The organism is Spiractinospora alimapuensis, from assembly GCF_018437505.1.
Lineage (GTDB): Bacteria > Actinomycetota > Actinomycetes > Streptosporangiales > Streptosporangiaceae > Spiractinospora > Spiractinospora alimapuensis.
On the sequence record NZ_CP072467.1, the window covers coordinates 3592580 to 3648423 of the forward strand.

At 69.7% G+C, this 55844-nt stretch carries 53 protein-coding genes, 3 tRNA genes, 1 other RNA gene and 2 pseudogenes (1 of these 59 cut by a window edge); 29 read left to right on the forward strand and 30 right to left on the reverse strand.

The features are described from left to right. A protein-coding gene (gene dnaB / locus J4H86_RS16655) for a replicative DNA helicase (RefSeq protein ID WP_449451338.1) crosses the window boundary here: on the forward strand, window positions 1–700 show its 3' portion. 647 nt of this gene lie to the left of the window's left edge; 700 of the gene's 1347 nt are visible here — the last part of the coding sequence; its start codon lies off the left edge, out of view; it ends in the stop codon at window positions 698–700. 111 nt (window positions 701–811) lie between these two features. On the opposite strand, the gene J4H86_RS16660 is transcribed toward dnaB, so the two are convergent. From J4H86_RS16660 to ffs, 5 genes are all read right to left on the reverse strand, one after another. Continuing rightward, entirely contained in the window at window positions 812–1333 is a 522-nt protein-coding gene (locus tag J4H86_RS16660; protein ID WP_236538675.1) for a PH domain-containing protein, read from the reverse strand. A gap of 46 nt (window positions 1334–1379) precedes the next feature. Further along, the gene (locus J4H86_RS16665; RefSeq protein ID WP_236538677.1) at window positions 1380–1544 is read right to left on the reverse strand and encodes a hypothetical protein; all 165 of its coding nucleotides are present in this window, start codon (window positions 1542–1544) and stop codon (window positions 1380–1382) included. 188 nt (window positions 1545–1732) lie between these two features. After that, entirely contained in the window at window positions 1733–1957 is a 225-nt protein-coding gene (locus J4H86_RS16670) for a hypothetical protein (protein ID WP_236538678.1), read from the reverse strand. 385 nt (window positions 1958–2342) lie between these two features. Next, the gene (locus tag J4H86_RS16675; RefSeq protein ID WP_236538679.1) at window positions 2343–4577 is read right to left on the reverse strand and encodes a DNA polymerase III subunit gamma and tau; all 2235 of its coding nucleotides are present in this window, start codon (window positions 4575–4577) and stop codon (window positions 2343–2345) included. A gap of 18 nt (window positions 4578–4595) precedes the next feature. After that, window positions 4596–4691, reverse strand: an RNA gene (gene ffs, locus J4H86_RS16680) — signal recognition particle sRNA small type. Window positions 4692–4768: 77 nt separating this feature from the next. Between ffs and J4H86_RS16685 the strand changes: the two genes are divergently transcribed. The 3 genes from J4H86_RS16685 (at window position 4769) to J4H86_RS16695 (ending at window position 7714) form a co-directional block, all read left to right on the forward strand. Further along, window positions 4769–4853, forward strand: a tRNA-Ser gene (locus tag J4H86_RS16685). Window positions 4854–5023: 170 nt separating this feature from the next. Next, window positions 5024–5812, forward strand: a complete 789-nt coding sequence (locus tag J4H86_RS16690; RefSeq protein WP_236538680.1) for a hypothetical protein — start codon at window positions 5024–5026, stop codon at window positions 5810–5812. Window positions 5813–6163: 351 nt separating this feature from the next. After that, on the forward strand, window positions 6164–7714 hold the full coding sequence (locus J4H86_RS16695) for an OmpA family protein (RefSeq protein WP_236538681.1): 1551 nt from the start codon (window positions 6164–6166) through the stop codon (window positions 7712–7714). A gap of 108 nt (window positions 7715–7822) precedes the next feature. Here the strand turns inward: J4H86_RS16695 and J4H86_RS16700 are convergent, their stop codons facing one another. The 4 genes from J4H86_RS16700 to J4H86_RS16715 all read right to left on the reverse strand — a co-directional run bounded on the left by J4H86_RS16700 (window position 7823) and on the right by J4H86_RS16715 (window position 10083). Then, entirely contained in the window at window positions 7823–8824 is a 1002-nt protein-coding gene (locus J4H86_RS16700; protein ID WP_236538682.1) for a hypothetical protein, read from the reverse strand. A gap of 163 nt (window positions 8825–8987) precedes the next feature. Next, a tRNA-Ser gene (locus J4H86_RS16705) sits at window positions 8988–9072 on the reverse strand. A 10-nt stretch (window positions 9073–9082) separates the two neighbouring features. Further along, window positions 9083–9535 carry a tRNA adenosine(34) deaminase TadA gene (gene tadA / locus J4H86_RS16710; RefSeq protein WP_236544067.1) on the reverse strand — a complete coding sequence of 151 codons (453 nt, stop codon included), beginning with the start codon at window positions 9533–9535 and terminating at the stop codon, window positions 9083–9085. 44 nt (window positions 9536–9579) lie between these two features. Beyond that, on the reverse strand, window positions 9580–10083 hold the full coding sequence (locus tag J4H86_RS16715; protein WP_236544068.1) for a tRNA adenosine deaminase-associated protein: 504 nt from the start codon (window positions 10081–10083) through the stop codon (window positions 9580–9582). A gap of 321 nt (window positions 10084–10404) precedes the next feature. On the opposite strand from J4H86_RS16715, the gene upp reads away from it, so the two are divergent. The 5 genes from upp to J4H86_RS16740 all read left to right on the forward strand — a co-directional run bounded on the left by upp (window position 10405) and on the right by J4H86_RS16740 (window position 14586). After that, complete coding sequence (gene upp, locus J4H86_RS16720; protein ID WP_236538683.1) at window positions 10405–11049, forward strand: uracil phosphoribosyltransferase; 645 nt, start codon at window positions 10405–10407, stop codon at window positions 11047–11049. A 138-nt stretch (window positions 11050–11187) separates the two neighbouring features. After that, window positions 11188–11535 carry a YbaB/EbfC family nucleoid-associated protein gene (locus tag J4H86_RS16725; protein ID WP_236544069.1) on the forward strand — a complete coding sequence of 116 codons (348 nt, stop codon included), beginning with the start codon at window positions 11188–11190 and terminating at the stop codon, window positions 11533–11535. A 15-nt stretch (window positions 11536–11550) separates the two neighbouring features. Next, on the forward strand, window positions 11551–12144 hold the full coding sequence (gene recR / locus J4H86_RS16730) for a recombination mediator RecR (RefSeq protein WP_236538684.1): 594 nt from the start codon (window positions 11551–11553) through the stop codon (window positions 12142–12144). Window positions 12145–12259: 115 nt separating this feature from the next. Next, window positions 12260–13531 (forward strand): aspartate kinase, encoded by a 1272-nt coding sequence (locus tag J4H86_RS16735; RefSeq protein WP_236538685.1) that lies wholly within the window; start codon window positions 12260–12262, stop codon window positions 13529–13531. Then, complete coding sequence (locus J4H86_RS16740; RefSeq protein WP_236538686.1) at window positions 13528–14586, forward strand: aspartate-semialdehyde dehydrogenase; 1059 nt, start codon at window positions 13528–13530, stop codon at window positions 14584–14586. Before J4H86_RS16735 ends, J4H86_RS16740 begins: the two co-directional genes overlap by 4 nt. Here the strand turns inward: J4H86_RS16740 and J4H86_RS16745 are convergent. Next, window positions 14576–15316 (reverse strand): GntR family transcriptional regulator, encoded by a 741-nt coding sequence (locus tag J4H86_RS16745; protein ID WP_236538687.1) that lies wholly within the window; start codon window positions 15314–15316, stop codon window positions 14576–14578. The genes J4H86_RS16740 and J4H86_RS16745 overlap by 11 nt on opposite strands. A 322-nt stretch (window positions 15317–15638) precedes the next feature. Between J4H86_RS16745 and J4H86_RS16750 the strand changes: the two genes are divergently transcribed. Further along, entirely contained in the window at window positions 15639–15986 is a 348-nt protein-coding gene (locus J4H86_RS16750; protein ID WP_236538689.1) for a PLD nuclease N-terminal domain-containing protein, read from the forward strand. Between the two features lie 111 nt (window positions 15987–16097). On the opposite strand, the pseudogene J4H86_RS16755 reads toward J4H86_RS16750, so the two are convergent. From J4H86_RS16755 to J4H86_RS16770, 4 genes and pseudogenes are all read right to left on the reverse strand, one after another. Beyond that, window positions 16098–17404 (reverse strand): annotated as a pseudogene (locus tag J4H86_RS16755) (dihydrolipoamide acetyltransferase family protein). A gap of 10 nt (window positions 17405–17414) precedes the next feature. Beyond that, window positions 17415–18413, reverse strand: a complete 999-nt coding sequence (locus J4H86_RS16760) for an alpha-ketoacid dehydrogenase subunit beta (RefSeq protein WP_236538691.1) — start codon at window positions 18411–18413, stop codon at window positions 17415–17417. A gap of 14 nt (window positions 18414–18427) precedes the next feature. Continuing rightward, window positions 18428–19546, reverse strand: coding sequence for a pyruvate dehydrogenase (acetyl-transferring) E1 component subunit alpha (gene pdhA / locus J4H86_RS16765; RefSeq protein ID WP_236538692.1), 1119 nt, complete (start codon window positions 19544–19546; stop codon window positions 18428–18430). 200 nt (window positions 19547–19746) lie between these two features. Continuing rightward, window positions 19747–20415, reverse strand: a complete 669-nt coding sequence (locus tag J4H86_RS16770; protein ID WP_236538693.1) for a GntR family transcriptional regulator — start codon at window positions 20413–20415, stop codon at window positions 19747–19749. Between the two features lie 476 nt (window positions 20416–20891). Between J4H86_RS16770 and J4H86_RS16775 the strand changes: the two genes are divergently transcribed. The 6 genes and pseudogenes from J4H86_RS16775 to J4H86_RS16800 all read left to right on the forward strand — a co-directional run bounded on the left by J4H86_RS16775 (window position 20892) and on the right by J4H86_RS16800 (window position 26530). Next, a complete protein-coding gene (locus J4H86_RS16775) occupies window positions 20892–21761 on the forward strand; it encodes a phosphatase PAP2 family protein (RefSeq protein WP_236538694.1) in 870 nt (289 codons plus the stop codon). 99 nt (window positions 21762–21860) lie between these two features. Continuing rightward, window positions 21861–22085, forward strand: a pseudogene (locus J4H86_RS27275) (oxygenase MpaB family protein); the annotation flags it as partial. A gap of 11 nt (window positions 22086–22096) precedes the next feature. Next, window positions 22097–23020 carry an oxygenase MpaB family protein gene (locus tag J4H86_RS16785; protein ID WP_236538695.1) on the forward strand — a complete coding sequence of 308 codons (924 nt, stop codon included), beginning with the start codon at window positions 22097–22099 and terminating at the stop codon, window positions 23018–23020. Between the two features lie 76 nt (window positions 23021–23096). After that, complete coding sequence (gene cobG, locus J4H86_RS16790; RefSeq protein WP_236538696.1) at window positions 23097–24359, forward strand: precorrin-3B synthase; 1263 nt, start codon at window positions 23097–23099, stop codon at window positions 24357–24359. Then, window positions 24356–24982: a precorrin-8X methylmutase gene (locus J4H86_RS16795; protein WP_236538697.1), complete on the forward strand. Its 627-nt coding sequence runs from the start codon at window positions 24356–24358 to the stop codon at window positions 24980–24982. The genes cobG and J4H86_RS16795 overlap by 4 nt, the downstream gene beginning before the upstream one ends. Before the next feature lie 6 nt (window positions 24983–24988). Beyond that, window positions 24989–26530, forward strand: a complete 1542-nt coding sequence (locus tag J4H86_RS16800) for a precorrin-2 C(20)-methyltransferase (RefSeq protein ID WP_236538698.1) — start codon at window positions 24989–24991, stop codon at window positions 26528–26530. Here the strand turns inward: J4H86_RS16800 and J4H86_RS16805 are convergent. Beyond that, window positions 26518–27264, reverse strand: coding sequence for a cobalt-precorrin-6A reductase (locus tag J4H86_RS16805; RefSeq protein WP_236538701.1), 747 nt, complete (start codon window positions 27262–27264; stop codon window positions 26518–26520). The genes J4H86_RS16800 and J4H86_RS16805 overlap by 13 nt on opposite strands. 14 nt (window positions 27265–27278) lie before the next feature. Here J4H86_RS16805 and J4H86_RS16810 point away from each other — a divergent pair, with 14 nt between their 5' ends. After that, complete coding sequence (locus tag J4H86_RS16810; protein ID WP_236538702.1) at window positions 27279–28355, forward strand: cobalt-precorrin-5B (C(1))-methyltransferase; 1077 nt, start codon at window positions 27279–27281, stop codon at window positions 28353–28355. A gap of 321 nt (window positions 28356–28676) precedes the next feature. Here the strand turns inward: J4H86_RS16810 and cobM are convergent, their stop codons facing one another. From cobM to J4H86_RS16825, 3 genes are all read right to left on the reverse strand, one after another. Further along, window positions 28677–29444: a precorrin-4 C(11)-methyltransferase gene (gene cobM / locus J4H86_RS16815; RefSeq protein ID WP_236538703.1), complete on the reverse strand. Its 768-nt coding sequence runs from the start codon at window positions 29442–29444 to the stop codon at window positions 28677–28679. Further along, complete coding sequence (gene cbiE / locus J4H86_RS16820) at window positions 29441–30682, reverse strand: precorrin-6y C5,15-methyltransferase (decarboxylating) subunit CbiE (protein WP_236538704.1); 1242 nt, start codon at window positions 30680–30682, stop codon at window positions 29441–29443. Before cbiE ends, cobM begins: the two co-directional genes overlap by 4 nt. A gap of 187 nt (window positions 30683–30869) precedes the next feature. Further along, entirely contained in the window at window positions 30870–31718 is an 849-nt protein-coding gene (locus tag J4H86_RS16825; protein ID WP_236538705.1) for a phosphoribosylaminoimidazolesuccinocarboxamide synthase, read from the reverse strand. A gap of 135 nt (window positions 31719–31853) precedes the next feature. On the opposite strand from J4H86_RS16825, the gene J4H86_RS16830 reads away from it, so the two are divergent. Together J4H86_RS16830 and J4H86_RS16835 are read left to right on the forward strand one after the other, a co-directional pair. Then, window positions 31854–32249 carry a VOC family protein gene (locus J4H86_RS16830; protein ID WP_236538706.1) on the forward strand — a complete coding sequence of 132 codons (396 nt, stop codon included), beginning with the start codon at window positions 31854–31856 and terminating at the stop codon, window positions 32247–32249. A 322-nt stretch (window positions 32250–32571) separates the two neighbouring features. Then, window positions 32572–33540 (forward strand): AraC family transcriptional regulator, encoded by a 969-nt coding sequence (locus tag J4H86_RS16835; RefSeq protein ID WP_236538707.1) that lies wholly within the window; start codon window positions 32572–32574, stop codon window positions 33538–33540. Between the two features lie 236 nt (window positions 33541–33776). On the opposite strand, the gene J4H86_RS16840 is transcribed toward J4H86_RS16835, so the two are convergent. The 3 genes from J4H86_RS16840 to J4H86_RS16850 form a co-directional block, all read right to left on the reverse strand. Then, window positions 33777–34349, reverse strand: coding sequence for a dihydrofolate reductase family protein (locus J4H86_RS16840; protein WP_236538708.1), 573 nt, complete (start codon window positions 34347–34349; stop codon window positions 33777–33779). Window positions 34350–34618: 269 nt separating this feature from the next. Next, a tRNA-Ser gene (locus tag J4H86_RS16845) sits at window positions 34619–34707 on the reverse strand. A gap of 47 nt (window positions 34708–34754) precedes the next feature. After that, window positions 34755–35327 carry a SigE family RNA polymerase sigma factor gene (locus tag J4H86_RS16850; RefSeq protein ID WP_236538709.1) on the reverse strand — a complete coding sequence of 191 codons (573 nt, stop codon included), beginning with the start codon at window positions 35325–35327 and terminating at the stop codon, window positions 34755–34757. A gap of 398 nt (window positions 35328–35725) precedes the next feature. Here J4H86_RS16850 and J4H86_RS16855 point away from each other — a divergent pair, with 398 nt between their 5' ends. Together J4H86_RS16855 and J4H86_RS16860 are read left to right on the forward strand one after the other, a co-directional pair. Then, complete coding sequence (locus J4H86_RS16855) at window positions 35726–36721, forward strand: hypothetical protein (protein WP_236538710.1); 996 nt, start codon at window positions 35726–35728, stop codon at window positions 36719–36721. Then, entirely contained in the window at window positions 36715–37680 is a 966-nt protein-coding gene (locus J4H86_RS16860; protein ID WP_236538712.1) for a MauE/DoxX family redox-associated membrane protein, read from the forward strand. The genes J4H86_RS16855 and J4H86_RS16860 overlap by 7 nt, the downstream gene beginning before the upstream one ends. On the opposite strand, the gene J4H86_RS16865 is transcribed toward J4H86_RS16860, so the two are convergent. Next, window positions 37666–38289, reverse strand: a complete 624-nt coding sequence (locus J4H86_RS16865) for a hypothetical protein (RefSeq protein ID WP_236538714.1) — start codon at window positions 38287–38289, stop codon at window positions 37666–37668. The two genes, J4H86_RS16860 and J4H86_RS16865, sit on opposite strands and share 15 nt — an antisense overlap. A gap of 161 nt (window positions 38290–38450) precedes the next feature. On the opposite strand from J4H86_RS16865, the gene hisC reads away from it, so the two are divergent. Both hisC and J4H86_RS16875 read left to right on the forward strand, forming a co-directional pair. Beyond that, the gene (gene hisC, locus J4H86_RS16870) at window positions 38451–39530 is read left to right on the forward strand and encodes a histidinol-phosphate transaminase (protein WP_236538716.1); all 1080 of its coding nucleotides are present in this window, start codon (window positions 38451–38453) and stop codon (window positions 39528–39530) included. Between the two features lie 251 nt (window positions 39531–39781). Next, window positions 39782–41383 carry an OmpA family protein gene (locus J4H86_RS16875; RefSeq protein ID WP_236538717.1) on the forward strand — a complete coding sequence of 534 codons (1602 nt, stop codon included), beginning with the start codon at window positions 39782–39784 and terminating at the stop codon, window positions 41381–41383. Window positions 41384–41826: 443 nt separating this feature from the next. Here J4H86_RS16875 and J4H86_RS16880 read toward each other — a convergent pair whose 3' ends face one another. From J4H86_RS16880 to J4H86_RS16890, 3 genes are all read right to left on the reverse strand, one after another. Beyond that, window positions 41827–42171, reverse strand: coding sequence for a hypothetical protein (locus tag J4H86_RS16880; protein WP_236538719.1), 345 nt, complete (start codon window positions 42169–42171; stop codon window positions 41827–41829). Between the two features lie 178 nt (window positions 42172–42349). After that, window positions 42350–42562 carry a DUF6458 family protein gene (locus J4H86_RS16885; RefSeq protein ID WP_236538720.1) on the reverse strand — a complete coding sequence of 71 codons (213 nt, stop codon included), beginning with the start codon at window positions 42560–42562 and terminating at the stop codon, window positions 42350–42352. Window positions 42563–42737: 175 nt separating this feature from the next. Next, window positions 42738–43568 (reverse strand): alpha/beta fold hydrolase, encoded by an 831-nt coding sequence (locus tag J4H86_RS16890; RefSeq protein WP_236538721.1) that lies wholly within the window; start codon window positions 43566–43568, stop codon window positions 42738–42740. Window positions 43569–43726: 158 nt separating this feature from the next. On the opposite strand from J4H86_RS16890, the gene J4H86_RS16895 reads away from it, so the two are divergent. Continuing rightward, window positions 43727–45556 (forward strand): acyl-CoA dehydrogenase, encoded by a 1830-nt coding sequence (locus J4H86_RS16895; protein WP_236538722.1) that lies wholly within the window; start codon window positions 43727–43729, stop codon window positions 45554–45556. Between the two features lie 54 nt (window positions 45557–45610). Here J4H86_RS16895 and J4H86_RS16900 read toward each other — a convergent pair whose 3' ends face one another. Then, window positions 45611–46261: a hypothetical protein gene (locus tag J4H86_RS16900; RefSeq protein WP_236538723.1), complete on the reverse strand. Its 651-nt coding sequence runs from the start codon at window positions 46259–46261 to the stop codon at window positions 45611–45613. A 232-nt stretch (window positions 46262–46493) separates the two neighbouring features. On the opposite strand from J4H86_RS16900, the gene J4H86_RS16905 reads away from it, so the two are divergent. The 4 genes from J4H86_RS16905 (at window position 46494) to J4H86_RS16920 (ending at window position 51904) form a co-directional block, all read left to right on the forward strand. Beyond that, entirely contained in the window at window positions 46494–47030 is a 537-nt protein-coding gene (locus tag J4H86_RS16905) for a 2,4'-dihydroxyacetophenone dioxygenase family protein (protein ID WP_236538724.1), read from the forward strand. 170 nt (window positions 47031–47200) lie between these two features. Continuing rightward, complete coding sequence (locus J4H86_RS16910) at window positions 47201–48151, forward strand: helix-turn-helix domain-containing protein (RefSeq protein WP_236538725.1); 951 nt, start codon at window positions 47201–47203, stop codon at window positions 48149–48151. 100 nt (window positions 48152–48251) lie between these two features. Further along, complete coding sequence (locus J4H86_RS16915; protein ID WP_236538726.1) at window positions 48252–50408, forward strand: glycosyltransferase family 4 protein; 2157 nt, start codon at window positions 48252–48254, stop codon at window positions 50406–50408. 101 nt (window positions 50409–50509) lie between these two features. After that, entirely contained in the window at window positions 50510–51904 is a 1395-nt protein-coding gene (locus J4H86_RS16920) for a tetratricopeptide repeat protein (RefSeq protein WP_236538727.1), read from the forward strand. A gap of 11 nt (window positions 51905–51915) precedes the next feature. Here the strand turns inward: J4H86_RS16920 and pyrE are convergent, their stop codons facing one another. Beyond that, the gene (gene pyrE / locus J4H86_RS16925) at window positions 51916–52449 is read right to left on the reverse strand and encodes an orotate phosphoribosyltransferase (protein WP_236538728.1); all 534 of its coding nucleotides are present in this window, start codon (window positions 52447–52449) and stop codon (window positions 51916–51918) included. A gap of 48 nt (window positions 52450–52497) precedes the next feature. Here pyrE and cutA point away from each other — a divergent pair, with 48 nt between their 5' ends. After that, window positions 52498–52827: a divalent-cation tolerance protein CutA gene (gene cutA, locus J4H86_RS16930; protein WP_236538730.1), complete on the forward strand. Its 330-nt coding sequence runs from the start codon at window positions 52498–52500 to the stop codon at window positions 52825–52827. Window positions 52828–53433: 606 nt separating this feature from the next. Here cutA and J4H86_RS16935 read toward each other — a convergent pair. The 3 genes from J4H86_RS16935 to J4H86_RS16945 all read right to left on the reverse strand — a co-directional run bounded on the left by J4H86_RS16935 (window position 53434) and on the right by J4H86_RS16945 (window position 55650). Further along, on the reverse strand, window positions 53434–54006 hold the full coding sequence (locus tag J4H86_RS16935; protein ID WP_236538732.1) for a hypothetical protein: 573 nt from the start codon (window positions 54004–54006) through the stop codon (window positions 53434–53436). Window positions 54007–54020: 14 nt separating this feature from the next. Further along, complete coding sequence (locus J4H86_RS16940; protein ID WP_236538733.1) at window positions 54021–54239, reverse strand: hypothetical protein; 219 nt, start codon at window positions 54237–54239, stop codon at window positions 54021–54023. A gap of 169 nt (window positions 54240–54408) precedes the next feature. After that, window positions 54409–55650: an NYN domain-containing protein gene (locus J4H86_RS16945; protein WP_236538734.1), complete on the reverse strand. Its 1242-nt coding sequence runs from the start codon at window positions 55648–55650 to the stop codon at window positions 54409–54411. Window positions 55651–55844: the final 194 nt, after the last annotated feature.

Sequence of the window (55844 nt, forward strand, 5' to 3'; positions counted from 1 at the left end):
CCCGGCGGTCGGCAAGTCGACATTGGCGCTCGACTTCGGGCGGGCCGCGAGTATCCACAACAACCTCACCTCGGTGATCTTCAGCCTGGAGATGGGCCGCAACGAGATCGTCATGCGGTTGCTCTCCGCCGAGGCACGGGTCCCGCTGCACACCATGCGGTCGGGCATGATGACCGACGACGACTGGGCGCGGCTCGCCCGCCGGATGGGAGAGGTCGCCGGGGCCCCGCTCTTCATCGACGACTCACCCAACCTGTCCATGATGGAGATCCGCGCCAAGTGCCGGCGGCTGAAACAGCAGCACGACCTGAAGCTCATCATCCTCGACTACCTACAGCTCATGAACTCCGGCGGTCGGGTGGAGAGCCGGCAGCAGGAGGTGTCGGAGATGTCGCGGTCACTGAAGCTGCTGGCGAAGGAACTCGGGGTGCCCGTCATCGCCCTCTCCCAGCTAAACCGCGGGCCGGAGCAGCGTACGGACAAGAAGCCCCAGCTCAGTGACCTCCGGGAGTCGGGAGCGATCGAGCAGGACGCCGACATGGTCGTCCTCCTGCACCGCGAGGACGCCTACGAGAAGGAGTCCCCACGGGCGGGCGAGGCCGACCTGATCGTGGCGAAGCACCGTAACGGTCCGACGGCGACGGTCACGGTGGCCTTCCAGGGACACTACAGCCGGTTTGTCGACATGGCGCCTGGGTGACACGGCGACCAAGAGACATCCAGGCTGACACGAAAGGACCGGCGGGACTCGGTCCGAGTCCCGCCGGTCCTTTCGTACGTCCTACCGAATCGGGGTGGCCGCGTGGAGCGGTCAGTCTCCACCGTCCTTGCTGGGGAAGATCAGTCCGACGACCTCGAGGTAGAGCTGTTCCGGATACGGCACGAAGGTGATCTTGCTCAGGGCCTGGTCCTGACCGGCCGACTCCATGATGAACTCGCCGTAGCCGATGAGGCGGCCCAGCAGGGACCGTTCGAACCGCATGTCGGTGACCTTGCCCAGCGGCATCATGTTCACCTGACGGGTGATCAGGCCCGTGGTGAACAGGAGACGGGCCGAGGTGATCACGAAGTACTCGACCGACCACTCCGCGATGCGCCACACGAACCACACGAGGACCAGGAGCCAGAGCCACCAGACCGCGGCGAGCGCGGCGGAGGTGCTGGCCAGGGTGTTGCTGAGGATCCCGGCGAGGATCAGCGTGCCCAACACCAGCGCCACCGGGCCCATGAGGACCGCGGGGTGACGGCGGATCGTGATGACCTGGTGTTCGTGGGGGAGTAGGTAGCGATTGACAGAGGCAGGAGCGGCATCGCCGGGTGTTACGAGCTTCATGGTGCCCTAACCAACCTTGTATCCGGTTGTGGGGAACAGTCCGGGCCTAGACGGCCAACGCGTTCACGAATCGAGAGAGGGAGTCGGCAGCGGACATGAGTCCGCCAATGCCGGTCTGGATGACCCCCGCCGCGGATTCAGGCTGCGTGAGGAGGTAGAAGGCGACAAACGCGATGGCGGCAAAGCCCAGCCACTTCTTCAACTTCGCCACAGCAGACTCCCGAAACGAGCAATCGACCCACTAACCCATGCTGATTCTTACACCAGGGGCGATGGCAGTAAAGCACAACACGCCGAAACAGCATGACAGTGGAGGTCACCCGCTCTGTGGTTCCCGTCACGCCCCCGATGTTCACTCATTCTAGGGATGTACCCCGATGCGTCGGGGGCCAGTCGGGATTACTGGCTCTGACTGTGGGCCAGGTCGAGAACACGCAGGTGTTGTCGGGCGATTCGCTCGACGAGATCGGGGGCCTCGCCGCCTGTGACCTGCTTGGCTCCCTGTCGAGCGGCATCGACGCACCGAGTGACGATTGACTCCGGGTGGGAATCCGCGAACTCGCCACGCAGTCGTTCCACGATGGCGGCGTAGGCGTCCGCGTCAGACTCGTTCGCGTCGGGCATGGCACTCCTCAGGGGACTGAGACATTCCGGTTGGGCAAAATTCGATCACCAAGACCGTGGTCAACCCATGACCCCGGACGTCCGACCGGGGTGCCCGGGTGGGTACGTATGGATGAGCGTTCTGACGAATTCGCGGGGAGTCGCGGCAATCCTTCCTGGTTGGGCTACCGGAAATCGTGGGTTGGTCGGGTCGTCGCACGCGAGAAGTGGAGTATTCGCGAGAAGGCGGCGACGTGACATGCCAAGCCTATTCGCTGGTCCCGGAATATTCGAACACCGCACAGCCCAGAGTGTCGTCGACCTGGGAGGACGCGACGGTAAAGGCTGGGCATTCGTCCGGTTTGTCGAAAACTAATCGACGGTTAATCGCCCTTTATGGGCGAGTTCAGGACGAGGACTCCTGTCGATGATCGATTTCTTCGACCAGTCGCCCGCCCAACTCGTTCTGAATGAGGGAGACGGGCTCCGTCGTCGCGGAAGCGGTGTCGGCCGCCGACGGCCGCTGGGGCGCACGGGCGGCGCCGGAGGGTGGCCCACCGTTGCCGGATCGCCCCCCGCCGTTGCCGGAGGTGGTCACGGGGCGGCCGGTAAAGGAGCTGGCCGCATTCCCACCGCTTGGGGGGCCGGCCGACGGTTCGTCGCCTCCGTCGTCTCCCGACGGCATTGGTTCGCTCGGCGGAGGCGGCTGGTCGTCGTCCACTGGGGGTGGCGGGGTCGGCGCTGGGCCGTTCGTTCGTGCGGCGGGCGGGTGACCGGGATCGGTCACGGGCGTGCTCGGCGCGTTGTCCGCGCCCATCGGCGAGGCGGCCGGGGGCGGCCCAGCGTCCTGCTGGCCCGTCGGCGCGGGACTCGCCTCACCCTCCACGGCGACGACGTGCAGCTCGACGCCCAGCACGTCGTTCAAGGCGGCCTGGAGGATCTGGTCGCTGCCCGAGCGGCTGAAACCCTTGGCGTCGTTGGCGCGAGGGAAGCCGATACGCAGGGTCTTGCCGTCCACCGCGACGACGCCGACCCCCTCGCCGGCGAGAATCATCCAGGTGAAGCGCCGACGCGTCTTGACCGCCTCCATGACACGGGGCCACGCGTTCAGGACCGACTGGGTGGTCGGATCGCCCGAGGCAGAGCTCCCACCAGGGCCGCCAGGACTGGGAGCGGCGGGCGCGCTCGGCGAAGCCGCCGACACGGCGGGGCTCGCCGTCTCAGGACGTTCCGGGGGCGCGTCTGACCCTGCCGCGGCCGTGCCGACGTCGTCCGGAGGTGTGGAGGCGGGACCCGGGTTCGGTGCGTTCCCCTGCGGTTCCGGTGCCTGCTGAGGCGGATCCTGCTGGGTCTCGGGCGGTCGCGCCTGGGCCGGTCGTGCGGGTGGTGGCTGGGCCGTCGACCGCTGGGGTTGCGGCTGCTGGGTCGGCGCGGGTCGCGGCGTGGCCTGCGGTGGCTGGGCGGCCGTTGGCGCCTGGGTCGTCGACGGCCCAGACGCGGCGACGGGGGGCGCCGCCGTCGCGGGCTGTGCCACCCCGACGGTCGCCGGATAGAGGATCCGGGCGCAGATGAGTTCGAGCTGGAGGCGCGGTGCCGTGGCCCCGCGCATCTGGGTCAGTCCCTCGCTGAGGGTGCTCGCCGCGTGGGTGAGCGCCGAGTGGCCGATGCTCCGGGCCTGCCGCTCCATCTGCTCGGTGGCGTCGGGCGAGACGTTGATGAGCCCCTTGTCCAGGGCGTCGGGAACGGCGGTGAGGACGAGCAGGTCCCTGATCCGTTCCAGCAGGTCGGCGGCGAAGCGACGTGGGTCGTTGCCCGCCTCGACGATCCTGTCGATGAGTTCGAACACCGCCGCGCCGTCCTGCGCCCCGAGTGCCTGCACCATCTCCGCCAGCAGGGTCGAGTCGGTGTAGCCGAGCAGACCGACCGCCCCGTCCCGGGTGATCCCCCGCTCGTCGGACCCGGCCAGCAGTTGGTCGAGGACGGACAGTGAGTCACGCGCGGATCCGGCCCCCGCGCGTACGACGAGGGGAAGCGCCGCGGCGTCGTAGGCGATGCCCTCCGACGCCAGGATCTCCTCCATCAACTGGCGCAGCGTGCTGGGCGCGATGAGGCGGAAGGGGTAGTGGTGGGTCCGCGAGCGGATGGTGCTGATCACCTTGTCCGGCTCGGTCGTGGCGAAGATGAACTTGAGGTGCGGCGGCGGTTCCTCGACGAGTTTGAGGAGGGCGTTGAAACCCTCCCGTGTCACCATGTGCGCCTCGTCGACGATGTACACCTTGTACCGCGAGCTCACCGGCGCGAAGAAGGCGCGCTCCCGCAGCTCTCGGGCGTCGTCCACGCCGCCGTGGGAGGCGGCGTCGATCTCGATGACGTCCACGCTGCCCGCCCCGTCGGGGGCGAGGGCGACGCAGGAGTCGCAGGTGCCACACGGATCGGGGGTCGGTCCCTCGGCACAGTTCAACGAGCGGGCGAGGATGCGCGCGCTCGTGGTCTTGCCGCAGCCGCGGGGACCACTGAACAGGTAGGCATGGTTGATGCGACCGGTTCGCAGGGCCTGGCGCAGGGGCTCGGTCACATGCTCCTGCCCGCGCACCTCACCGAAGCTGCCAGGCCGGTACTTGCGGTAAAGAGCGACGCTCACGGATGGCTCCCTCGGAGACAAAGGGACCCCTCGCGCACCCGCCAGAGCTTACTTATCCTTGCTGCCTTCCGGCCCTGGGGAGGTTCATAAGGTGACGCCGCACGAGGGGTCTGCCCCTGAGTCTAGCCTCTGTGGGGGAGTGGATGGAATCAGGTACGGAGCACCGGCCATTCCCATGTAGGCTGTCTCGCGGAGGATTCGCCTAGTGGCCTAGGGCGCACGCTTGGAAAGCGTGTTGGGGGCAACCCCTCAAGGGTTCGAATCCCTTATCCTCCGCACCCGCCCAGCAGGGCACACGAGAGGCCCGACCGGACACCGGTCGGGCCTCTCGTCGTTGGTGGGGCGGGAGCCTGGCCGCCCGAGGGCGCCCCGTTCGGCCTGTGTCCACGGTGACCGTTCGTGGTCGATGCCTTTGCCGATGCCGCTTCCCACGGCACGATCGGCCCATGCCCCCATTTCGAACCCTTGGTAGCGCTGTGCTCGTGCCCGTGTTGGTGTCGCTGGGCGCCTGCGGACTGTCGGACCCGGAGATTCGCCCCAGCAGTGAGCTGCGCGCGCTTCTGCTCACCGAGAATGACTATCCGTCCGGGTACGAGCTGGAACCGATCGATCACGACGAGCTGAATGATTCGTGGTCCTCGTTCATGCCCGGCGACGAGTTCGACGACGTCAGCCCGAGTGAGTGCGCGGATCTCCTGGGAACTCCGGTGGAGATGGCCGACTCCTACAACGTGGAGGGGCACGCCGCCGTCAATACCGGCTCTCCGTATGACAGCTCGATCTTCTCCCAGGTCCTGATGAGCGGAGGCGACGTGGGGGAGGCTTCGTTGCGGGGCGACGGGTTCGACGAGCTCGAAGCAGCGTGCTCCGACGCCCGCATCACCGTCGAGGGTGAGGAGGGTGACATGCGGATCGCGCCCTTCGAGCTCGAGGGAATGCCGGACGACTTCTTGGGGATCAACGTCACCATCTCCGTCGAGCAGGTCGACGTGCACGTCCGAATGGCGATGACCCTCGTAGACGACGTGATGATCGCCATCCACGAGGTGGACATCGGAGGGGGCCCCTCGTTCCCGCTGCCCGACGTGTCCAGTTCGGGAGAGGACACGCTCCCCGGCTCGTTCCAGGACTATCAGGAGGAACGAGAGGCAGCGGAGGCCACCCTCGACGAGGAGGACCTGGCCGAGATCCAGGACCTCATGAGCCGTTCGGTCGAGAAGGTCCGGGAGCGCTGAAGCTCCGTACCCGACGCGCGTCGGGGAGGACGGGGCGGGCGGACTCCGCTCTCGCGGTGGTCACCGCCCCCATCTCCCGTCCACGAGGAAGCCACTGGCCTTCCACCGGGGTCACCGCCCCCGGCCGCGCCCGTTGTGGGCCCCTCGCCGTCCCGCGGAATCACGCCGAGAAGCCCGGGAGTCCGCGGTGGACCCAGGGGGTCGTGACCCGGACGTCACGGTGGTTCCCCTGGTCATACGTAGTGGAGAGGGAAGGAGGAGAGGCCCCATACCAGTCTCCGGTACGGTGTCGGTGCTAGGTACTCGACAGGTCGGTGGGTACCTCCCCCTCAAGGATCGGAGTAGTCCGGCATGGTGCGGCCAAAGTCCTCCCTTGCGCTGTTGGCGTCCGGCAGCCTCCTTCTCGCCGGCTGTAGTGTCGGCGGCGACGACGAGCCTCCCCCGGTCGAGGAGGACTACCCCTACGTCCGTGAGGGGCGGATCTTCCAGGACACGGGCAACGACGACGAGATGCGGTTCGCGATCACCGGAATGGAGCGGACCGCGGACTACACCGTCATGTACTACGAGGTGAACTACCCGGACGGTTTCGAGGGGGCCAACCGGAACCTCAGCATGCCGCACACCCTGGTCGACCCGCTCAGCGGACGGGTGTGGCGTGAGTACACCGACGCCCAGGCCCTGAAGTACGGGTCGGTGAGCCCCAACGAGGACGGCCTCTACCCGGTGCACGACGGGGTCACGAACGAGTACCGACGCTACTTCCCCCCGATCCCCGAGGACGTCGAACAGGTCACGATGATCGGCAGCGGACTCGGCGCGATGACCGGGATCCCGATCCAGGACGTCGACGAGGAACAACCGGACCCGGAGAATCCCAACGGGCCCCAGCACCTCTCCCTGGACGACCCACCGGACGAGGACTCCCTCACCTTCGAGAACCGTCCCCCCGACGACGGTGCCGAGGCGGACGTGGGATGGGTCGAGAGCTACGTCGACTCCGAGGTCGCGTCGGTCACGCGCGAGGGTGACGTGGAGACCATCGCCCTCCACTCCGACGTCACCTTCGAGTTCGACGAGTCCGACCTCACCGACGACGCGGAGGACGTCGTCCGTGACGTTGCCCAGACGCTGCGCAACAGTGTCGACCCCGTCGAGCCGGTGATCACCGTCATCGGTCACACCGACGGCATTGGCTCGGACTCCTACAACCAGACCCTCTCCGAGGAACGGGCGAGCACTGTGCGCGGCGTTCTCGAGGACGAGCTGGAGGACGAGTTCGAGTACGAGGTCGAAGGCCGGGGCAGCACCGAGCCGATCGCCGTCGAGGGTGGCCCCGACGACGAGGAGGCCCGCGCTCGTAACCGCCGCGTCGAGTTCTCCTACAAGGTGTCCACCGAGACCCCCGCCGAGGAGGAGGAGTCGGACGACGGTCTCGGCGTCGCCGAGCGGACCGTGCACTGGCCCGCGCCCTACACCGACGACCCCGGCGACGTGGTGGCGACCGCCGAGGACGACGGCGTGCGACTGGACGTCTACCCCCTCCGCCGGGACGGTGCCTACGTCATCGGCACGGTGACCCTCACCAACACCACCGACACCCCGGTCATCCCCGACCTCGGGGGCGACGCGGCCCGCTCCGGTGGGCCCACGCAGTTCAGCTCCGGTTCGCTCGGTGGGTTCCAGCTCCTGGACCCCGAGACCGAGCTCGTGCGCTATGTCTCCCAACTCACGCTCGAGAACGGTCGTTCCACGCCGTTCGCCGAGGACGTGCACCAACTGCAGCCAGACAACACCTACGAGGTGGTCGCCGTGTTCCCGGGGCCGCCGATGGACGTCGAGGAGCTCACCATGCGCGCCGGGGTGTTCGGCGAGCTGGAGGAGATCCCGATCGAGAACTGATCCCAGGGCCGCCGCCCGCACGTCGACGGCGGCCGTCGGGAACCGAGAAGAGTCGAGGGGCGCGGAGAACACTCCGCGCCCCTCGGTGTCTCTGGAGGTGGTTGGTCGCTACAGGCGTTCCGCCGCGTCGTACACCACGCGCTCCAGGTCCGGCTGCTCCACGTCCTGGTTGACCGAGACCCCGGCCACCCAGAAGTTGTCCGGCAGGGACAGGTGCATGATCTGGGTGTTGCCGTCGACGGTGGAGGAGTAGTCGAGGTCCCCGCCGAGCTCGTCCGCCTCGGTGCTGCGGTAGTTCTCGACGTCCATGTCGACGTCCACCTCCCAGTTCATCTCCTGCTCGCCGCTCTCGCCGGCCAGGTTGACCAGCCCGGAGGGGTCGGCGTTCTCCGTGTAGATCAGGGTGAAGGACTCCTCCTGGCCGTCCCAGGAGCAGATGAGGTACCGGGCGTCGGCGTACGCCTCGAACTCGCCGGAGTCCTCCTGGACCTGGGCCCCGAAGGGAAGCAGGTCTCCCGCGGCCTCGGCGGCGCCGGCCTCCGCGCAGGACTCGGGGAAGCCGTAGGAGGCGGCCTCCTCCTCTCCCTCCTCGTCCTCGTCGTCCTCAGCGTCCGCGTCCTCGTCGTCGTCGCCGGAGAACCAGCCGACGATCGTGTCCCACCAACTGTCGTCGGATTCCGCGTCCTCCTCCGGGGACTCCTCCTCGGTCGGCTCGTCCTCCGCGTCAGGGTCCTCGGTCTCCTCCGGGGACTCCTCCTCGCTGGGTTCGTCGGACGACTCGTCCTCGGTGGGCTCGTCGGAGGCGTCGTCATCGTCGCCGGAGAACCAGCCGACGACCGTGTCCCACCAACTGTCGTCGGAGTCCCCGTCGGACTCCGAGTCGGCGGTCTCGGTGGACTCGTCGGTGGAGTCCGCCTCGTCGCCGGTGTCCGACGTCGCGTCGTCGGCTGCTTCCTGTGCGCCGTCAACAGCCTCGTCAACGGTCTCCTGTGCTCCGTCGACGTCAAGGGAGCCGTCGTCGGAACAGCCGGCGAGCAACGCACCGGCTGCGACCACCGCACCGGCACGCAACGCGTAGCGGTGCAGCGAAGGGGAGGGGGTGACACGCATGGGGACGACCTCTCGGGGACAGTTCGAGCGTGCAGGGTCGCGGCCAGCCGCGACTGACACAGGCACGGTAGCAAGCCAGGCTACCCGTCGCAGCAGACCCATCCCCGGGCCCACCTCCAGGCACAGAAAAAGGGACGTTCACCTGGGCGAACGTCCCTGACGGCGGTGGAGGTGGGATTTGAACCCACGGAAGGTTGCCCTTCACTCGCTTTCGAGGCGAGCGCCCTCGGCCACTAGGCGACTCCACCGCAGACCACTCTACCTGAGCCGTCGGGCGGAGAAGAACGAGAAAAGGAGTCGGGAACAACGTTCCGCGGTGTCGGGGGAGATGAGGTCGGGGGGGATGACTTCGAGCTGGTGGTTGAGGCGGGGATCACGGACGATGTCCCACAGGGAGCCCGCCGCGCCGGCCTTGGGATCGCGGGCGCCGTAGACGAGGGTCTCGATCCGGGCGAGGACGAGGGCACCGGCGCACATGGCGCAGGGTTCCAGGGTGACGGCGAGGGTGCAGCCGGTCAGGCGCCAGTCGTCCCGGGCACGGGCCGCGGCGCGGAGGGCGACCACCTCGGCGTGGCCGGTTGGGTCGTGGGTGTCCTCTCGGTCGTTGCGGCCCACCCCGATCACGGTGCCGTCTGGGTCGAGAACCACCGCGCCGACCGGGACCTCGCCCTGGTCGGCGGCGGTCTCGGCCTCGGTCAGGGCGCGCGTCATCGCGGCGTCGAACCGGGCCCGGCGGACCCCGGGGCCGGTTTCGGTCACCCCAGGGAGTCCAGCGCGCGTTGGAAGGCCTGGGGGAAGCCCAGTCGTTCGGAGATGCTGGCGAGGACCTCGTCGGGGTAGAGGTCGAGGTCGCCGGCGAGGGCACCGAGTTCCATCTCGTCCACACCGAGGTCGGCGAGGATGGAGAGGTCCCCGGCGGGAAGGACCTGGTCCAGTTCCTCGTCGTCGGGGAGGTCGATGTCGAGGTGGTCCAGTACGTCGCGGGCCATTTGCCAGTCGAGCGACGCGGTCACGTCGGACAGGAACAGCGCGACGCTGTCGTGGCCGTAGGAACGGATCAGCACGAAGAAGTCGTCGCCGATCGCGACCATTCCGATCGCGCCACTGATACTTGGTTGTTGCCGCAGAGCGTGGAGGAGTCCCCGAAGGTCGTGGGTAAGAGCCACGGGGAGGAGATCGACGTCCCATTGGTTCTCTTCGCGGTAGGCGACCGCCGCGAAGTCCGTGGGGACGTCCTCACTCATGTCGGGTTCCGTCATCGCTATCCCGCCTGGCTGGTTGTCGAGAGGCCAGGATTGCAGATCCTCGGGGAGGGCGTCACGGTACCCGCTGGAGAACTCGTCGCCGGTGGCGTCGTCACGAAAGCCGTCTGAGTCAAAGGTGTCGGGGCGCACGTGCCTATTACAGCCGACTTTGTGGCGCGGCGGGAAGTCGTGGCGAAACAGGGCACCGCGACCTGCGTCGGAGCCATGGATCGGTGCCCCACTCCGCGGTGGTCACGAAGGAGGGCTTGGGTAGGCTGCTGCGGACGCTCATCACCGATGTGATCCCTGACCGCATCCCCGACCGAACGGCCTGCCATGGAAGCACTCACTGTTGACCATCCGCTCGTCGCGCACAAACTCGCCGTGCTGCGTGACGTCAACACCGACTCCCCGACGTTCCGCCGGCTCACCGACGAACTCGTCACACTGCTGGCCTACGAGGCCACGCGCGACGTCTGGGTCTCGGATGTCACGGTGGAGACGCCACTCGGTCCGGCCCCGGGGGTGCAGCTCAGCCGTCCCGCGCCGCTCGTGATCCCCATCCTGCGTGCCGGGCTGGGAATGCTGGACGGGATGACGCGTCTGCTGCCCACGGCCGAGGTCGGGTTCCTGGGGATGGCCCGGGACGAGACCACGCTGCGGCCCGCGACCTACGCGGACCGACTGCCGAAGAGCCTCACCGGCCGGCAGTGCTACGTCCTGGACCCGATGCTCGCCACCGGCGGCACGCTCGCCGCGTCCCTGCGGCTCCTGCTCGACCGCGGCGCGGACAAGGTCACGGCGATCTGTCTGCTGGCGGCCCCCGAGGGGATCCGTGCGCTGGAGGAGGAACTGAGCAACGTCGACCGCGAGGTGGACGTCCGCGTGGTCACCGCGGCGGTGGACGAGCGCCTCAACGACCAGGGCTTCATCGTGCCCGGCCTCGGCGACGCCGGCGACCGTCTCTACGGCTGCGCCTAGGGGGTTGAGGCCCGCGGCGTTGACGTCGCGGGTTCGCCAGTTCCCGCATGTGAGCGGATACGCTCACAGTGAGGGCTATGTAGACCGGGCCGGCCCCGAAATCGTGCGGAGGAGACAACGGTGAATCCTGGCGGCGACATGAACATGCAGGCGCTGCTGCAGCAGGCGCAGCAGATGCAGCAGCAGCTGATGGACGCCCAGCAACAGCTCTCCGAGGCCAAGGTCGAGGGATCCGCGGGCGGCGGGCTGGTGAAGGTGACGGTGAACGGGCAGCGCGAGGTGCTGGACGTCACGATCTCCCCGGAGGCCGTCGACGCCGATGACGCCGAGGACACGGCGCAGACCATCGCTGACCTCGTGCTCGCCGCGATCCGGGACGCGGAGCGCGCGGCCGAGGAACTGCAGCAGGAGAAGATGGGTCCGTTGGCCGAGGGCCTCGGCGGCGGGGGCATGCCCGGCGGTATGCCCGGCCTCCCCGGCTTCTGACGAGGGACGCCGAGCATGTACGAAGGTGCGGTCCAGAACCTGGTGGACGAGCTCGGGCGGCTGCCGGGCGTGGGCCCCAAGAGCGCGCAGCGCATCGCGTTCCACCTGCTGGCCGCGGACGAGTCGGACGTGCGTCAACTCGTGGACGCGCTCGTGCAGGTCAAGGAGCGTGTCCGGTTCTGCACGGTGTGCGGCAACGTCTCCGAGGAGGAGCAGTGCCGTATCTGCCGTGACCCCCGGCGCGACCCGGCGGTGATCTGCGTCGTGGAGGAGTCCAAGGACGTCGTCGCCATCGAGCGCACGCGCGAGTTCCGGGGGCGCTACCACGTCCTCGGCGGCGCGATCAGCCCGATCGACGGGGTGGGGCCGGACGATCTACGGATCACGGAACTGATGGCGCGGCTCCCCGGAGTGACGGAACTCATCATCGCCACCGACCCCAACCTCGAGGGTGAGGCGACCGCGACCTACCTCGCTCGGCTGGTCCAACCGATGGACCTCAAGGTGACCCGTCTCGCCAGCGGATTGCCGGTGGGCGGGGACCTCGAGTACGCCGACGAGGTCACGCTCGGGCGGGCGTTCGAGGGGCGTAGGACGGTGGGCCAGTAGCTCCCGCCCTGGTCACAGGGTGGGACGTCGTCGACGCCGGTTCACGCCTCGATTGGGTCCCCTGACTACACTTGACGGTTGGCTGTCTGTATCCAACCTCCAGGAGCGTCGAGCTGTGGCTCTGATTGTGCAAAAGTACGGTGGTTCCTCCGTCGCGGACGCGGCGGCCATCAAACGAGTGGCACAGCGGATCGTCGCGCAGAAAAAGGCGGGATACGACGTCGTCGTCGCTGTCTCGGCGATGGGCGACTCGACCGATGAGCTACTCGACCTGGCCGAGCAGGTCGCTCCGCTGCCCCCTGGGCGCGAGCTCGACATGTTGCTGACCTCGGGCGAACGCATCTCCATGGCCCTGGTCGCGATGGCGATCGGCAACCTCGGTTACGAGGCGCGGTCCTTCACCGGATCGCAGGCAGGGGTCATCACCACCTCGCTGCACGGCAACGCCAAGATCATCGATGTCACGCCAGGACGGATCCGGGAGGCGCTGGACGACGGAGCGATCGCGATCGTCGCCGGCTTCCAGGGTGTGTCCCAGGACAGCAAGGACATCACGACACTCGGTCGTGGGGGCACTGACACCACGGCCGTGGCTCTCGCCGCGGCGCTCGACGCCGACGCCTGCGAGATCTACACCGACGTCGACGGCGTGTTCACCGCGGACCCGCGCATCGTCCCGACTGCACGTCGGATCCCGGAGATCTCCAACGAGGAGATGCTGGAGATGGCTGCCTGCGGCGCCAAGATCCTGCACCTACGGTGCGTGGAGTACGCGCGGCGGTACAACATCCCGATCCATGTGCGGTCGTCGTTCAGTCAGAAGCCGGGCACCTGGGTGCTCCCGCACGTCGAGGAAAGCGAAGGCATGGAACAACCGATCATCTCCGGAGTCGCACACGACCGGAGCGAAGCCAAGATCACCGTCGTGGGCGTCCCCGACCAGGTCGGTGAGGCCGCCGCGATCTTCCGCACGCTCGCCGAGGCGGAGATCAACATCGACATGATCGTGCAGAACGTGTCCGCCGCGGGTACCGCGCGGACCGACATCTCCTTCACACTGCCCACCTCCCACGGTCAGATCGCGCTCGCCGCCCTGAAGAAGATCCAGGAGCAGGTCGGGTTCACCTCGCTGCTCTACAACGACCGGATCGGCAAGGTCTCGCTGGTCGGCGCGGGGATGCGTTCCTACCCGGGGGTCACCGCCCGGTTCTTCGACTCCATCGCCGGCGCTGGCGTGAACATCGAAATGATCTCGACCTCGGAGATCCGGATCTCCGTCGTCGTGGCGGAGGAGGAGGTGGACGCCGCCGTGGGCGCGGCGCACACCGAGTTCCAGCTCGACGCTGACCAGGTCGAGGCGGTTGTGTACGGAGGGACCGGACGATGAGCGAGAAGCTTCCCACCCTGGCCGTCGTCGGTGCCACCGGCGCCGTCGGCAGCGTCATGCTGGGCATCCTGTCCAGCCGCGAGAACGTGTGGGGGGAGATCCGTCTGGTCGCCTCCGCTCGGTCCGCGGGCAAGCGCCTCACCGTCCGTGGTGAGGAGGTCGAGGTCCAGGCGCTCACGCCTGAGGTGTTCGACGGCGTGGACGTCGCCATGTTCGACGTTCCCGACGAGGTGTCGGAGCAGTGGGCGCCGGTCGCGGTGTCGCGGGGTGCGGTCGCCGTGGACAACTCCGGGGCCTTCCGCATGGACCCCGAGGTTCCGCTGGTCGTCCCCGAGGTCAACGCCGAGGCGACCCGGAACCGGCCGCGCGGGATCATCAGCAATCCCAATTGCACCACGCTCTCCATGATCGTGGCTCTGGGCGCGCTGCACCGCAACTACGGTCTCAAGGAACTCGTCGTCGCCTCCTACCAGGCGGCGTCGGGCGCCGGCCAGGAAGGCATTGACGTCCTGCGGGACCAGTACGCGACGGTCGCGGCCGACCGCACACTCGGTGACGAGCCCGGCGACGTGCGGGAGGCGGTCGGAGAGCTGGGTCCGTTCCCGGCTCCGCTCGCGATGAACGTCGTGCCGTCGGCGGGGTCGCTCAAGGAGGACGGCTGGTTCTCCGAGGAACTGAAGGTCCGCAACGAGACCCGTAAGATCCTCGACCTGCCGGACGTCCGCGTCTCGGCGACCTGCGTCCGGGTGCCCGTGATCACGACGCACTCCCTCGCGGTGCACGCGGTCTTCGAGCAGGAGCTGACGGCCGACGCCGCCCGCGGCGTCCTGGAGGCGGCGCCCGGTGTCAGCGTCCTGGACAACCCGGAGAAGAACGAGTTCCCCACGCCCGCCGACGTCGTGGGCACCGACCCCACCTGGGTGGGGCGCATTCGGCGTTCCCTGGACGACCCGCGGGCGCTGGACCTCTTCCTGTGCGGGGACAACCTGCGTAAGGGCGCCGCGCTGAACACCGCGCAGATCGCCGAGGTCGTGGCCAAGGAGTTCACGGGCTAGGACGTGGTGAGGGCATTCGGGGGCTGAGACTCAGTCGGTAGACGAGTTCACATCCCTCGGGTGCCGCCACCAGGTGTGACGTCTCCACGGGCCGCTGGCCGCTGAAGTGGGTACGTTCGATCACCAGCGCGGCCTGCCCCGGCTCCGTGCCGAGCAGCTCCGCCTCCGGCTCGCGTGCGGGCCGTACCGTGACACACTCCAAGACCCGGTCGACCACCGTGCCCGCTCGGGCCAGCCGGTCGACCGGGTTCTCGTCTGTCGAGGCGTGTAACGGCGAGTGGTTGGTCCCCCGAGTGAGCGCGGTCGGCTCCCACGAGGTGTGGATCATGACCGGGATCTCCTCGGAGCGTGCGAGATGACGGGTCCGGTAGAGCGACTCGCCCACCCGGACGTTCAGCCGCGCCGCCTCGGCCGGGGCCGCCGCGATCGTCGTCGCTCCCAGGTGTTCGCCGAGGAACGTCCCCATGGGCCCGGTGTCACTGCCGGTGCGGGGCAGACGGTGGGCCATCGGTCGGCGCCGCACGTAGTACCCCGAGCCGGGACGGCTCTCCACGAGCCCCTCGGTCATGAGGAGCCGTAGCGCGTGCCGGGAGACCTGTTCGCTGACGCGGTGGCGTACCGCCAACTGGGCGCGAGAGGGGAGCCGGGTTCCCGGGGGGAGCCGGCCCTCGAGGATCGGGCGGCGGAGGGACTCCGCCACCATCAGGTACCGCGGTGAGCTTGTCTCCATGGCTAGCCCGGCGGCGCGGGCGGTGACGCCATCGATCTGTGGATCCTGCGCTGTTCTGCCGCCCTTTGATCACAGCGCAGTGGATAACGCAACCCCATGAGCTCTAGTAAAGCAGTGACAGGGGCGTTCACGTGGCCGAACGCCAGCATGGGTGTACCAACCGCGCTGGTGGCGTTCCTGGGCCGTCCGTTCGGCCCACGGTCAACGGAGTACGCGGTGGGTCCGACTCCGGGCGAGGACGATCAGGCGAAACTACGTTGTGTCACGTTAAAGTGCTTTGGGTAAGCATAGATCGACAATGGTCGACTTTGGGGGGATTGCCGTGGATGGTCCGGGGCAGGGGTACAACGAAGGGCTGGCGTTCTTCAGCGGACTGTTCGCCGTGCTGGCCGGCATCGCGCTGCTGGCACTCATCGTCCTGGTGATATGGGCCCTGGTGTCCATTCTCGCCCACAAGGACCTCACCGGCGGCGGCAAGCTGCTCTGGGTGATCGGAGTGCTCTGGGTGCCGCTGTTCGGTGCCGTCGCGTGGTTCGTCGTCGGCCGCAAGGGCAATATCAACCGATTGCTCGGGATCGACAAGGGGCGGGGCGAGGGAACAGCCCCTTCCGGGCCACAGACGAGTGGCCCGAGCGGGTCCGGGGGAGTCGTTCCGCCCAGTCCCGCGTGACGGGATCCGCGGAAGCGGGAGCGTGCGCGGCACGCTCCCGCTTTCTCGTGTTCCTGGATGGTGGTGGCCGTTCCGTACGCCGGTGAACCGGGGCGGACGGCCACCACCCCGTCACAGCACGATGCGCATCGGGTTCTCCAGCACCTCGACCAGGTCCTTGAAGAACACGGCCGCGGTGGCGCCGTCCACCGAACGGTGGTCGATGGAGAGGTCCATCGAGATCACGTCGCCGAGGACGATCTCCCCGTCCTTCGCCACCGGCTCCTGGCGCAGGGCGCCCACGGCCAGGATTCCGGCCTCGGGCGGGTTGATGACGGCGGAGAAGCTCTCGATGCCGTACATACCGAGGTTGCTCACACTGAACGTGCCCCCACTCATGTCCTGTGGGGTGAGCTTCCCGTCGCGGGCCTTGCCAGCCAGCTCCCGCGTCCGAACCGCAATCTGCGAGAGCGGCGTCCGGTCGGCGTCCCGGAGAACCGGGACCACGAGCCCGCCCTCGACCGCGACGGCCACACCGATGTTGATGCGGTGGTGCCGCAGCAGTCGCCCGTCCACCCACGACGAGTTCATCTCGGGGTTCAGACCGATGGCGACCGCCGTCGCCTTCACGATGAGGTCGTTCACGCTGACCTTCACGCCGGTGTCGGCGAGCTGCGCGTTGATCGTGGCCCGCAGGGCCTTCAACGGGCCGGCGTCGATCGTGCGCCGCAGGTAGAAGTGCGCACCTCCTGCTTGGCCTCCGTCATCCGCCGCGCGGCGACCCGACGGATGTTGTTCGGCTTCAGCTCCTCCGAGGCGCGACCGTCGTCGAACTCCGGCTGTGCCTGGGCCGCGGGGGCCGGAGCCGCGGCGGGTGCGGCTGTGCTCGCCGGCGCGGCTGACTGCTGTTTCGCGGCCGCCTCGATGTCGGCGCGCACGACGCGACCCTTGGGGCCGGACCCCTGGACCTGCTCGATGTCGAGGCCGTACTCACGGGCGAGGCGGCGCGCCAGCGGGGACGTGCGGGTCCGCTGGGATGCTGGGCCCGCCTGTGCGGGCGCCGTGGCCGGCGCCTGGTCCTGCCCGGTGGTCTGCTCGGCGGGCGCTTCCGCGCTCTCGGGGGCGGGGGCGGTGCTGGCCGCGCCGTCGGCGCCGCTGGTGGCCGCCGGGGTGGGCGAGCCGCCAGAGTCCGGCACCGCGTCGGGCGAGTCGCCGAGGACACCGATCACGGCGCCGATCGCGACGGTGTCGCCCTCGTTGACCGACTGTTTGACGAGGTAGCCCTCGTCATAGGCCTCGTACTCCATCACGGCCTTGTCGGTCTCGATCTCCACCAGGACGTCGCCCGGGGACACCTTCTCGCCGACCTGCTTCTGCCAACTGCTGATGACCCCCTCCTCCATGGTGTCGGAGAGGCGCGGCATGTAGATGTCGGTCATCGATTCTCCCTCACGCAACCCGCCGGCCGACGGCACGAAGAGTTTCCCGGACAACGGTGGTCACCGACTCGGCGGACGGCAGGGCGGCCGTCTCCAGCGGCTTGGCGTAGGGCAGCGGCACCTCAGCCATCGCCACGCGCCGAACCGGCGCGTCCAGCCAGTCGAACGCACCTTCCTGAATGGTGGCCGCGATCTCCGCTCCGATCCCGTAGGTCAGCCAGTCGTCCTCGGCGACGACGGCACACCCGGTCTTGCGGACCGAGGCGACGATGGTGTCGCGGTCCAGCGGGCGCAGGCTGCGCAGGTCGACGACCTCGACGCTGATGCCCTCCTCCGCCAGGGTCTCGGCGACCTGGTTGGCGATCATCGCCATCCGCGAGTAGCCGATCAGCGTAATGTCGGTGCCCTCGCGGGTCACGGCGGCGCGCCCGATCTCGGCGACGGACTCGTCGTCGTCGGGGACCTCGCCCTTGCTGTTGTAGAGACCGAGGTTCTCCAGGAACAGCACCGGGTCGTCGTCCCGGATCGCGGCCCGGATCATCGCGGCCGCGTCCGCCGGGGTGCTCGGCGCGAGCACCTTCAGCCCGGGAACGAACGCGTAGTACAGCTCGATGTTCTGCGAGTGGGTGGCGCCCAGTTGCTGACCGCCGCCGCCCGGAGTGCGAATGACCATCGGCACGGGGGTCTGGCCCCCGAACATGCCGTAGATCTTCGCGGCGTGGTTCACGATCTGGTCGAGGGCCAGGAGGGAGAAGTTGATCGTCATGACCTCCACGACGGGCCGCAGTCCCGTCATGGCGGCGCCGATCGCGGCACCGACGAACCCCTCTTCGGCGATCGGTGTGTCGCGGACGCGCCGCTCCCCGAACTCCTTCAGCATCCCCTCGGTGATCTTGTAGGAGCCCTCGAAGACCCCGATCTCCTCGCCCATGAGGAGGACGTTCTCGTCGCGCCGCATCTCGCCGCGAATCGCCTCGCGCAACGCCTGGCGGTAAGTGATTACAGACATGCCCGTTCCTTCCCTTACTTGGCCGGCGTGGTGGTCTCGGCGAACACCGGGTCGGCGGGCATGCGCCGCGACTCGTTGGGCACGGGGGTGGCGTAGGTGTAGTCGAACAGGGTGGAGACGTCCGGGTGCGGGCTGTTCTCCGCGAAGTCGGCCGCGTCGGTCACCACTGACTCGATCTCCTCGGCGATCTCGGACCGCTGCTCCTCACTGAGGACGCCCTCCTTCTCCAGCCGGTGCTGGAAGGCGAGGACGGGGTCGGCCGCGCGCGCGGCCTCCTTCTGCTCGTCGGTGCGGTATTTGGCCGGGTCCACGACCGAGTGACCCTTCATGCGCTGGCTCACGGCCTCCAGCAGGAAGGGACGCTGTTCCGCGCGGGCACGTTCCACGTAGTCGGCGGCGGCGTCCCGGACGGCCAGCGGGTCCTCCCCGTCGACCCGGACGCCCTCGATCCGGTAGGCGGATCCGCGTTTGTACAGGTCCGGCTCGGCGGAGGCCATCTCCACCGTGGTTCCCATGCCGGTGAGGTTGTTGATGACGACGAACACGGCGGGCAGGTTCCACAGCGCGGCGATGTTGAGCGACTCGTGGAAGGCGCCGATGTTGGTGGTTCCGTCGCCCATCTGGCACATGATGACGTCGTCGCCGCCCCGGTAGGACACGGCCAGCGCGGCTCCGGTCGCCAGGGGAAGCTGACCGCCGACGATGCCCCACCCGCCCAGCAGCCGGACGTCGGTGTCGAACATGTGCATCGACCCGCCCCAGCCCTTGGAGACGCCGGTGGAGCGCCCGTAGAGCTCGGCCATCACCTTCCGCGGCTCGATGCCCTTGCCTAGGGCGTATCCGTGCTCGCGGTAGTTCGTGTACAGGTAGTCGGTGGGGCGAAGCGCGGCCATGAGGCCGACGATCGTCGCCTCCTCACCGAGGTTCAGGTGACAGTAGCCGCCGATGCGGGCCTGGGTGTAGGCCTGGGCGGTGCGCTCCTCGAACCGGCGGATGAGCAGCATCTGCCGGTAGTAGTCGCGTAGCGTCTCGGGCTTCTCCGCCGCGAGGCCACCGTTCTTCTTGCGGCCGCGGCGCGATGAACCCTTGGACGACGTGCGGCTGGCGTTGGCGTCTGCGGTCGCTTCGGCCATGCTTGTGCCTTTCTACTCAGGGGTGGCATCGTCGGCCTGTGGGCCAACGACAGCCGGGGCGGCGGAGCACGCGGTGCGCCGCCTGGGGCGCCGCCCGGTCACGGGAGACGGCCCGAGGTGTGGCTGTAGCGGTTGTGACGTGAGTCTCGTCGCAACTCTATGTTCTGATCGATCATCGATCAACAGACCCAAAGGGTAGATCACTCCGCCTGTTCCCGAGCCGCGAGTGCCGCTTGCACGTAGTTGCGCACATGCTCGCTGACCAGCCGCCCGACCTCCGGATCCTGGGCGCGGAAGGCCTCGGTGATGCGTGCGTGGTCCGTCGCCTTGGCGTGCAGCTCGATGTTGAGCCAGCGCACGGACAGCGCCGTCCAGACCTCGACCCGGAGTGAGTCCCAGGTGTGCAGCAGCATCTCGTTGCCCGACGCCTGGACGATCTCCCGGTGGAAGTCGACGCTGTGCTTGATCTGTCCCTCGATGTCGCCCGTGGCGGTCGCCTCCCGCAAGGCGTCCACCTCGCGCTCCAGTGGTTCGGGGTGCGCGCCGAGTCGGGGCAGGGCGAGTTCGGCCGCGACGAGCTCCAAGCCGGCGCGCACCTGGTAGATCTCGGCCATGTCCGCGACCCCGAAGTCGCGCACCCGTGCTCCCTTGTTGGGCACGGATTCGATGAGTCGGACGGCTTCGAGTTCGCGCAGTGCCTCGCGAACCGGGGCCTGGCTCACATTGAGTTCGGCCGCGATCCTGCGCTCCACGATGCGCTGTCCTGGTTTCCAGCGCCCGGACAGCAGGCCGTCAACGAGTACGCGCCGGATCTGTCCCCGCAGTGGGTTTCGTGCGACTGTGGGGTCGACCTCTGGCGGGTGGATCATCGTCCATACCTTCTACTTGGAAATGTGAGACAAATCACTGCTTGATCGGAGTGATACCAGGCTGTGACCTCCAATTATGAGTGCCAGCCGAGAATTTAGTTCACTAGCGGGTAAGCTCAACCCAACCGAGTCCCATCGAGCTGAACGTCCGCGACTGGGTTTCCGCCCCCACACTTCCCCACAGCGCTGTTGGGAACAGGGTGGTTCCGCGCTAGCTCTGCGACCGCCGCGCGGTTCGGGGATGTTGGTACCCCGCACAGGTGCCCACGTCACGGCGACGCGTGCCCAACCACCTCGTTGCCCAAGTACCCGATTTGTCGTAGTTCATCCCCGCGGCGAGCCCCCGTCCGTCCTGTGCCGCAGGCCGACCACACACGTGAGACAGCACTGAGCACCTTATGACACACACCACGCCAGTTCGGCGGCCGTCACCCCGGCCCGTTGCCGGAGCGACGGGCGGGTTCCATGAGCACGTCGTGGCCACGATCGGCCGCATCATGGCCGACCGACCCACTCTCCTGTTGGGACTGTTGCTAGCGACGGCCACCGTGCTGTCCATCAACGCGCTCAACCCGATCGACCTCTTCGTCAACACCTTCCCGCGCCTGCACTCCGACCTCCTGCGCACGCTGCTCATCAACTGGCCGGACAACGTCGCCGGTCGCGCCGTCGCGCTCCCCGTGCTGGGCGTCGTCTCGTTGTTCCTCGCGCTGCGGTCACGTTCCTGGCGCCCGGTCATCATCGCCGCTGGCTCGGTCTTCACGATGATCTGCCTCGTCGCGGGGATGAAGCTGGTGCTCGCCCGCTCGCACCCTCGGACGGGTGACCCCAGCTTCTTCGTGGACATCGGCCACAACTTCTCCTTCCCCTCCGGCCACGGCGCCAACGCGATCCTCATCTACGGGGTCGCGCTGTACCTGATCGTGCGCTACCAGGCGGTGCGGCCGTCGATCGCGCTGCGCCTGGGGTACATCATCGCGATGATCGCCTGTGTTCAGGCGGGTGTTTCGGCATATCTTCACTTCCATTGGGCGACGGACCTGGTCGCGGGCATGATCGCCGGCGGTCTGGTGCTCCGCGTGACCGTCCTCGTGGACCGGATGATCCCCGACGACTGGACGGTCGGGTGGTGGCCCTTTCTCCCGGCTGAGCGCTGCGTCTGCGGACGCCCCCTCCGGATGGCGCAGCACCCCGTGGTGACCACTCCGGCCCCCGGCCGCTACCGGCAGCTCCCGGTGCACCACGAGCGCACCGCCCCGACCCGCCGTCGCCGAGCCACCAACCGCCCCATGCCCACCCGACCAACCCGCATCCGCGCCACCCGCCCGCCGTCCCCACCCCGCTAGGGGCGCTTCTCGCCCGTGTGATGCCATGGACATATGGGGTCACACCGACACCAGCGACACACCGCGCCGGCCCGCACCCACCCACGCCCCAATGAGCCGATGAGCGGCCCGGGTGGGGTGACGTTCGTGTCGCCGGAGAGCGCGACGTGGCGGGTGCAGTTGGACCGGGCCATGTGGGTGGCCGGGGTCCGCGGGCTGATGCTCCAGGCTTTGCACCCGCGTGCGATGCGGGGTGTGTGGCAACGTTCCGACTTCCGCGACGACCCCACCGGGCGACTCATCCGGACTGCCGCCTGTTGTTGGGCTAGCACTGTGTCGCGACCATGGGGTGCGCGATGAGCGGCCCGGGTGGGGTGACGTTCGTGTCGCCGGAGAGCGCGACGTGGCGGGTGCAGTTGGACCGGGCCATGTGGGTGGCCGGGGTCCGCGGGCTGATGCTCCAGGCTTTGCACCCGCGTGCGATGCGGGGTGTGTGGCAACGTTCCGACTTCCGCGACGACCCCACGGGGCGGCTCATCCGGACTGCCGACTTCGTCGCCACAATGACCTACGGCTCCGCGGCGGAGGTCGCGGAGTTGGGTGCGCGGGTGCGGATGATCCATTCCCGGTTGCGGTTCGTGGACCCTGAGACGGGGCGGACGCACCGGGTGGACGAGCCGGATCTGTTGTTGTGGGTGCACTGTGCCGAGGTCGTGTCGTACCTGGAGGTCACCGTGCGGGCTGGTCTCCGGTTGGAGCGGGGGGACGCGGACGCCTACTTCGCGGAACAGCGGGACACGGCGGCTCAGGTGGGGTTGGATCCGGCGGATGTGCCGGGGTCGGTGGCGGAGATGCGCTCGTATCTGGCCCGGATGAGACCGTCGCTTCGAGCCACTCCGGAGGCGAGGGCGGCGATCCGCTTCCTGCTGTGGCCGGCGCTGCCCGACCGGTTGCGGTGGTTGAACCCGGCCAAGCCGTTGTGGTGGCCGGTGGGCGCCCTCGGTTACTACGCGCTGCCGCGGTTCGCGCGCCGGATGTTGGGTGTCCTTCCCGAGGTCCCGGGGGTGGAGGGCGCGACGACTCTCGGTCTGACCGGGGTCCGCGCCGTGCTGGAGCGCACCCCCAACCGCTGGTACAACTACCTGTTCGACGAGGCCACTGTTCTCCGGGCGGAGCGGGCCCGCGAGCGCTTGGAGGCGCTCGGCTACGAGTTCCCCACCCGCCGTGGCCTCCGCGACCCCCGTGACTGGCGGCGCGCCGGCCTGGTGACGGAGGGCTAGGCGAGTTCGGGTGGGCGCCGGCGGCTGAGGGGACGTGCCCCGGAAGACCGCAGGTGGGAATCGTAGGATGGGATGGATGTCCACCACCGACCGCGTTCGTCCCGACTCGTGTCCCGGAGTGCTCCGGCTGCACGAGGCCGCCGATGGCGCCCTGGCTCGGGTACGAATCACGGGGGGACGGATCTCCGCTGGGGCACTGCGGACGCTCGCTGATCTCACCGAGCGATACGCGGACGGAGCCTTGGAGCTCACCTCGCGGGGGAACGTCCAGGTGCGAGCGGTCACGCCCGGGGCGGAAGGCGAGATCGCGGCCGGCTTGGCGCGGGTGGGACTGCTTCCCTCGGCGCGGCACGAGCGGGTCCGCAACATCGTCGCCTCGCCGCTCGCCGGGTGGGACCGGCACGGGCGCGGGGACGTCGACGACCTGGTCCGCGCGTTGGATGAGCGTCTCCTGCGCGGGACGGACATCACGGAACTGAGCGGTCGCTTCCTGTTCGGACTCGACGACGGTCGAGGGGACGTCAGCCCGTCGGTTGACGTGGGCTGGATCGCCTCCTCGCCGAGCGACGGGGTGTTGGTCGTTGGTGGGCGGCCCACCCGGATCGCCGTGCCGAGGGCGCGGGCGGTCGACGTGCTGCTGTCCGCGGCGCGGGTCTTCCTGGAGGTGGGCCAGGGCTGGCGCGTGGACAGTGCTCCCGACACCGCGCGGCGAATCGTCGACGGGGTCCGTGCGGCGTGGCCCGCTCTCCCCCACACGGAACCCGCCTGGTCGACTGCCGTGGAACTCCCGATCTCCGAACCACCTCAGGTCGGGGTGTACCCCCGGCCGGACTCCGATCGTGTGCCCGCCACGCTCGTCGCCGGCATCCCCCTGGGGCGCCTGACGGCACGCCAGGCACGGGAGCTCGCCGCGTCCACCGCGAACGAGGAACTCCGGATCACTCCGTGGCGGAGTATCGCCCTGCGTCCGGCCGACCCCGACGCGACGGCCGACACCCTGCGCGTGGCGGGGCTGTTCACCTCCCCGGACTCCGCGTGGAACGGCGTCACGGCGTGCGCCGGGCAACCGCACTGTGCCAAGGCCAACGCCGACGTGCGCGCGTTGGCCGCCCAGGTCGTCCAGGCGGCGCCACCAGCCCCGGGGCCTCGTCGCCCCTTCCACTGGGCCGGATGCGCGCGTCGGTGCGGCCGACCGAACTATCCCCACCTCGACGTTCTCAGTCTTCCCGATGGCGGTGTCCTCGTTGACGACACCGCCGTTCCCGGCGCCCAACCGGCCGAGCATGTGGCCGAACTGCGCGTGACCTCCCCTTTCCCCAACCCGATCGATGGAACGTGACCGACTACATTCGCGACGGCGCCGAGATCTACCGGCGCTCCTTCGCCACCATCCGTGCCGAAGCGGACCTGACCGCACTCCCCGAGGACGTCTCCCAAGTCACGGTTCGCATGATCCACGCCTGCGGCATGGTCGACCTCGTCACCGATGTCGACTACAGCCCGGACGTCGTCTCCGCGGCACGAACCGCGCTCGACGCGGGCGCGCCGATCCTGTGCGACGCCGAGATGGTCGCCTCCGGCGTCACCCGGGCCCGACTGCCACGGGACAACGAGGTCGTCTGCACCCTTCGTGCCCCGGGCGTGCCCGAGCTGGCCGAGAAGCTGGGCACCACGCGCAGCGCGGCGGCGATGGAACTGTGGCGGGACCGGCTTGACGGTTCCGTGGTGGCCGTGGGCAACGCCCCCACCTCCCTGTTCCGCCTGCTCGAGCTGATCGCCGCGGGGGCGGGAACCCCCGCCGCGGTCATCGGGGTGCCCGTGGGCTTCATCGGGGCCGCGGAGTCCAAGCGGGCTCTCGCCGAGGCCGGCGTGGCTCCCTATCTCGTCGTGCACGGGCGGCGGGGTGGCAGCGCGCTCGCCTCCGCCGCGATCAACGCCATCGCCAGCCGGTCGGAGGTGTGAGGCGCGATGAGTGACGACAACACGACCACGTCAGCCGGCACCGGGCGTCTTTGGGGCGTCGGCCTGGGCCCCGGGGACCCGGAACTGGTCACGGTGAAGGCGGCGCGCCTCATCGGTGCGGCCGACGTCATCGCCTACCACTCCGCCCGCCACGGCCGCAGCGTCGCCCGTGGCCTGGCCGAGCCCTACCTGACCGGGCGACAACGCGAGGAGCACCTGGTCTATCCGGTGACCACCGAGGGGACGAACCACCCCGGCGGCTACCAGGGCGCGATGACGGAGTTCTACGCCGAGGCCGCCGAACAACTGGCACGACACCTGGACGCGGGCCGGGACGTGGTGGTCCTCGTCGTGGGCGACCCGCTCTTCTACAGTTCCTACATGCACCTGCACCAGCGGCTGGCACACCGGTACCCCACTGAGGTGGTGCCCGGCGTGACCTCCCTGAGCGGCGCGTCCGCGGTTCTCAACCGGCCCCTGGCCCAGGGGGACGAGGTGCTGACCGTGCTGCCCGGCACCCTCCCCTCCGAGGAACTCTCGCGACGACTGCGAGACGCGGACGCGGCGGCCGTGATGAAGCTCGGCAGGACGTTCCCACAGGTGAGGACCGCGTTCGCCGACGCTGGCCGCTTGGACGACGCTTGGTACGTCGAACGCGCGACCACCGCCAGAGAACGGTGGATGCCGCTGGCCGACGTGGACCCCGACCGCGTGCCGTACTTCTCGATGGCGCTGCTGACCAGCCCGTCCACGCGGACCTGGGAAGCGACCGTCCCCCGCGCGACCGGCGAGACGACCGGCGGCGGCTCCGTCGTCGTGGTGGGTACGGGCCCGGCCGGGCCCGACTGGCTCACCCCGGAGTCGCGGGACGCGCTGGCGGACGCCACCGACCTCCTCGGCTACCGCACCTACCTCGACCGGGTTCACCAGTGGCCCGGGCAGCGTAAGCACGCCACGGGCAACACCGTGGAGGCCGAGAGAGCCGCGCACGCCCTCGAGCTGGCATTGGAGGGTGCTCGGGTCGCCGTGGTCTCCGGGGGCGATCCGGGGGTCTTCGCCATGGCGACCGCGGTCATGGAGGCGGCGGAGGATCCGCGGTTCCGCGACGTGCCGGTGATCGTGCTGCCGGGTGTCACCGCCGCGCAGGCGGCCGCCGCCCGGGTCGGTGCGCCGCTCGGACACGACTACTGTGTCCTGTCCCTGTCGGACCGGCTCAAGCCGTGGGACGTGATCGAGAACCGCCTCGCGGCGGCGGCCGGCGCCGACCTGGTGCTCGCCATCTACAACCCCGCGTCCCGGGCACGGACGTGGCAGGTCGCCAAGGCCCGGGATCTCCTGCTGGCGCATCGCGAGCCCGGCACGCCGGTCGTCGTCGCCCGGGACGTCGGCGGACCGGAGGAGTCGGTCCGCGTAGTGGCGCTGGCCGACCTCGACCCCGACACCGTGGACATGCGCTGTCTGCTTCTGGTCGGGGCGTCCACCACCCAGTGGACGCGGGACGGCGCCGGTCGGGACACCGTGTGGACCCCGCGACGCTACCCGGCGTGAACCTGACGAATCCAGTCCGCGGCCCCCTCGGGGGTCGCGGTCGTCGCCACGTCGGGCGCGGGGGGGCGACGCGCGATGAGCACGGGCACTCCCAGCTCCCGCGCGGCGGCGAGCTTCGGCGCCGCGGCCTCGCCCCCGCTGTCCTTGGTGACCACGACGTCGACCTGGTGCCGCGCGAGGAGGTCCCGTTCCCCGTCCAGGGTGAACGGCCCTCGGTCGATCAGCAGCTCCATCCGTGGCGGCGTCGGTGGCTCCGGAGCGTGCACGCACCGGGCGAGGAACCACCGGTCCGGTACGGCCGCGAACGGCGCCATGCTCTGTCGCCCCACGGTGAGGAACACGCGTTCACCGAACCCGAGCAGGGCCCGCGCGGCCTCCTCGAGAGAGTCGACCCAATGCCACGCGTCGCCGGGAACGGGAGACCATCCGGGGCGGCGCAGGGCGAGCACGGGAACCCCGCCACGTTCCCCTGCCTCGGCGGCGGCACGGCTGATCTGGGCCGCGAACGGATGCGTGGCGTCGACCAGTGCGGTGATCGCGTTGTCCCGCAGCCACGTGGTCAGGCCCTCCACGCCACCGAACCCGCCGACCCGAACCTCCCCGTGCGGACGCCGAGGATCGTGGGTCCGGCCCGCCAGGGACGTGACCACCTCGACCAGCGGATCCGCCGTGAGCAGGTCGCTGAGCCGCCGTGCCTCCGTGGTCCCGCCCAGGACGAGAACCCGCGCCGTCATTGGAGCCTCCGCTCGTGAGTGAATCGTTGCGGTACGGATGGACGACCGGGGCGTGCGCCACGGCCGCCACCGCCGCGGCCTGCCACGGCCTGTGGTGTGGCGTGTTTCCCGACCCGATCCGGATCGAGCTCCCACGGGGGCGCACGCCCGAGTTCGGACTGGCGTTCACCGAGACTACTCCGGGCCGCGCCAGCGCCGGCGTGGTGAAGGACGCGGGGGACGATCCGGACGTCACCCACGGCGCCACGGTCGTGTCGACGGTGTGGCCAGCGGAACCGGGATCCGGAGTCGTCTTCCACGCCGGACCGGGAGTGGGGACCATCACGAAACCCGGCCTGCCGTTGCCGGTGGGCGAGCCGGCGATCAACCCGGTACCGCGCAGGCTCATCACCCAGGCGGTGACCGCCGCCGCCGAGGAACACGACGAGCCCGCCGACCTGAACGTCGAGATATCCGTGCCCGGCGGCGAGCGGATCGCCGAACAGACGTGGAACCCCCGTCTCGGGATCCTGGGCGGCCTCTCCATCCTCGGCACGACGGGCGTCGTCGTCCCCTACTCCTGCTCTGCGTGGATCGACAGCATCCGCCGGGGCATCGACGTCGCGCGCGCCGTGGGGATCGACCACGTCGCGGGCGCCACGGGCTCGACCTCCGAGATCACGGCGCGCGACCTGTACGGCCTGCCCACCGAGGCCCTGCTCGACATGGGCGACTTCGCGGGCGCCGTCCTGAAGTACCTGCGCCGACACCCCGTCCCCCGTCTCACCCTCGCCGGCGGCTTCGCCAAGCTCAGCAAACTCGCCGCGGGGCACCTCGATCTCCACTCCAAGCGTTCACAGGTGGACCGTGGTTTCCTCGCCGACCTCGCCCGAGAGTCCGGCGCGGACGAGGCTCTCGCCCACGCCATCACCGAAGGGAACACGGCCCTCAGAGCCCTGGAACTCGCCCAGGACGCCAACATCCCCCTCGGCGACGTCGTCGCCTCCCGCGCCCGCGACACCGCCCTCCAGGTCCTCGACGGAGCCCCGGTGGCCGTCGACGTGCTCGCCATCAACCGATCCGGAACGATCGTCGGCCGCGCGGGACCATAGCGGTCGTGCGCGGGGAGCTGTTTCGCCGTCCCGGCCGAGAAGCGGCCGCGGGCCTCTCACCGGATTCCCTGGGGAGGGGCCAGTTCCCCTCCGTTCACGCGGACGTCCACCCGCCGCGTGCATCCGAAGGGGGAGCGCGAGGTTTCCCCTTGGGCCTTTCCTGCGGAGAGAAGACACCACCAAGTGCGGTCCGGCCACGGCGCCGCCCCGTCACTACCCACACCTCGGGGCCCGGTTCGTCGTTGGTGTCCGTCGGCGTCGGCCACGGGGTACCGAGGTCCCTCGCGTAGCGTGATCTCCACCGCCAGGGCAGGGAACGCGCTACTCGGTGGGGTCGCCGGCCTGGAGGAGCTCCTGGCGGGCGCAGGAGTAGAGGTGGCTGTCGCGGAAGCCCTCGGCGGCGAGGACGCGTCCGACGACGATGACGGCGGTGCGGGTGATTCCGGCGGAGGCTACCCGTTCGGCGATGTCGGTGAGGGTGCCGCGGAGGACGACCTCGTCGGGCTGGGTGGCGAAGGCGACGACGGCGACGGGGCAGTCGGGGCCGTAGTGGGGGAGGAGTTCGGCGACGATCTCGTCGACGTAGCGGATCGCCAGGTGGAGGACGAGTGTCGCGCCGGAGCGGCCGAGGGTGGCGAGGTCCTCTCCGGGGGGCATGGGAGTGGCGCCTCGGGCGACGCGGGTGAGGATCACCGTCTGGCCGACCGTGGGGACCGTGAGTTCGCGGCCCAGGGAGGCGGCCGCCGCGGCGTAGGCGGGGACGCCGGGGACCATCTCGTAGGGAATGTCGCGGGCGGTGAGGCGCCGCACCTGTTCGGCGGTCGCGCTGAACACGGCCGGGTCCCCAGAGTGCAGCCGCGCGACGTCGTGGCCGGCGCGGTGCGCGGTGGTGATCTCGTCCACGATCTCGTCGAGGGTCATGGTGGCCGTGTCGACGAGGCGCGCGTCCGGCGGGCAGTGGGCGAGGACCTCGGTCGGGACCAAGCTGCCGGCGTAGAGACAGACCTGGCAGGAGCCGAGAACGCGGGTCGCGCGCAGGGTCAGCAGGTCGGGGGCGCCGGGGCCCGCACCGATGATGTACACCGTCACTGTTTGGAAACCTCCCATTGGACGACGGGCAGGGCGGGGCGCCACACCGAGAACGCGCTGTCGGGTCGGCTGCCGACGGGGCCGAGGTGCTCGACGGAGAGCCGGGTGAGCGTGCCGCCCTCCCGCTGCTGCCACTCGGTCACCACGGCCTGGGCCTGGAGCGTGACCGCGTTGACCACGAGCCGGCCGCCGGGGCGCAGAGCGTCCCAGCAGACCCGGAGGACGCGGTCGTCGCTCCCGCCGCCGCCGACGAACACGGCGTCGGGGCGGTCGAGGTTCCGTAGCGCGTCGGGTGCCCGACCGTGCCGGACCTCGAGTTGGGGGACCCCCAGGCGAGCGGCGTTACGCCCGATGGCGGCGACCCGCTCGTCGTGGGACTCGACGGCGATCGCGCGGCAGCTCGGGTGGGAGCGCAGCCATTCGACGGAGATCGAGCCCGAGCCGGCGCCGACGTCCCACAGCAGCGCCCCGGGGACGGGAGCCAGGCGCGCCAGGGTGACGGCGCGCACCTCCCGCTTGGTGAGCTGTCCGTCGTGCTCGAATGCCGTGTCGGGCAGCCCGGGTGTAAGGCCGAGGGGGACGTGTCCCGGTTGGGCCACGCAGTCGATGGCCACGACGTTCAGTGCGCTGCCCTCGTGGGGTGACCACGCGTCGGCGGTCCCGCTCCGGCGCTGTTCGTGTGGCCCGCCGAGTTCCTCGAGCACCGTCATGTGGCTGGGGCCGTACCCGGCGTCGGTGAGTAGCGTGGCGACGTCGCGCGGCGTCCCCGCGCCGTCGCTGAGGAGGAGGATCCGTCGTCCCGGGTAGAGAGCCCGGCGCAGGGCGTCCAACGGGCGGGTGAGCGTGCTCAGGACCTCCGTGGTGGCGAGCGGCCAGCCCAGCCGGGCGCAGGCCAGGGAGGCGGACGAGGGGCGGGGGTGAACGCGCAGGAGCTCGGACCCCACCGTGCGGGCCAGGGTGGCTCCGATGCCGTGGAACATGGGGTCGCCACTGGCCAGGACACATCGGGCCCGGTGCGCGTGGGACGCCAGGAGGTTCCCCAGCGCGGGCAGCAGCGGACTGGGCCACGCGACGTGCTCCTGGTCGGGTCGCGCGGGGATCAGAGCGAGCTGCCGGGCGCTGCCGAACACGACGTCGGCCGAGGTGACGGCATCGCGCGCGGTCAAGGTGAGGCCGTTCCACCCGTCGGCGCCGACCCCCACCACGGCGATCGTGCGCTGGGCGGACGTGGGTTCCACGTGAAACGATCCTAGTGTGCAGGGCTCGCCACGGACGCTGGGGGATGCCGTGCGCTGTGCACTGGTCCATTCCCGCGAGCGTGGGACGCACCCGGTGCGGGTGGGACCCGTGGAAGCGCGCATCCACCTGCTGGATGTGCGCTCACCTAGAGGGGTGTGGAGAAATCCTGACGGGGGATGTCGCGACTCAGGAGGGGTGGTGGCCCGCCCACGTCTGTCCGGTCAGTCGCTGGAAAATGTCGACATAGCGACTTCTCGCTTCGGCGACGATCGTGTCGGGCATCGTCGGGCCGGGAGCGGTGCGGTCCCATCCCGGGACGGACGCCGCCCAGTCGCGCACGATCTGCTTGTCCATCGGCGCCGGCGGATGACCGGGGCGCCATTCGGCGGCCGACCAGAACCGAGACGAGTCCGGGGTCAACACCTCGTCGCCCAGGGTGAGGACACCTTCGGCGTCCCGACCGAACTCCAGCTTGGTGTCGGCGACGAGGATCCCCCGCTCGGCCGCGAGCTCCGCACCCCGGCGGTACACGGTCAGTGTGGCGTCGCGCACCTGTTCCGCGGTTTCGGCGCCCACCAGGTCCACGACAGCGGCGAAGTCGATGGGTTCGTCGTGCCCGACCTCGGCCTTGGTGGACGGGGTGAAGATCGGTTCGGGCAGGCGGTCACCCTCCTGGAGCCCCTCGGGCAGGGCGACGCCGGAGACCGTGCCGTGCTGGAGGTACTCCTTCCACCCGGAGCCCGTGATGTAGCCGCGGACGACGCACTCCACGGGCAGCATGTCCAGGCGCCGCACGCGGACCGCGCGCCCGGACCACTCGGCGGGGACGTCCGTCGCGGAGATCACGTGGTTGGGGATCAGGTCGGCGAGCTGGCGGAACCACCACAGCGAGAGCTGGGTGAGGATCGCGCCCTTGTCGGGGATGGGGTTGGGGAGCACGACGTCGTACACGCTCACCCGGTCGGAGGCCACGAGCACGATGTCCGCGCCGTCGGCGTAGACCTCGCGCACCTTCCCCGAATACAGCAGCTCCACAGTCCGTCCTCCGTGTCCCCCGGTCGTGGACTCTCAGGGTACGCCCGCGGCCGAAGGAGCGATGAATCGCCGTGGTCTGGGTAGTCCATACCTCGTGAGTGCGGGTGTTCCGTACATCCGAACGAGGAGAGTGTCATGCCAACGATGCTGTTCGTCAACCTGCCGGTCACGGATCTCGACCGTGCCAAGGCGTTCTACACCGAGCTGGGGTTCACCAAAAATCCCCAGTTCACGGACGAGAACGCGGCGATGATGGCGATGACCGACGCCATCAGTGTCATGTTGCTGCGGGAGCCGTTCTTCCAGTCGTTCTCCAAGCGAGACCTCCCCGCGCCGGGAACGACGGGTGTCCTGCTGGCCATCGATGCCCCGGATCGGGCGGGCGTGGACGAGCTGGTTGGTCGCGCCCTGGCCTCGGGTGGAAGCCCAGCCGGGGAGCCGATGGACGAGGGGCCGATGTACCAGCGCAGCTTCTACGACCCGGACGGCCACCACTGGGAGGTCATGTACATGGACATGTCCCAGATGTAGCCACACACGACGAAGCCCCGCCCACCTGGTGGGTGGGCGGGGCGCCGTTCGAACGACCTTCCCCTGTCGATCGAACGCAGTTTCGAATACTAGAGGATGTCCGCGCCAAGATCAACCACGGCGTGAGCCGGCGTGCTCTCGACGGGGTGGAGCGATGGATTCGGCCGTACGCCGGATGTTCCGGGGGCGGGGACGTAGAATCACGCCCACGGGCGTGGCCGCGTGCGGCGTGTCCGCTTCCACGGGGGCGTGTGGCGCGCACGGTAGGGCGCTGACGCCGCGTCGGTGCACCGTTCTGTCCGGTACCGAGGGCGAGGATTCGATGACCTGTCGTTCGCCGGATCGTTCGCCGCGTGACCGGCCCCCTGACCCGCTGGCCAAGACCGTGCTCTCCACCCAGGACGTCGACGACGAGTCGGAGTACTGGAAGCAGGCGACGTGGGAGTTCCAGAAGATGTCGACGGGCGCCCTGAACACCTCCGACGATCTTCGCGGGTACGCACAGTGCATGCGTGGGCGTCGACACCAGGTCGTGGACGTACGCCAGCACGGAGCGCAGTGGGCGGAGCGCACCCCTGGTCTCACCAAACGCATGCCGGACGATGACTACCGGCTGATGATCGCGATGAGTGGCCGGCTGGAGGTCACCGCCGGCGGCCGAACGATGGTGGTGCGGCCGGGGACGGCCGCGGTGATTCCCTGGTCGGCTCCGGTGCGGATGGACTTCGGGCCGTGGCGGGCGTTGTTGCTGACCCTGCCCCGACGCTCCGTGGACGACCGGCTCGCCCTCCGCACCCCGGTTTCCCGCGCGTTGGACGTGGGATGGGGGATGGGGCGGATACTGGCGAGCACCGCGTTCGCCCTGGCGGAGGAGTTTCCCCGCCTGACGGCGTTCGAGTTCGACCTCACCTGCGAGAGCCTGACGGACCTGACGTGTAACGCCATCCATGGGGCCGCCCCCGACCGCCACCATCTGGGCGCTGTCGCCGCGACCGTGCGCTCCCACGTACGTGCCCATCTCAGCGACCCGGGGCTCACTCTCGCTAGGGCCGCCCGGACACTCGGGTTGGCGCCGCGAACCGTGCAGCGCGCCTTCGAGCACGAGGACACCACCTGGCGCGACGTGCTGCGCGCCGAACGCCTCAACCTGGCGCGGCGCCACCTGCGGGACCCCGCCTTCGTGGGCACCTCGGTCGCCACGGTCGCCGCGATGGTCGGACTCGACGCCCAGGGCCTCGCGCGGGCCTACCGCCAGGTCCACGGCTGTCGCCCCAGTGACGACCGGCCGTGACGGCACCGGGTGGCGCGTTCTGCCCCTAGTCGTGGCGCCCAATGACGCTGGCGCGCCCGTCGAACAGCGGCCACCATTGGGTACAGGGCACCGGGCCGACCGGGCCACCACACGGGGCGAGTGTGCGCCGTTCTCCACGCCATTTCACCCGGACACACCACTCCTCGTGGTTCCTCCGGTGCCCTCTGGCGCCCTCCGCTGCCGCCCCGTCCATCCCCCCGGGGCGACAGCGAGGCTCACGTGGTGCCGGGCGGGCCGGCGAGGATCGTGGGGACGTACTCCAGCAGCTGGAGCTGGCCGTCGAAGGTGCGGCTTTCGACCAGGTCCAGGGAGAGGTCCGGGTAGTGGTCGAAGATGCGGTCCCGGCCCGTGATGCCGGTGATCACTGGGAACACGACCACACGGAACCGGTCGACCAGTCCGGCCTTGATCAGTGAGCGACTCAGACTGATGCTGCCGACGGTGGTGAGCGGCTTCGTCTCGGTCCGCTTCAGTTCACGGACGACCTCCACGGCGTCGGAGTTCACCAGCTCCGAGTTCGGCCACGACAGCGGCTCGGTGAGCGTCGAGGAGAACACCAGTTTGCGGGCGGCGTTCAACCTCTGCGAGCCGGGGTCCGTCGCCTCGGGGATGAAGTCCTTCATCAGCCGGTAGGTGGTCGCGCCCATGATGTGGACGTACTCGGCCGGGTCGTCGTCCGCCAGCCAGGCGAGGAACTCCGGCCCCTCCATGCCCCAGAACCCGGGCCACCCCTCGGCAGCGCCATAGCCGTCGAGCGAGATGATGTAGTCCACCAACAGTGTTGACATCGTGGTGCCCTCCTCACGTGCGGTCCGCTGGGTCGATCCTCCCCAGGCAAACACCCATTCGAACTATCGGTGTGGTCCAGGTTGAACCTGGGGGACGGGCCACGTCGGGGTAGACCGGACCGGGCCGCGAAACTCATCGCCGCGCGTGAGCCGGGCTCCACGGTCGACCATCCCGGTGCCGTTGTCCGGCGACGGTGGACGGCAGCCCGGACTGCGACCCGAACACGAAGAAGGGCCCCGCTCGTTGAGCGGGGCCCTTCTTTGACCTGCGGAGGCTCGGGGATTTGAACCCCGGAAGGGCGTGAACCCTAACCGCATTAGCAGTGCGGCGCCATAGACCGGACTAGGCGAAGCCTCCTGGCGGGATAAGGGTACCGACCTCGTGTGCCCACGTGCAAAACGAATCTAGGAAGTTCCCTCAACCGGGGTGGCCGCGCGGTGGTGGGAGGAGCGTTGGGGCGGGGGGCTGGGGCGTTCGGCGGCGAGTTCGGCGTTGTGGCGCAGGCGGGTGACGGCGCGGGACACGGTGCTCTTCACCGTGCCGACACTCACACCCAGGGTGCGGGCGATCTCCGCCTCGGTCATGTCGTCGAAGTAGCGCAGCCGCACCACGGCGCGCTGACGTTCCGGGAGGCCGTCCACGGCGCGGGAGACGAGGTCGGCGAGGTCGGCCTGCCAACTGGGGTCCTCGACCTCCTGGTCCGGGACGTCGTCGGTCGCGTAGACGCGGACCCGTCGCCGGCGCCACTCCGAGATCTGGGTGTTGACCATCGCGCGGCGCACGTAGCCGTCCCGCGCCTGTGGGGAGTGGATCCTGTCCCAGGAGAGGAAGGTCTTGATCAGCGCCGCTTGGAGGAGGTCCTCGGCGTCGGGCTTGTTTCCGGCGAGGGAGCGCGCGATACGTAACAGTGCCGGTCCGCGGTCCTTGAGGTAACGCGTGAACTCCTCGTATCGGGAACCGTTCGCCTCCTCGCACACGTCCACCACCGTCCCTTCGCCGACCGGGTGGACCGGTCCCCACAGTGCCCGCTCCGGCGCGCCGGCATCCGTGTGGCCGGTCCGTGCGACCGGATGGTGCGGCGGGGTCGGATCGTTGTCCGGCGAGCCGTCCCCGTCTCAACGGATAATTCCAGCTTCGCACGAACGGAGATGAGGTCTCCGTCAACTCCGGGTTCGTCTTGCGTCAAGTCGGGCCTTCGCGTGTGCCCGTATCCCAGCGGGGAACCGCCAGTGGACGTGCCGCCCACGGGGACATCGCGTGCGACGAGCGCCCGTGGAGCACGATGCCAGCGACGTCGCCGAAAACCCTGGCGTGGCACACCACCGTATTAGGACATTCCGTGAGAACCTGTTCACAATGAGTGATAGGGGGAGTGGTGGTCATTTTCACTCCAGTTCGGCGGCGGCTCACAGCCTCCCTGCTCGGGGCCGCCGTGGCGCCCGAGCCGCACCGTCCCGAGACGGTGGTGTCGCGTGGGGTCGTGCTCGAGGCACGGTCCCACCTGCTCGTCACGGCGACCGACAAGGGCGAGGAGCGGTTCATCCTCAACGCGGAGTCGGTCGTGTGGCGGGGTGGAAGGATCACGCCCGCTGAGCTCGCGGTCGGAGAGGACGTGTTCGTCCTACGGTCGCCGAGCAGTCGGTGGACGGCCCAACGGGTGTGGTCGGGAATCGCCCGGGTGACGGGTGTGATCGTGGAGGTCAACGGCGCGGAGGTGACCGTCGACGCCGGACACGATCGTGGGCACCAGGTCGCGGTGATACCCGAGTCGGCGACCGACGTGTTCGGTGCCCATCCCCGGCTGGAGCCCGGCCTCCTGTTCGACGCCGTTGGTCTCTGGCGTGACGGCGTCGTCGAGGCGTTGACCCCGGCGGCGCAGCAGCCGTCGACCCCGGCCGTCGACCCGCCGCGGCGCACCGTGACCAAGCGCCACCGCCGCGACACCGGCCACGGTGGGGAGATCGACGGCAGCGTCACCTGGTTCGACCCCGCGCGGGGCCGCAACATCTACAGCGACCCGATCGCGTTGTCCGCCGGCGCCGCCTACCCGGCGGTGGACCCCCTGTCCGACTGTGGGAAGCACTGCGCCCCGACGCGTGGCTGTGTCCCACTCCCACTGATGTCCCTCGGGATGATGCTCTCCCTGCGCAACCTGCGCTGCCCGGACGACGAGGCGGCGGCGGTCCCCGTGACCGCGTGCGCGTCCATGGCGCGCTACTTCTGCGACCACTTCTCGGAGGAGACCGCGGCCGCTCCCCGAGGCCGCCTGGCCGAGCTCACCCTGGCGAGTTTCATCGCGCTCGGCGGCTCGCCGGAGACGGGGTGCTTCCCCGGCCGGCTCACTGTCCCAGGGAGGGCGACCACATGGTAGAAGTCCTGCGAGAGATCCAACTGCCCTTGCTCAGCCTGGTCCTTCTGCTCGCGGCGATCGGCAAGGGGGCGAGCCGTCCCGAACACCACACCGGACCGATGGGCGGCCGAACCTCGGCGTCGGGCCGTAACGCGGTGTACGTCCAGTCGGGAGTCGAGGCCGTCCTGGCGGGCACACTGCTGCTGGCGAGCGGGTGGTTCGGCGCGGCCGTGACGTTCGGGGTCGGGATCTACTTCTGCGGCGCCGTGCTCGCGCTGCTCGTCCGACGGGCCCGAGACCCGCTCGGCGGATGCGGCTGCTTCGGCGACCTCAGCTCCGGACCCGTGGGAACGCGCATGATCGTCCGCGCGGCGCTGCTCGCCGTCGCGGCGATCGCCGCCACCGGGGTCGGCGTATCGGGGATGGACGTCGTGCGGCACATGACCGGCCAGCACTGGACGGTGTTCGCCGGAGCGCTGCTCGTCGTGGTCCTGCTGTCGCCCGAGGTGCCGGAGGCGGTGCGCCGGTTGGCGCTGCGGGACTCCTGCACCGTGCGCGAGGTTCCGCTGGCCCGCACCATCGCCCGGCTGCGCACGAGTGACGTCTGGCGTGCCAACGCCGGCTTCGTCGGCGACCGGTCACCAGCGGAGGTCTGGCGCTACGGGTGCTGGCGCATGCTTCGCTTCCGGGGACGACGCGAGGGCACCGACACCGACCTGGTGTTCGCGGTGTCCCTCAAACGGCGTTCGACCGCTGTCCACGCGGTGTTCGCCGATCCGGAGACGGGCACGACCCTGGCCGCCTTCGGCGAGGTTCCGGCACCACAGAGGTCCCGTGCGCGCAAGCCCACCGCCATGCCGGACAGCACGGAACGCACGGTGCGCTTCCTCATGGACAGCGTCGACGGCGCGAACGGCACCGCGGAGCGGCCACGGACGGTGCTCGCGCCGATGTCCCCGCCGAGGTCAGCCGAGCACTGAGGCCTCGTGCTCCAGGGCCGTCTCGGTGAAGTTCACGAGCGTGTCCTCCGAGGCCTCAGTGCCCAGCACCGTGGTCATGCCGAGGTAGCCGTCACCCTCGTAGACCAGGCTGTACATCAACACCGTGGTGTCCTGCGCCTCGGTCTCCACCAGGAACGCGTAGGAGCCCGAGCCGACGTCCGACAGGTCCAGGTCGGACACCGAGTAGGAGCTGACGCTGCCGTCGGCGTTCGTCGCCTCGTACTCCTGGCACTCCTCCGGCGGGCGGGCGTCCAACGCCTCCTGCGCGGTGTCGGACGACGCGTCGAGGAGGATGTGGGTGATGTACTCGCCCTCCCGGCCGTACACCCCCACGGCGGCGTTCGCCGACCGAACCTCCTCCAGCTCGTTCCACTCGCTCGCGGTGTTCGCGCACTCGGGCTTGTCCAGCTCTACCGAGGACCGCAGTGCCTCGGACTCCTGCACCGTGGTGAGCTCCTCGTACACCCCGGTCTCCGTCTGGTCCTCGGCCAGTACGGCGTCCTCGAACTCCGTGAGCAGAGCGTCGTGCAGCTCCTCGGGAGAGTGGTCGGAGCCACAGCCGGCCGCCAGCAGAGTCGTTGTTCCCAAGGCACCGAGGGCAACGAGAACTCGTGATCCGGGGGAGCGCATGGATATCCTTCCTGCGAGGAGTGGGACGTCGGGACAGGCCGAGTCGCGACCGGCCGAACACCCAGGCCCGCGTCCGATCGTGATGGGTCACCCACACTGAGTATCGGGGAAGGAGTGCTGTGGCGGAGGGGAATTCACCAATTTTCAGGGACGTTCTTGCCGCGATCGCCCCCTACCGTCCAGGCCGACGCGTCGTCGGGCCGGACGGACAGTCGTACAAGCTCTCGTCCAACGAGTCCCCCTACGGGCCGCTCCCCTCGGTCGTGGAGGCGATGCGGACCGCCTCGGGCGAGGTGAACCGCTACCCCGACAGTGGGGCGGGCGACCTCGTCGAGGCGATCGCGCGGCGCTTCGACGTTCCCGCCGACCACATCGCGGTCGGCGCCGGCTCGGTCGGCGTCGTGGTGCAGCTCCTGGAGGCCGTCGCCGAGCCGGGGGCCGAGGTCGTGTACGCGTGGCGCTCCTTCGAGGCCTACCCCCTGCTGGCCGATCTCGCCGGGGCGACCTCGGTGCGTGTGCCGCTGCTCGAGGAGACCCACGACCTCGACGCGCTCGCCGACGCGGTGACGGACCGGACGCGACTGGTCTTCGTCTGCAACCCCAACAACCCGACCGGCACCGCCGTGCGTGAGGCGGAGCTACGGGCGTTCCTGGACAAGATCCCCGACCACGTGCTCGTGGTGCTCGACGAGGCCTACCGGGAGTACGTGCGCGATCCCGAGGTCCCGGACGGGCTCACCCTCTACCCCGAGCACTCCAACGTCGCGGTACTACGCACCTTCTCCAAGGCCTACGGGCTCGCCGGGCTCCGTGTCGGCTTCCTCGTCGGCCCCCCGGCCGTGGCGCAGGCGGTGGCCAAGACGATGACCCCGTTCGCGGTGAACCACGTCGCCCAGGCCGCCGCGATCGCTTCGCTCGACGCCGAGGCGGAGCTTTTGGCCCGGGTGGACGCCACCGTGGCCGAGCGCCGCCGCGTCCGCGACCGGTTGATCGCCCAGGGATGGACCGTCCCGGACACGCAGGCGAACTTCGTCTGGCTGCGGCTCGGCGAGGACACCATGGACTTCGCCGAGGCCTGCGCGAAGCGCGGCGTCGCCGTCCGGCCCTTCGCCGGCGAGGGCGTGCGGGTGAGCGTCGGCGCCCCCGAGGAGAACGACGCCTTCCTGGCGGCGGCGGAGGAGTTCCCCACCCGCCACTAGGCGGCGTCTCTCGGCGGGCCGCGGACCGGCCTGACTCCCCCCATCAGGATTTCTCCACCCCCACCGGAATCGCGCCACATCCGACCGGTGGGGGTGCGCTTCGAACCGCTCTACCGGGGTCGACACCACCCACCACCGGTTCCCACCTCGGTCGCCGTCCGCCCAACCAGCGAGAATCGTATGGAACCGATCAGCGTGGATGTCCGTCCCACTTGTCACGGACATCCACGACGCTTGATCGGAGTTCCTCCATGTCCCGACCCCGCTCCCTCGTCGCTCTCAGTGCACTGGTGAGCGGCACGTTGGTCCTCAGCGGCTGCGGACTCATGCAACAACTGGGCGACGACGCGGCCGAACCCACGGACGACAACCCAGTGGAGAACGAGGACCTCGCCCAGGTCGGGCATGATCCGCTGGTGCGGGAGGCCCGTCTCTTCGTCGACACCGGCCAGGACGCCCGTATCGAGGTCGCGATCGAGGCGCTGGAGCGTACCGACGAGTACTCGGTGCTCTACCTCGACTTCACCTTCCTCGACCAGCTCACCGGGACGAACGACAACCTGTCCAGCCCCCCGCGGCTGATGGACCCCGTCTCCGGGCGGGTGTACGAGCCGCTGATCGACCCGGTGACGGAGGAGGGCTACGGCTCGGTCCCCTCACGCGACGGGTACTTCCCGATCTACGAGAACGCGCCGAACAAGTGGCGCTTCTACTACCCGCCGATCCCCCGCCACGTGACGCACATGACGTTCACCGGCTACGGCGTGGGGGCGATGACGGGAGTCCCGGTGACCGACGTCGACGCGTTCCGCGAACCGGACGTGCCGAACGTGCTCGACTACGACGACAACAACCCCCCGCCGCCGGGGACGGAGGTCACCTACGAGCTCGCCGAGCCCGGCCCGGAGGCCGAACCCCAGGTCGTCAGCCTGGAGAGCTTCGTGGACAGCACCGTGGCCTCCACGACGCGTGACGGTGACTCCGAGACCGTCGCGTTGCACTCCGACGTCACCTTCGATGTCGACGAGTCGACCCTCACCGACGACGCCGAGGAGATCGTCCTCCAGGCGAGCCAGACCATCGAGTCCAACATCGACCCTGACAACCCGGAGGTCACGGTCATTGGGCACACCGACAGCACTGGCAGCGACTCCTACAACATGACGCTCTCGGAGGAGCGGGCCGAGACCGTGCGGGACCTGCTCGAGGACGAGCTCGGTTCGGACTACACCTTCGACGTCGAGGGTCGGGCGAGCGAGGACCCGGTCGCGGAGGAGGGTGGTTCCGACAACGATGAGGCGGCCGCGCGTAACCGTCGCGTCGAGTTCTCCTACCAGGTGGACGTGGAGGCCGAGGGCGAGTCCGGCGAGGGCCTGGACGCCGCGTCCCGCAACGTCGCGCCGCCGGCCACGTTCCGGGAGGAGGACGGGGAGATCGTCGCCTCGGAGGAGTACGACGACGTCCAGCTCGACGTCTACCCGCTGGTCCGCGATGGTGCCTACATCGTGACCACCGTCTCCCTCACCAACACCACCGACGACCCGATCGAGCTCGACATGAGCGGGGACGACGCGACCCCCGACGGGGGCCCCGACACGTTCAGCGAGGGCACCCTCGGCGGGTTCCAACTGGTGGAGCCGGACAACGACCTGGTCCGCTACGTGGCGCAGCTCAAGTACGACGTCGACGGTGAGGACCAGTACGCCGGGTTCGCCGAGGAGGTCCACGCGTTGCAGGCCGGGGAGGACTACCGGGTGATGGCGATCTTCCCGGCGCCGGCGCAGGAGGTCGACAACCTGACCCTGAACGCGGGGCCGTTCGGCGAGATCGAGGACGTGCCGATCGAGAACTGAGCGACGCGCGCGTCGTCGACGATGGACGTGGGGGTCGCCGGTGCGGCCCCCACACGCGGTTGGGGGACGTTGGCGATCGCCGTGCGGCTCACTCGCGGAAGGGGTGTGCCCGCCGTCGTCAGCGGCGGCCGTCGGAGGCCCGTACCAGCGGCACGGAAACGAGCGCGAGGCGCGTGGGGGACGGACCGTGGGACGGAGCGGCTCGCGAGGTGACGTGTGGGGCGCCGGAGGCGTGGAGCGGTGGACGGGTCCACGGAGGGGCATCGGACGGCTCTGCGCGCCGCCAGGTGTGGCTGGGGCGCCTCTTCCGAGGATTCGACGAGGGACGGTGATCCGGTCCGCTCGGTTCCGTCGGGTTTTGTCAGTGCCGGATGCGAGGATGACTGACGTCGGGGTGGGGCTGGGTGAAGAGGTGGGGGAGTGACCGTGGTTTCGCTCGGGCGTCAGACGGCGGCGAGAACCGGACGGGCAGATCGACTGGGAGTGTGAGCGAAACCACCGACTCTGGCCGCGGCTCCCGCGGGATCGTTGGCCGGGTGGGTCACGGTGCCGGCCATGGCATCGCGCCACATGAACTCGCCCTTACAGCACCAGACACTGAAGCCGGCGCCGAAGGAGAGCACGGCCACGTCGTTCGTTCCCGCCTGGTACATCGGGCGGCTGGCGCCGGCCCACGGGGCGGAGACCGCGGCCGAAAGCTCGTGCCACAGGGCGGAAATCGCCTGGTCGGCCTGGAACGCGTGCCGAGGAGGGCGCTTGATCCGCGCGGCCTCTGCCAATCGCGCCATACGTGCGCGTGGGTTGTTCAGGCGCGGATGACTCAAGAATGACTCCTCAGTACTGAGATCCCGAAGGTCTTCGTTACCTCGTAGTTATCGAGACCGGATCGTAGCAGGGATTCACCCCTAGGGGAGAAGCGTCTGCAATGTAACTCACGTCACATCGACCACTGGGGAGTCGTTCCGCTCAGGCGCGCCGGTCGTCGCCGGGGAGTCGTTCCTCGTGACCGCCATTGCCACGAATGAGTGGATAGATCAGCGTGATCACCACGATCGCCGCGCCGGCGATCATCAGGATCATGCCGATCGCCTGGAGATCCAGGCCGGAGACATCGGCGGTGATGCCGAAGAACAGGACCGCGCCGAGAACTGCCAGGAAGATCCCGAGACCGATTCCCATCGGTGCTCCTCCGCGTTGGTTCAGGGGGACGAGATGGCAGTTGCACTCCTACCCGGTCGTGGGTGGGGAAGTCCACCTCTGGCGGGATTAATCGTTCTCCCGCGGATCGCCGAGACCGACCCCTAGGGGATCCTCGGGGCCGGGCGGCGACGGGTGCGGGGGACGGAAGGGACAGTTAGGGCGGGGGTGCCGCGCGGGTTCTGGGCGGGCCGTAGGTCGCCTCGCCGTAGGCGCACGTCTCCCGGATGGTGGCGGCCGTGGCGTGGGGCGCGTCCACCATGCACAGGTGTCCCGCGTTCAGCAGGAGGACGAACCGGGCGTGCGGGATGAGCCGGGACGCGCGCTGGGCCTGGCGTGGTGACAGCACCCGATCGTGGTCCCCCCATCCGATGCTCACCGGGGTCCGGGGTGCGGCGGCGGTGAAGGTGTAGCGGATCACCTCTTTGGCCAGGCGGGCGAAGGGTGATCGGGGATCCAGGGCTTCGGGGCGGAAGGTCGCGTCGTGCGCGGTCGGCGCGTCCGCGGCTCCGTGCAGTGCCAGCCGCGCCGCCATCCGTCCGGGGGCGCTGCGGGCGGCGGCCTGCCGGACGGCGGGCGGGACGTGGCTCCCGGTCGCCAGCGCGCCGATGAGGGCGAGACGTCGCGCCCGACCCGAGGAGAACCCCACGGGGGCGAGTGCGGTCACCGACCGGGCGGCTCCCAGCGAGCCGAGCTCGAGCGCGAGTGCCCCGCCGAGCGAGTTTCCCGCCACGTGGACGTCGTGCAGCCCGAGATGGCGGCAGAAGTCCAGCAAGGAGTCGAGGAGGGTGGCGATGTCGTAGGGAGCCGTGGGTTCCGGCGCGGGGGACTCCCCGAACCCCGGCAGGTCGACGCTGACGCAGTCGAACGCGTCCGCCAGTCGGGAGACGACCGGGCGCCACGCGGTGCGCTCGTGCCCAAGGCCGTGCAGGAGCAGCAACGTTGGTCCGCTGCCCTGCCGGTCGTAGGCGATCGCCCGCGGGTCCATGATGCACGGAATGTACCCAGGAGAGGTCGGTTCCTCACGAAGGACCCGGATCGGCGGGAAACTCGGTCTGGCACCAACGCCTACTAGCGAGTAACATCGATTTGTTACCGAAGAGTACGCCACCTGGCCTCAGTCGCCTCGGACTCGGAGCGCGCCCAATGACCCACTACAAGAGCAACCTCCGTGACCTCGAGTTCAACCTGTTCGAGGTCTTCAACCGGCAGGACATCATGGGGAGCGGACCGTTCGCGGAGATCGACGTGGACACCGCCCGAACCATCCTCAGCGAGGTCGACCGGCTGGCGACCGGCGTCGTCGCGGAGTCCTACGAGGACGCCGACCGCAATCCCCCGGAGTACGACCCCCAGACCCGCACCGTGCGCCTCCCGGAGAGCCTGCGGCGCTCCTACCAGGCCTACATGGACGCCGAGTGGTACCGCCTGGACCTCCCCGACGAACTCGGCGGCCTGCACGCACCGCGCTCCCTCGTCTGGTCCGTCGCGGAGATGGTCCTCGGCGCGAACGCTCCGCTCTACATGTACAGCGGGGGACCCCGCTTCGCCGCCGTGCTGTGGCACGAGGGAACGGAGGAGCAGCGGCGCCTCGCCGAGATCGCGATCGACAAGCGGTGGGGCGCCACGATGGTGCTCACCGAGCCCGACGCGGGGTCGGACGTCGGCGCGGCCCGGACCCGCGCGGTGCGCCAGGACGACGGCACCTGGCACATCGAGGGCGTGAAGCGGTTCATCACCGCCGCGGAACACGACCTGACCGACAACATCTTCCACCTGGTCCTCGCGCGGCCCGAGGGGGCCGGTCCCGGTACCAAGGGGCTGTCCCTGTTCCTCGTCCCCAAGTTCCTCGTCAACGACGACGGTTCGCCGGGGGAGCGCAACGGCGTCTACACCACCAACGTCGAGCACAAGATGGGTCTGAAGGCCTCGACCACGTGCGAGCTGACCTTCGGCGCCGAGCATCCGGCCGTCGGGTACCTCGTGGGGGACACCCACGACGGCATCCGCCAGATGTTCCTGATCATCGAGTACGCCCGCATGTTGGTGGGGACGAAGGCGATCGCGACCCTCTCCACGGGGTACCTCAACGCGCTGGAGTACGCGAAGGAACGCGTCCAGGGCGCCGACCTGAGCCAGATGGCGGACAAGACCGCGCCGCGGGTGCCCATCACCCACCACCCCGACGTCCGGCGCAGCCTGATGCAGCAGAAGACCTACGCCGAGGGTCTGCGTGCCCTGCTCCTCTACACGGCGACGGTCCAGGACTCGGTGCGCATCGCCGAGCACGCGGGCGACGCCGAGGCGGCCAAGCAGGCCGCGGCCCTCAACGATCTGCTGCTGCCGCTGGTCAAGGGTGTCGGCTCGGAGCGTTCCTACGAGATGCTCGCCCAGTCGCTCCAGACGCTGGGTGGTTCGGGATACCTGCAGGACTATCCGATCGAGCAGTACATCCGGGACGCGAAGATCGACACCCTCTACGAGGGCACAACGGCCATCCAGAGCCTCGACCTGTTCTACCGCAAGATCGTGAAGAACAACGGGGCCGCCCTGGGCGCGCTGATGGGCGAGATCCAGTCCTTCGCCGCCGCCGAGCCCGAGGACGGCGGGTTCAAGGAGGAACGCGCCGCGCTCGCCGAGGCGGCCGGCCACGTCAACGCGATGGTGGAGTCCATGGTGACGGCGGCGATGTCCTCGCTGGAGGACCCCCGGGAGTCATACCGCGTCGGCCTCAACTCCCAGCGCCTCCTCATGGCCCTCGGCGACCTCGTTCTCGGCTGGCTCCTCCTCCGCCAGGCCGAGACGGCCGCCGACGCCATCGACACCGCCCGTCCCGCCGACCACGACTTCTACACCGGCAAGATCGCCGGCGCCCGGTTCTTCGCCACTCAGGTCCTCCCCCGCCTCGCCGCCGAGCGGACCATGGTCGAGAACACGACCCTGGACATCATGGACGTCCCCGAGTCCGCGTTCTAACCGCCCCCGCCACCTCTCCCCATCAGGATGCTTTCCCGATGAGGGGGAGGTGGCCTACGTGGATGAGGGCGAGGCCTCGGTGGAGTCCGGCTTGGGGGCGGTTTCCGGCTGGGCCGTGCGGGGGCGGCGGCGCACCTTGCTCCGGGAGACGGTCTGGGTTTGGGCGTTGGGCTCGTCGTTCGGGGTGGGGGCGTTCGCGGGCTCGGGGGTGCGGGGCTTCGGGGAGCCGCCGGCGTGGATCTTGAGGGCTTCGGATTCCACGCGTCGCATCGACTGCAGGGACTCGGGCAGGGCGGGGAGGCGCTCGTTGCGGAGCTGGGTGCCGAGCACGTCCAGCACGTGGGCGCAGAGCGCGCGGCGGGCCCGGTCGGCCGGCATGCCGCTGAGTTCCTCCATCTCCGGCAGCTCGCACTCGCGAAGTAGCCGCGTGACCAGGGTGACGCGCTCGCGGGTCCGGCGGTCGGCGATGGTGGCGGTGAGGAGTTCGGCCTCGCCGAGGGTACGTCCGGCGGTGATCCCGGTCGCGCTCCCGTCCGACTCGCGCTCGTCGATGAAGAGGCGCCACAGCTCGTGAATCGCCCCCTGTGTGGCCTCGCGGGCGTTGGCACGCCGCGTCAGGCTGCCTTGAACCCAGGTGGCGAGCACGCTGCCCGCCAGGGCGATGATCGCGCCGAGCAGGATATAGAGCATCGGTTCTTGCGGCACGGGGATCCTCCGGAGAAGGCCGCTTCTGGTTTGTCCCGGTCCACGCTAGCTGGTCGCGGTCTGTCCATCCTGGTCCTGGCGTGGCCGATGTGGGCGCCGGGCCTCCGCGGACCAGACGCCCCGCGAAGTGTCCGAACCAGGCAAGTCCCGTGTCCGAATGGGAGAAGACGTCGCGTTCCCGGTCGATTTCACTGATGACGAGCAACCTGATCCGTGACCCCGGGAGGACACCGTGCCGGACGAGGCAGTGAACAACGAGTTCTGGAAGGACCTGAAGCCGCTCGAGAACTCGCAGAAGCCCGACGCCCTGCCGGAGGTGTACCTGTCGCAGGTCGCCACGGACGACGATCGGTACTACGTGCCGTTCACCGACACGGTGGGTTCGCGGCCGTTGTGGATCAACGTGCAGGACAACTCCTGGGCGGACATCCTGCGGGCGAAGAGCGCCGGGCTGGTGAACCGGCACTACCACCCGCACCAGGTGTTCGCCTACACGATCTCCGGCAAGTGGGGGTACCTGGAGCGCCCGTGGACGGCCCGTGCGGGTGACTTCGTGTACGAGGCGCCGGGGGAGGGCCACACCCTGGTGGCCTACGAGAGCGACGAACCCATGAAGGCCATGTTCATCGTCCGCGGCCCCCTGCTCTGGCTGGACGAGAACGGTGAGCCGGACGGCATGTTCGACGTGCACGACTACATCGCCATGTGCCGCGAGCACTACGAGAAGGTCGGCCTCGGAGCCGACTACGTCAACTCGCTGTTCCGCTAGCGGAACAGCGCCCCGGCGGCCGCGGACGCGGATCGGGCCGGGGCCGACCCCGTTCCTCGGGTCCCCCTTGCCGAGGAACGGGGCCCGAACCACGGGACGGGTACGCTGGTGGCTCCGGCGCTGGCAGCCGGCGTCGACCGACCGCGTACCACGTCGTGTGGAGGTGGGCCGTGCACACCGTCCGCGTGATCGCGCAGGGATCGACCAGGTTCGTGGACCCGGCGGATCGGGTCGACTTCTGGGAGGAGCACAACCGCCGGCATCTCGTGGGGTTGACCTGCACCTCCTACGACGCCGAGGGGCTGTGGGCCGCTGGCGTGAACTACGAGCTGGGCGACCTCCGGCTGGCCGACATCTCCGGTGGCGCCCACGTCATCGAACGCACGCCGGAGCTCTGCCGCACCGAACCCAAGGACGCCGTGTTCGCCAGTCTCCTGGTGGACGGCACCGGGTTCTTCTACCACGGTGACGGCTACCTGACCCTCGCGCCCGGGGATCTCGTCCTCTACGACACCCGCCGTCCCTACCTCTTCGGGTTCACCGGACCGATGCGGCAGTTGCTCCTGGACATCCCCCGGTCGGTCTTCACCGACCGCTACGAGGTCGCCCGGGGGAGCTTCCCTCTCCTCATGGGCAAGGACCCCGACGAGCGGGCGCTGCTGCGGTCCGAACTGGCCGCGCTGATGCGGATGACCGTGACCCGGCAGGTGGAGGATCCGCAGCGGCTCCAGGACCGCACGTTGGACGTGCTGGGCGGCCTCGCCACCGGGATGGACGCGGTGAGCGCGAGCAGTCACCTGCGGCTCGCCGGGGCGAAGGCCTACGTGGATCGCCACCTGGGGAGTCCGGCCCTGTCGGTGGACCGGGTCGCGGCGGTGGCGGGGGTGTCCGTACGGCACCTCGCCCGTCTCTTCGAGCCGGAGGGCACGACGCCGGCTCGCTACATCGCCGAGCGCCGCCTGCGGCGGGCTCGGGAACAGTTGCGCGACCCCGCGCACTCGGCGCTGACCATCGCGGACGTGGCGCACCGCTGGGGCTTCGCGAGTCACGCGCACTTCACCCGTGCGTTCCGGCGCGCCTTCGGCGAGGCGCCACGGGACGTTCGGCCAGAGCGTCCCTGACGCCGGGCCCGACCGAAAGCGACCGTTCCCCCGCCAACACGCTAGGTTGGCAGGTCATGTAACTGATTATGATGGATCCACTACTTACAGTGAGAATCGCATGGCGTCGCAGCGGGGTAGGAACCGAATGAAGGTCGTCTTCTTTCACCACAACGTCTTCGGGATCGGTGGCACGGTCCGAACGATCTTCACCCAGGCGGAAGCGCTCTCGTCACGCCACGACGTGGAGATAGTGTCCGTGCTGCGCAGCAGGGAGAAGCCCCTCCTACCGCTCAGCCCGACCGTGCGGCTGACCAGCTTCGTCGACATCCGCCACCCACTGCCGGACGAGGAGGGCGAGGACGGACGGCGGATCTACGAGAACGATCCCCGGTCCGGGCGCCCCTCGGCGTACTTCCCGGCGCGGGACGGGCGGTCGCACTTCTTCAGCGAGCTCGTGGACGACAGGATGGCGGAGTTCCTGCGGTCGACCGACGCCGACGTGATCATCAGCGTCCGGGCCGGTCTGAACATCATGCTCACCGAGATGGCGCCCGACCACATCCCGGTGGTCGCGCAGGCGCACGTCCCCTTCTCCTCCTACTCCCGTGAGTACCGCGACGTGCTCGTGCGGGAGTACCCGCGCCTGCACGGCATCGTCACCGTGACGGAGGCGGACGCCCAGAGTTACCGGGACAGCGTCGACGTCGGGGAGATGCCGGTGCTGGCCATCCCGAATCCCTGCCCCGCCCCGACGTTCGTCGCCAACCGGGAGGACGCCAAAACGATCGTCGCCGCCGGTCGGCTGGTCGCGATGAAGCGGTTCGACCTCCTCATCGACGCCTTCGCCCAGGTGCGATCGGAGTTCCCCGACTGGGAGCTGCGCATCTACGGCGGGGGCGAGGAGATGGAGGCGCTGCGCCGCCACATTCGCACGCGCAAGCTCTGCGACAGCGTCGTCCTGCCGGGCAGCCACCGACGACTGGAGGAGGCCTGGGCGCTGGGCTCGATGTCCGCCATGAGCTCCCGCTACGAGTCGTTCGGGTTGACGCTGGTGGAGGCGATGCGCTCCGGGCTTCCCGTCGTGAGCACCGACTGCCCCGTCGGCCCCGGCGAGATCATCAGCGACGGTGAGGACGGCCTGCTGGTCCGCAACGGTGACGTCGGCGCCCTGGCGCAGGGGCTGCGCACCCTCATGGGTGACGACGACCTACGACGCCGGATGTCGGAGGCCGCGATCCGCAACTCCGCCCGGTTCGACCCCGGCGTGATCGCCGCCCGCCACGAGGAACTGCTCTCCGAACTGACCGGGATCAGCGTGCCGACCAACCCACTGCCGGCCCTGTCCGGAGCGCGGGCGGAGCGGCCCACGTGCACGGCGGTCGCCCAACCGTCGGGCGACGTCGAGCTCTCCTTCGCCAAGCCCCCGGAGGCGGTGGTGCTCCGCGGGCCGAAGCCGCGAGGCGGTGAGCCGAGAGTGGAGCGACTCACCCCCACCGGGGACGGCCGTGTCCGGGTGACGGCCGAGGAGACCCCCGTAACCGGACGCTGGGCCGTGTACCGCGTCGACGGTGGGGTGGAGAGCACCGTCCAGGAGGTGAGCATCGACGCCCGGGCCCACTCGTCCAACGCCAGCGCCGCGGGACTGAGCGTCGCCGTCCCGGTGCGCGGGTCCGCCAACGAACTGTCCCTCTCCGTCCGGCGTTTCCCTCAGTGGGCCGAGGTGCGTCAGATCGACGTCGGGGCCGCGACGTGCACGATCGACGCCGTCGTGCACGGGAGCACCGACGCCGACCCACACGCCCGCCTGCGGGTGATGATGCGGCGGGACAAGTCCGTAATTCGGGAGTTCGACGCCCCGGTGGAGAGCGACGGATCCGTCCGTGCCGTGATGCCGCTGCGGTCCGTCGTCTCCCCACGCAGGGAGAGCGAGGATTTCTGGGAGCTGCGTCTCCGCCTCTCCTCCGGTGAGACCATGCGGCTGGGTCGCTCACTGGTCGGGATCGGTGAACATAAACGTGTCATCCGATACCCCGCACGGGTTGTGTCCACATCGTCGCGCTCCGCGGCCCGTGTCTGGCCCTACTACACCGCCGATCTGAGCACCCTCGCGGTTCAGGTCGACGAGGCGCCGGCCGATCCGGATCCGCTCATGGGGCGTGCCCTGCGGTTTCGTGCCGCACTCCCGCGCGGGCTACGACGGGTCGGGGCGCGCCTTCTCCCCGCCTCGGTGAAACGGCGCCTGCGCGAGGCGTACAAACGGGACCTTGCGGACTGATTATGTGAGGTGCCGCAAGACTCGCCTAGTCGAGGAGACGGGGAAAATCACCCGCGGGCGCCTATCCTGGGAGGAGACTGCACTCCCCAGGCGGTGACGCAATGCCCGACGCTCCCGCGACGTCCCGGTCGACAAGCGGCGGCCACGAGACCCTTGATCGTGGGATCACTCTCATCGACGCGGGTCTCCTCAACGAGGCGGTGCACGCGCTGGAGAGCGCCGTCGCGACCTTCGTCGCGGCCGCCGACCCCACCGGAGAGGCCGCGGCACGCACCAACCTCGGCACGGCACTGCGCCTCAACGAGCGGGTCGCCGACGCCATCTCCGAACACGAACGCGCCTGCCAGCTCTTCCAACGTGAGGGAGACCGGCTCGGTGAGGCGCAGGCGTGGGGGAACCTGGGCAGCGCGCTCGCCGAGGCGGAGCGGTTCCCCGAGGCCGTCTCCGCCCTGGAGGCGGCCGTCACCGCGTTCGAGGAGATGGGCGACCGCGAGGGCGAGGTCTCCGCGCGCACCAATCTGGGGACCGCGCTGTTGATGGCGGGGCGGCTGGAGGACGCGGTCGCGGTCCGCGAGCACACGATGGAGTCCGCCGGGGGCCTCGACCGGCACGCGCAGCGCCTGGCCCTCTCCCGGTTGGCCGCAGCACTCGCCGCCGCCGGACGGTTCGCCGACGCCGCGGCGCGATATGACCGTCTCGCCGGCCTGTGCGCCACGGAAGGCGACGTCCCAGGCGAGGTGGACGCGTTGGAGCGGCGCGTGCGGGCCCTGGCCCGCGCGGGCGACCGTGCGGAGGTCATCCCGGTGTACCGGCGCCTCGTGGAGCTGGCGGAGCAGGCCGGAGACCAACGGCGTCAGGGCCGGATCTCGGGGATCCTCGGTGTGGCGCTGTGTCGACAGGGCGACTTCGCGGCCGCGGTCGGGTACCTGGAGGTGGCCGACCGGACCAAGGAGTCGGCGTCCCGCAAGGAACAGCTCGAACGCCGCCACTACCTGGGTGTGGCGCTGCTGGAGGTCGGACGCCCCGAGGACGCCGCCGCCGTGTTGGAGCGCGTGGTCCAGAGCTGCCGCCCGGAGTCCGACGGCGGCTTCGCGGGGGAGGCCCACAACAACCTCGGCGCCGCGCTGCACGAGCTGGAGCGCTTCGCCGAGGCCGCCCCACACTACGAGCACGCCCACGGGTACTTCGCCGCCGCCGGTAACACCTACAAGCAGGGGCTCGCCTCACACAACCTCAGCGACGTCCTGATCGAGACGCGCCAGTACGTGGCCGCCATCGCCGCCGCGGAGGAGGCCGAGCGTTCGTTCGCCGCCACCGGCCAACACGGCCTCGAGGGGGAGGCCCTGTTGCGGCACGGCGAGGCCCGCCTGCTCACGGGCCAGCGGCAGACCGGTATTCAGGTGTTGCGCCGTGCCCAGGAGATCCTTCGGACGCACGGGGACGAGGAGGCCCGTGTCGCCGCACGCGAGCTCCTCGCCCAGGCGGAGGGGACGTGACGCGGCTCCGGTCAGATAGCGAGCTCGGTGTGGTCGTAGAGCGCCCGGTAGGCAAGCCCCTCGGCTTCGACGTGCGGCCGGGCACCACGATCGACGAGGACCGCCACCGCGACCACCTCAGCGCCCGCCGCACGTAGCGCCTCCACCGCGGTGAGCGCGGATCCCCCGGTGGTGGAGGTGTCCTCCACCACCAACACCCGCCGTCCGGCGACGTCCGGCCCCTCGATCCGGCGCTGCAGCCCATGGACCTTCTCCGCCTTGCGCACCACGAAGGCGTCCAGCGACCCTCCCTCGGCCGCCGCCGCGTGCAGCATGGCCGTCGCGACCGGGTCCGCGCCGAGCGTCAGACCGCCAACGGCGTCGAACTCCAGATCCCGGGTCGCCGCCAGCATTTCCCGCCCCACGAGGGGAGCACTCACGCCACTCAGCGTCACCCGACGCAGATCGATGTAGTAGTCGGCCTCCTTGCCGGACGACAGGGTGACCCGACCGTGGACCACGGCCTTCTCGTTGATGTGCCCCAGCAGGGCCGCACGCTCGCTCATAGGATTCGAGGTTAGACCAGCCCAGATGAGCAGCGGCAAGGAGTGCCGATGACCGACGCCACCCCCGGAACGGTCCGGGTGGAGACAACGACCGACACCCAGTCCGAGGCCGAACGCCTGGCGGCTTCCCTGGTTGAGGCGAACCTGGCCGCCTGCGTCCAGGTCACGGGGCCGATCACCAGCTTCTACCGCTGGGAGGGCCACGTCCACAACGACCCCGAGTGGCTCCTCGTGGTCAAGACAGCCACCGACCGGTTGGACGCCGTGGTCGCCCACCTCCGCCAGCACCACTCCTACGAAGTCCCCGAAGTCGTCGCGGTCCCGGTTATCGGGGGAAATCCGGACTACCTGACCTGGGTCACCACCGAAACCCGATAAGGTCGCGCTGCGCGTGGTGGTCTTCTGTGGCGGCGGTGTCCTCCCCACGACACGAAGGTCGCGCTGCGCGCGGCGGTCTTCTTGATTGGCGGCGTCTGTCTCCATCTGGCTGGCCGCCACGGCCGAACCTCCCGGGGTGTGCCTTTCACGGAGGCCAGTTCCCCGTGTAGGTCACGCCGTGTCCGGTTGCCCCTGGATGACATGCTCCGCATGGCAGGGGGCTTGGCGTGGGGGGCTGCCGAGGTGCAGCGCTGGCCGCCGTGGTTGGGGCCGCGTTTGGCCGCCGCCACGGATCCTCCCCACTACGCACAAAGGTCGCGCTGCGCGCGGCGGTCTTCCTGATTGTCGGCATCCGGCGGCGCGGGGTTGCCCGCCGTGGCCGGCATCAACGGGTCCACGCAGAGAACGGCGCCTTCGGCGGGTGGCCGCGGCACCCAATGACACGCTCCGCGGGGCGTGTTTTCCCGTTCCTTGGCCCGGTTGGCCGCGTGAACGCGGCCTTCGCACGGGCTGGTCGAGACTAGGGGGCGCCATGCCGCTCACTATGAACATGGCGCGGTGGCCGGGGGGAGCTCAGTTTCGTCCACAGTCTGTGGATGAACGCGCCTAGGTGTCGGTGATGAGGCGGTCGAGGTCGTCTTCTGGTAGGCCGAGGTCGACTCCGACCCGATAGCGGGTGCGGAGCAGGCTCTGTAACAGGTTGTGGATGAAGGGCGACACGTTCTGGCTCTGGAAGCGGGTGTAGCCCGTGGTTCCCCAGTCGCGGGCCATGGCGAGGTGGCCGTGGGCGTAGAGGGACTCCACCACCGCGATGTGGGTGGGGAGATTGCGGGGCCCCTCAGCGTCGAGGACGGTGAGGAGGCGGCGGGCCTCGTGGGTGTGGCCGAGGTGGAAGAGGGGACCGATCTGGAGGGCGCGAGGGTCCAGGATGGCCTCACGCCCGTCGGCGGCCGCGGTCCGGTACGTGGCCAGTGCCCGCTCGTGCTCCTCGGCGAGTTCCCACTGTTCACCGGACCGGACCAGGAGCTCCACCCGGGGCACCTCGCTGGCCGGGCCGACCTGTTCCGCGAGGAACGCGAGGTGCTCCGCGGCGGTGGCGTGTTCGCCGGACTGCAGCGCCCACACCTCCCAGGTGTCGAGATCGGACACACTGATGCGAACGGCCGCGTCATCGCTCACTGTGACCTCCACCCCTACTGGCGGGCGCGCTCCAGTGCCTGCCAGAAGCCGTCCCGCAGTGCTTCACGGACTTCGTCGCGGAGCAGGTGGTCCACGGGTAACGCGGACCCCTGCAACATTCGGGCCTCCAGGTCCGACGGCATCGCCGGTCGACGCGCGAGGACCGCCTCGATCCACAACGCCGGTGCGCCCTTGATCGCGGACGCGAAATCGCTTCCCTCCTGGCGGGCCACCTCCACAGCGTCGGCCGGCGACGGACCGGACGCGTTGTCCGCGATGTAGCCGATCTGTGGGGTGGGGTTGGTCGCGGGGCCGTGGCGGGGCCACGGCTGGGGTTCGGGGCCAGTAGCGGACGGGTTCGTCGGTGACGACTCCGCCTCGGCGTAACCGTGATCGGCGTGGCTACTGACCCCACCCGTAGGGTTTGGGCTGTGCCCACCCCCCCGAGCGCGGATCGTGGTTGGGCCGGAACTGTTGCTCCGGACCCGGCGGTCCATGCGTCGGTGGCGGGCCTTCCGGCGGCGTCGGTGTCGCCTGCGGGTGGTGCGCGTGACTGGGCTGGCCCCCGGTGGGTGGGTAGGCCTGTGGGGAGAGCCGCACCGTCTGCTGATCCGGGGCCTGGGGCGCCGCGTGACTGGGGTTCGCCCCGGTGGCCGGGTTCATCGGGTACGCCGGGCTCGCGCCGGTCGGATAGCTGGCGGCGTGGGAGGGCTGCGCCCCCGTGTGGCCACCTGGTGCCGGCGGGCCCCCGGGCTGCCCCGCCGCGGGCTGTGCGCCCGTGGGGAAGGCGAGCCCCATCGCGTCGTTGGACACGTGCTCCATCGGGGGCTGAGTCTGGTGCGGAGCCAGGTGGTCGCCAGTGCGCCGTTGGGCGATGCTCTGCTGCATGGCGCGCAGTTGCTCCATTGCGTTGCCCTCGGCGGAGGGGTGACCCTCGGCCGCGCCGAAGACGGCGCCGCCTCCGGTCCGCACCGGCTTCATCCGGGACTCGCCCGGGTGGACCGAGACGGGGTGGCGGTTGACGTCGGTGTCGGAAGTGCGGGCGTGGCCGTTGGTGAGCGGCGCCGGGCCGAGCGAGACGCCCTCGGTCGCGGACTCCGGTGCCCCGCTGATGAGGTTCACGTGCGGCCGCAGGTGCGTCGCGCCGACCTCGATCAGGTCGTCGCACTCACGCCGCAGCTCCCGCGCGAACGTTGACTCGTCGGCCCCCATCTCCACCTGCACCACGGAGACGCGGACTCCGAGGTCCTGGACGTCGGCGACGACGGGCACCATGTCCTCGTCCCCGCTGACCAGTACGGCCTCGCAGAGCACACCCGAACGGGCGAGGGTGGTGATGTCCCGTTGAACGTAGCTCTCGACGCCTTCTCTGCGGCCGGGGCGGATACGGGCCGCTCGAACCTTCACTCCGGGGATGTCGGCTATGGTGTCCTGCTCCGTGTTGCGGCGGCCCTCGACCGTCGCCTCGTACCAGTAGCAGCGCAGCAGCGGCAGCCCGGTACGGTCGTGCGCGATCTCGTTAAGGAGCCGCACGAGTCCTGGGTAGTCCCAGGAAACGGAGTCACGGTTGCGAGTTCCGTGCACGGCCATCGCACCGTCGGCCAGGAGATAACCGGCGTCCACGAACAGCGCGCAGCGATCCACGTGGCACCGTCCCTTCTTTCGACGCGGTCGAACCCACACCTGTGTGGCATGGGATTCTCGATCTTTCCGAAATCTACGTGGGACGGGCAAAGCCTAGCCAAAGCCGCAAATGGTTCTGCGGTCGAGCCCGTCTCCTCCTACACCGGGCCGCAGTGAACTCCTGCGTCACTGCCCGTCGGGAGCCCGTGGTGATC

Excerpts from the sequence above, each read along its gene's own strand:
- J4H86_RS16885 (WP_236538720.1), bottom strand. The coding sequence starts at position 42,562 with ATGGGAATCGGTCTCGGGATCTTCCTGGCAGTTCTCGGCGCGGTCCTG.
- J4H86_RS16835 (WP_236538707.1), top strand. The coding sequence starts at position 32,572 with ATGACCTGTCGTTCGCCGGATCGTTCGCCGCGTGACCGGCCCCCTGAC.
- J4H86_RS16920 (WP_236538727.1), top strand. The coding sequence starts at position 50,510 with ATGCCCGACGCTCCCGCGACGTCCCGGTCGACAAGCGGCGGCCACGAG.
- J4H86_RS16695 (WP_236538681.1), top strand. The coding sequence starts at position 6,164 with ATGGTGCGGCCAAAGTCCTCCCTTGCGCTGTTGGCGTCCGGCAGCCTC.
- J4H86_RS16740 (WP_236538686.1), top strand. The coding sequence starts at position 13,528 with ATGAGCGAGAAGCTTCCCACCCTGGCCGTCGTCGGTGCCACCGGCGCC.
- J4H86_RS16860 (WP_236538712.1), top strand. The coding sequence starts at position 36,715 with ATGGTAGAAGTCCTGCGAGAGATCCAACTGCCCTTGCTCAGCCTGGTC.
- cobG (WP_236538696.1), top strand. The coding sequence starts at position 23,097 with ATGTCCACCACCGACCGCGTTCGTCCCGACTCGTGTCCCGGAGTGCTC.
- pyrE (WP_236538728.1), bottom strand. The coding sequence starts at position 52,449 with ATGAGCGAGCGTGCGGCCCTGCTGGGGCACATCAACGAGAAGGCCGTG.
- J4H86_RS16805 (WP_236538701.1), bottom strand. The coding sequence starts at position 27,264 with ATGACGGCGCGGGTTCTCGTCCTGGGCGGGACCACGGAGGCACGGCGG.
- J4H86_RS16875 (WP_236538717.1), top strand. The coding sequence starts at position 39,782 with ATGTCCCGACCCCGCTCCCTCGTCGCTCTCAGTGCACTGGTGAGCGGC.
- J4H86_RS16785 (WP_236538695.1), top strand. The coding sequence starts at position 22,097 with ATGAGCGGCCCGGGTGGGGTGACGTTCGTGTCGCCGGAGAGCGCGACG.
- J4H86_RS16690 (WP_236538680.1), top strand. The coding sequence starts at position 5,024 with ATGCCCCCATTTCGAACCCTTGGTAGCGCTGTGCTCGTGCCCGTGTTG.
- J4H86_RS16895 (WP_236538722.1), top strand. The coding sequence starts at position 43,727 with ATGACCCACTACAAGAGCAACCTCCGTGACCTCGAGTTCAACCTGTTC.
- recR (WP_236538684.1), top strand. The coding sequence starts at position 11,551 with ATGTACGAAGGTGCGGTCCAGAACCTGGTGGACGAGCTCGGGCGGCTG.
- pdhA (WP_236538692.1), bottom strand. The coding sequence starts at position 19,546 with ATGGCCGAAGCGACCGCAGACGCCAACGCCAGCCGCACGTCGTCCAAG.
- cutA (WP_236538730.1), top strand. The coding sequence starts at position 52,498 with ATGACCGACGCCACCCCCGGAACGGTCCGGGTGGAGACAACGACCGAC.
- J4H86_RS16915 (WP_236538726.1), top strand. The coding sequence starts at position 48,252 with ATGGCGTCGCAGCGGGGTAGGAACCGAATGAAGGTCGTCTTCTTTCAC.
- J4H86_RS16745 (WP_236538687.1), bottom strand. The coding sequence starts at position 15,316 with ATGGAGACAAGCTCACCGCGGTACCTGATGGTGGCGGAGTCCCTCCGC.
- tadA (WP_236544067.1), bottom strand. The coding sequence starts at position 9,535 with ATGACGCGCGCCCTGACCGAGGCCGAGACCGCCGCCGACCAGGGCGAG.
- J4H86_RS16830 (WP_236538706.1), top strand. The coding sequence starts at position 31,854 with ATGCCAACGATGCTGTTCGTCAACCTGCCGGTCACGGATCTCGACCGT.
- J4H86_RS16760 (WP_236538691.1), bottom strand. The coding sequence starts at position 18,413 with ATGTCTGTAATCACTTACCGCCAGGCGTTGCGCGAGGCGATTCGCGGC.
- J4H86_RS16660 (WP_236538675.1), bottom strand. The coding sequence starts at position 1,333 with ATGAAGCTCGTAACACCCGGCGATGCCGCTCCTGCCTCTGTCAATCGC.
- J4H86_RS16700 (WP_236538682.1), bottom strand. The coding sequence starts at position 8,824 with ATGCGTGTCACCCCCTCCCCTTCGCTGCACCGCTACGCGTTGCGTGCC.
- J4H86_RS16725 (WP_236544069.1), top strand. The coding sequence starts at position 11,188 with ATGAACATGCAGGCGCTGCTGCAGCAGGCGCAGCAGATGCAGCAGCAG.
- J4H86_RS16770 (WP_236538693.1), bottom strand. The coding sequence starts at position 20,415 with ATGATCCACCCGCCAGAGGTCGACCCCACAGTCGCACGAAACCCACTG.
- J4H86_RS16880 (WP_236538719.1), bottom strand. The coding sequence starts at position 42,171 with ATGGCGCGATTGGCAGAGGCCGCGCGGATCAAGCGCCCTCCTCGGCAC.
- J4H86_RS16715 (WP_236544068.1), bottom strand. The coding sequence starts at position 10,083 with ATGACGGAACCCGACATGAGTGAGGACGTCCCCACGGACTTCGCGGCG.
- upp (WP_236538683.1), top strand. The coding sequence starts at position 10,405 with ATGGAAGCACTCACTGTTGACCATCCGCTCGTCGCGCACAAACTCGCC.
- J4H86_RS16890 (WP_236538721.1), bottom strand. The coding sequence starts at position 43,568 with ATGGACCCGCGGGCGATCGCCTACGACCGGCAGGGCAGCGGACCAACG.
- J4H86_RS16670 (WP_236538678.1), bottom strand. The coding sequence starts at position 1,957 with ATGCCCGACGCGAACGAGTCTGACGCGGACGCCTACGCCGCCATCGTG.
- J4H86_RS16800 (WP_236538698.1), top strand. The coding sequence starts at position 24,989 with ATGAGTGACGACAACACGACCACGTCAGCCGGCACCGGGCGTCTTTGG.
- J4H86_RS16840 (WP_236538708.1), bottom strand. The coding sequence starts at position 34,349 with ATGTCAACACTGTTGGTGGACTACATCATCTCGCTCGACGGCTATGGC.